The organism is Acinetobacter sp. XS-4, assembly GCF_023920705.1.
Taxonomy (GTDB): Bacteria; Pseudomonadota; Gammaproteobacteria; order Pseudomonadales; family Moraxellaceae; genus Acinetobacter.
This window is the reverse complement of the sequence record NZ_CP094657.1, coordinates 2824611-2882281: the sequence shown is the minus strand read 5'-3', so window position 1 is coordinate 2882281 and position 57671 is coordinate 2824611. Positions and strand designations below refer to the sequence as shown.

The window sequence follows — 57671 nt, the reverse complement described above, 5'->3', positions numbered from 1 at the left end:
CGTAAAACTGACGACACAATTATTCCCGATCGTGATAGCCGTTCGCACATTAAAGCGTCTCGTGTGCAAGATGAAAATGGAAATACAACACCTGTTCTGCGTCTGGGCTTACCGTTCGGCCGTGCTGAATCAAATTCAAGTTTTAGAGTGCCAAAATCGGTCACTAAAGCAGATGAAGCCGGAATTTATTTTGCTGGCTTTGCAAAAACTGCTGCCATTTTAGAAGAAGTAATGGCAAGTCAGGTTGGAGCAATAAAAGGTTTCATGAATGACAGATTATTCAATAATCTTCACTCAGACTTAGGCGGTATATTTTATGTTCCAAGTTTAAAAGATTTGGCATTAGATGATGCTCCAGAATATTTAAATGATTTTAGTCGGCTGGATAATGATAACTGGAACTTTTTCCCAGGGATGGATTGGACCCGATTTGATCGCCATTATACGAACAGTTCTGATAATGGTTTGATGTATTACAACCATAGTAATTACCTTTTTAATATGGCGACTGGGCTAAACCCTCATAGTGAATTTTTTAAACCACCATCAAATCGTATTTTAAGTCTACTTGAGAATACATTTTCTTTATGGCAAGACAACTGGTATTTCAACCGTAAACAAGAAGAGATTGAGCACGGGATAGATTATTACATTAACCAGTTCGATATCCTTGATAAGCCTGAAAATATTATGGGTTTATCAATTATGCTACGAAAAGGCTGGGCTATTCGATTAAGTCTGCAATTATTCTCATCAGAAAATTATGGTTTCCGTGGACGGAAAATATTATTAAAAGAAACGGGTGAAATGGTTCCATATTCGAGCAGACTTGAATGTCAAGGTAAGGTCGTTTATGGATCGGACACTTATCGCATCATGCCTGATGAAATTATTGTAGGAGCCATGCCAAACTTGACCTTGGGTGAAGGTCGCTATGTCATGAAATATTTATCTGAAGAAGAGCGCCTTCAGGGTTTTCTGCGTAACTTAAGTGAAGCATCGGGTGTGGGGCATGTTATCCCAAATTATAAAAAAGCATTAGATTTAGGTTTGGCTGGTCTACAACAAGAAATTGCTAAACATGCAAATAATGCACAGACTCAAGAAAAGAAAGATTTCTATGAAGCCTCTGCATTGGCATTGATTGGTATTTCTGAATATTTCTTAAACTACTCAAAACTTGCATTTAAAATTGCAGACCAGATGCAAGAAGGACAGCAATTCGAAAAAGATAACTTAACTGCGATTGGTCGACGCATGGAAAAGTTATCGAAAGATAAACCGGACACATTTATTGAAGCAGTTCAATTTATTTTCACATTGCATAGTTGTTTGCATTTAAATGGTGAGCCAACGGCATTTGGACGTATGGACCAACTGTTGCAACCTTTCTTTGAACAAGATGCGATCCCGCTTGAAGAAGCTCAGGAAATTATTGATGCGTTTTATATTAAGCTAGATGAAAAAGTACAACAAAACCGAATGTTTATGGAAGACCATCAACCTTTCGGTAATCTTGCGATGGGTGGTAGCTCCGGCCCTTATCCTCAAGGAGCATCTTTGGGGCAATGGATTCAGCAGATTACAGTCGGTGGTACAAAAGTTGACGGTGAAGCAGATTTTTCTAAAACTGAATCTGCTTACAATGATGTGACACGATTATTCATTCGTGCATCAGGCCGTTTACCATTAAATGCTCCGTGTTTGTCTTTAAGAACTCGCAAAGATATTCCAGAAGATATTTTAGAAGAAGCTGCACATGCGATTTTATCTGGTGGTGCTCACCCGATTTTACTAAATGATGAAAAGCTTATTCCTAGTCTTCACCAGAGTGGAAATGGTGTAGGAGGCGATGAACTAAGTAAACTCCCAACTTGGAACTCTAAAGTCGATATTCGTTCAGCGCAGAATTACGCTTGTGATGGCTGTTATGAACCACAATTTCCGGGCGAAAACTGGTTTTCTTTAGGTGGCTTCTCGACATTACAGCCTTTGGAATGTGCATTAAATCAGGGTAGAACAATTTCAAGTGCGGGACAAAGCTATTTGTTTGGACAAACTGTTTCATTAAATACGAAACCTGCCGATCAGATTGATAGTTTTGAAGAACTCTTAAAGCTCTATGAGCAACATTTTGAATTACTTAACCGCAAAGCTTTTAATGGCCAAATTCTAGGTTATGGTGCCAATACAGATATTTGCCCATCTCCAATTTTAAATGTATTGATGGATGATTGTTTGGCTAAAGGGCAAGATTTTTATAGTGGTGGGGCTAAATATAATATTTATGGACCGTGCTATATCTCTTTAAGTAATACGATCAATTCACTATATGCCATTAAGGCAATGGTATTTGATCCATTAACCGCAGTAACCACTTTGCCTGAGTTGTTAGAGTGCTTGTGTTGTGACTGGGGATATAAAATGACCGAGCCATTTATTAGTAATTTAGCTGGTCATGCTCGTATTGCTGCACAAGCTGATCGTTATAAGCGCTTACGTGAGATTGCTTTGGCACAACCACGTTATGGGCGAGGGAATTCTGAAGTCGATAAATTAGGCGATGAGATTGTTAAAATGATTGCTGAAATATCAGTTAAAACATTTACCAATCCATGGCCCCAATTTGCACAAAGCCTTAAAAGTTTGGCTGAGCGTTATGGTTCAGAAGAGCATCCTTTTGGTATTCAAATTCAACCTGGCGTAGGAACTTTTGAAAATCATGTAGAGATGGGGGCTTGGAATGGGGCAAGTGCTGACGGTCGCCGTTTAGGTACAACTGTCGCATCTGATTTAAGTCCGTCACCAAGTCCAGCAGATTTAGCAATTGATCATCAAACAGTTGAATTCAGTCGTGCTTTACAAGGTTTTGCTGGTGTCGGAACAGATTTAATGGCGGATGGCGCACCTACAGATTTTAATATTGGTGAAGACTTTGGCGTTAAAGAACTTGTAGCCATCTTAAAGCAATTTAGCCAAGGTGGATCATCCAATATTTTAACAATAACGGTCGCTGACCCAGAAACATTTGCTCAAGCTGTAACATCACCTGAGCAATATAATCTGTTGCGAGTACGTACTGGTGGTTGGTCAAACTTCTTTACATCTGTGTTCCCTATTATTCAAGATCAACATCAGCGTCGTCCAATTTCTATGCCGGATCTTCCAGAAGAAAAAACAGAGCAAGCTAAATGTCCGTTCCACCAATGGCATAACTGATTAGCTGTTTTGTAAGGTAGTCTTTCAAATGAAGGGCTGCCTTTAATTATTTTAAAATTTAACAGTGATAATTATTAAAAAATGGTAGTTTTAAAATTGCCATTTTTTGCAGAAATTCAGATAAAAACTTGGCCTTTTTGTTTTCTCTTAAAAATTATACAAAATATACTTGAAATAGATCATTCATAAACCCATATTATAATGGAGTTTTACTCATTGTTATTTTAATAACAATATGAAAAATATATAAAAATTTATTTGAAATCCGAAGAAATGTTCCCATCTATTAGACAAGTACAAATTTGTTGTGAGGAATAACAAGAATGCGTTTTGAAAAATTTACAAACCGCTTGCAGCAAGCCCTTTCAGATGCTCAATCTTTAGCGATGGGTAAAGACCATACCGCGATCGCAGGTATTCATATTTTGAGTACCCTTTTAGAAGAGCCATCAAATATTAGTTTGTTGCAACAAGCAGGTGCACGGTTACCTGAGCTTAAACAAAAGCTTGAGCAAGCTATAAAAGATGCTCCGACCATTGCGAATCCGACTGGGGATGTCAATTTAAACCCTGAAGCCGTTAAAGCGCTTAATCTGGCAGATCGATATGCGCAAAAAGCGGGTGATGAATTTCTGTCAACTGATTGGGTGCTATTAGGCTTAGCAGAGACAGGCGAAACTAAAAATATTTTAAGTGCTGTAGGTGTAACTCCCGATAGCCTACGCAAAGTAATTGAACATATTCGAGGTAGTGACAAAGTCATGAGTAATAATCACGAAGATCAACGTGACTCACTTAATAAATATACGATTGATTTAACTGAGCGTGCTTTATCTGGAAAACTTGACCCAGTGATTGGGCGTGATGATGAAATCCGCCGTACGATTCAGGTTTTATCACGTCGTACAAAAAACAACCCTGTACTCATTGGTGAACCGGGTGTTGGTAAAACCGCTATTGTTGAAGGTTTGGCACAGCGTATTGTTAATGGCGAAGTACCAGAAGGCTTAAAAAGCAAACGTGTTTTATCATTGGATTTAGGTTCATTACTGGCTGGTGCTAAATATCGCGGTGAGTTTGAAGAACGCTTAAAAGCTGTTTTAAAAGATTTGGCAAAACACGAAGGCGAAATCATCCTGTTTATTGACGAGCTACACACGCTTGTAGGCGCAGGTAAAGGTGATGGCGCGATGGATGCAGGGAACATGTTAAAACCTGCATTAGCGCGTGGTGAATTACGCTGTGTGGGTGCAACAACCCTAGATGAATACCGCCAATACATTGAAAAAGATGCTGCATTAGAGCGTCGTTTCCAAAAAGTGTTGGTTGATGAGCCTAGTGTTGAAGATACCATTGCGATTTTACGTGGTCTAAAAGAGAAATATGCCACTCACCATGGGGTGCAGATTTTAGACTCAGCGATTATTGCAGCGGCTAAAATGTCTCATCGTTACATCACCGATCGTCAATTACCAGACAAAGCAATTGACTTGATTGATGAGGCTGCGTCTCGGATTAAGATGGAAATTGACTCTAAACCAGAAGCGCTTGATAAGCTTGATCGCCGTTTAATCCAGTTGAAAATGCAATTAGAAGCTGTGAAAAAAGATGAAGATGTCGGCAGCAAAGCTGAAGTTACTCATCTTGAAAAACAGATTGCTGAAGTCGAGAAAGAATACAACGATCTTGAAGAAATCTGGAAATCTGAGAAGACTCTTGTTGAAGGTACTAAACAAGCTCAAGTTGAACTTGATAAAGCACGTATTGCTTTTGAGAAAGCTCAGCGTGAGGGTGATTTAGCTGAGGCAGCGCGTTTACAGTATGGTGTAATTCCAGAGCTTCAAAAACAACTCGAGCAAGATGAAGTTGCAGAAGAGAACGAAGAGCCAAAACTTATTCGTACTAAAGTGACTGAAAATGAAATTGCCGAAGTTGTGAGTGCCGCAACAGGAATTCCGGTTGCGAAAATGCTGCAAGGCGAGCGTGAAAAGCTCCTCAATATGGAAGGTTTTTTACATGACCGTGTTGTAGGGCAAGATGAAGCTGTTGTTGCTGTTTCCAATGCTGTTCGTCGTTCGCGTGCAGGCTTATCTGATCCGAATCGTCCAAGTGGTTCATTCTTGTTCTTAGGTCCAACAGGTGTTGGTAAAACTGAGTTGACCAAAGCACTGGCGAACTTTTTGTTTGACAGTGATGACGCCATGATTCGTATCGATATGAGTGAATTCATGGAGAAACATTCGGTTAGCCGTTTGGTGGGTGCACCTCCGGGTTATGTAGGTTATGAAGAAGGTGGTGTTTTAACTGAAGCTGTTCGCCGTAAACCATATAGTGTGGTGTTGTTTGATGAGGTTGAAAAAGCGCATCCAGATGTATTCAATATCTTGCTACAAGTGTTGGATGACGGTCGCTTAACAGACTCACAAGGCCGAGTAGTGGACTTTAAAAATACTGTGATTGTGATGACTTCAAACTTAGGTTCACAAGATGTACGTGAGCTAGGTGAGGGTGCAACAGACGATGAAGTGCGTACCATTGTAATGAATGCGGTAAGTCAGCATTTCCGTCCGGAATTTATTAACCGGATTGATGAGCTTGTGATTTTCCATTCACTCAAAAAAGCACAGATTCGTGGCATTGCCGATATTCAGTTGGATCGATTACGTTCACGTCTTGTTGATCGTGATATGAGTTTAACTGTAGATGACACTGCTTTTGATTTATTGATTGATGCTGGTTTCGATCCTGTCTATGGCGCGCGTCCATTAAAACGTGCGATTCAACAACAGATTGAAAACACATTAGCTCAAAAAATCTTGTCAGGTGATTTTGTCGCTGGTGATACCATTTTGGTTAAAGGTGAAAATGGTCATTTAGTCTTCGATAAAATGAAACTCAGTTAAGTTTTTTCTGCTAAAACCGAAAAAGAGAATATGGAAACATATTCTCTTTTTTTATGGTGAGGTTATTTGAGTTTTTGATGTGAGTAAAGCAATTAAGGTGTCTGAAACTTTCTGAGTTAATGTCTTTAATTTTTGTTCGGGATGGCCAGATAAAAAATAATGGTAATGATAAATACGTTCTTGATAAGAAATGCAGATAAAAAAGGTACCTACAGGTTTTTCTGAGGTTTCACTTCCCCCAGATTTTAATAGCCCAGTACAACTTACAATAATATTGGCTTCTGGAAATAATGTTTTTCCCAGCCTACACATTTCTTCTGTGACTTGTGTTGACTCTGCTGTGTAAGTCTCTATTAACTTTGGATTAACGTTTAAAATACTAATTTTAATGCTGGGGTCATAACTCACTAAACCACCAAGTAAAATGTCTGCACCACTGTTTTTATGGATGGAAAATTGACTGGTTAAATAACCAGAACTGGCACTTTCAATAAAGGCAATTTTGAGTTGAAGATTTTCTAATAGTTGACAGCAGTGCTGAAGCATTATTTCACCTCGAATGGCGTTTTTATAAAAAAAATTAATTTACAGATAAATTATAAAATTACAGTAAGTGATTTAAGGGTGCCGTTCAAGTCTGAGATAAGAATCTATAAAACTAGTTGAATATTCATAAAATAGCTGTGAAAAATTCAGGTTTTAAAATGATCAATGTTAATTGTCGGGAAGTTTGTTTATAACATTGCGACATGCTTAAAAAATTGTTAATTTTGTTCGATATAACAAACAATAACAATTTTAGGATGAAGGAAATGAACAATAAACAAGGGTATATGCTGGGAATTTTGAGCGGTGTATCTGTATTATTATCAAACACATGGGCAGCACAGCCAATGTCGGAAAGTGCACTTGCCACTCAAACAGGAGCGATAACCGCGTCTTTACCTGTGATTATTGCCAAAGCTCAGGACGATGCCAAAAAGCCTGCAATAGAACAACAACAAGTACGTCAGGCATTAGGAGATAATTATTTACAGCAGGTTCGATGGAATGCGCTTAAAACTGGCGTACTTTCTCCTTATCAAGAACAAAAACAAAATCATGTTATTGATAGTAAAGAAAAGAAGAAATTAGAAATGATTGCTTTACCAGAAAGAGCAGATCGATTTACACGTTATGATTTTGAATCAAAAAATGTTCATGGCGAGGTTATTATTACCGTGAAGTAATAATAACCTCTAGTTTTATTAATATTGATCTAGAGCAGGGTGCTGAATTTTCCATGCACGGTGGATTTTTTGATTACGTTTAAAATCAAAGCCAATGGTTTCAGACGTGATTTCTTCAACCTGAAAAATAGCTTCGATCTCTTCGTCCATTTCAAAACCGCGATAGTTATTCGAGAAATAGAGCGTACCTTCACTGTGCAAACGGTTCATTGCACGTTTAATAAGTGAGATATGGTCACGTTGTACATCGAATGTACCATAGAACTTTTTCGAGTTTGAGAATGTCGGTGGGTCAATAAAAATAAGATCGTATTGTTCATGACCTTCTTTTAACCACTCAAAACAGTCACTGGCAAAGAACATGTGTTGTTCATCTGCATGATCTACAGTTAAGCCATTTAAAACGAAGTTTTCTTTTGACCAGTTCAAGTAAGTGTTAGATAAATCCACACTTGTTGTACTTGCAGCACCGCCAAGTGCAGCATGCAAGCTTGCAGTAGACGTATAACTATATAAGTTCAAGAAGTGTTTACCACGTGCTTCTTGAGCAATACGTAAACGCATTTGACGGTGGTCAAGGAATAAACCTGTGTCTAGGTAATCTGTCAGGTTAACTAAAATTTTAGCTTTACCTTCTTGAACGATAAAACGTTTTGAAGCTGTACTTTGCTTTGTATATTGCGTTGTACCAGTTTGGCGGGCACGTGTCTTAATAAAGATGGCATCACGGTTTAAGCCAGTAACAGCACGAATTGCAGCAAGCGCTAAATTAAAACGCTTTTTAGCTTTTTCTGGATCGATAGTTTTTGGTGGTGCGTATTCCTGAACATGTAAACGATCACCATATAAGTCAACAGCGACATTAAAGTCAGGTAAGTCTGCATCATACAAACGTAAGCAATAAACATTTTCTTTCGTTGCCCATTTTTTCAAGGCAGTCATATTTTTTTGCAAACGATTAGTGAAGTCTTGTGCCTCTTCCATTTCAATAGGCTGAGCTTGCCAATTTGCTAAAAATGGTTGAGTTACTTTTTCAGGTTTGATTACACCGAAACGAATATAAATTGGTAATTTACCATTCATTAAGCGTAAGGTTTCAGGCGCTTCAAATGCTAAAACATCAGATTGTTCAATTTGAGCTGCAATAACTGCTGCATATTGATTTGGGAAATGCTTTTGTAAAAGTGCTGATAATCCTAGGTATAGAGAACGGTTTGAAGCTTTTTCACCTAAACGTTCACCATAAGGCGGGTTCGTTACAATAAATGCAGTTTTGCCTTCAGCAGCAAAATCTGGCCAATCAGCTAAAGTACGCTCTTCGATTTGAATCTGACCTAACAAATCTTCAAAGCCTGCCGCAATAATATTTTCACGAGTTGCTTTAATCGCTTCCCAGTCTGCATCGTAGGCATAAAATTTAGGTAAAGGTAATTGAAGTGCTTTTTCGTGACGTTCTGCTGCTTCTGCTTTAAGTGAAAGCCAAAGGTCGCGGTCATGACCATGCCAGCCATTAAATCCAAAACGGCGAACAAGTCCTGGTGCACGGTCAGTTAAAATCATTAATGCTTCAATGATGAATGTGCCCGAACCACACATTGGGTCAAGCACAATCTCTGGATTACGCTGTTTGAGCTGAGCTTTTTGTAAAATTGCCGCAGCAAGGTTTTCTTTAATTGGTGCATCCGTCATGTAACGGCGGTAACCACGCTTATGGAGTGAATCACCTGATAAATCTAGACAATAAGTATGTTCAGTTTTACCTGCCAAAGCATAGATCGTAATTTCTGGTTGTTTGGTGTCAATGCTAGGACGGCGACCTACAGCTTCCATAAATGAATCAACAACGCCATCTTTTACACGAAGCGTCGCAAATTGCGAATTGACCATGATTTCACGTTCGGCATGCAAGCGAATTGCGAAGGTACTTTGTGGTGCAAAAATAAGTGACCAGTCAAAGCTCATTGCACCTTCGTAGAGTTCTTCTGCAACATCACGTGCATCATGAGTAAAATCAAGTTCATAAGTATGAATAGGAAGTAAAACACGAGATGCGAGACGCGACCACATACAAATGCGGTAAGCTTCTTCAAGCGTCCCTTCAATGATTAAACGTCCTGCTTTACGTTCTGTCACTTTGGTGCCAAGTTGTTCTATTTCTTCTTGTAAGAGGGGTTCTAAACCATCAGCACAAGTAATCCAATAGTGGTTTAAACGTAAAGAGGTATTCATAAACTCGATTGACCAAAACATATAAATATTAACGATGCAAAGTTTAACGTATTTTGATGTCTAAAGGTTTTTAAATTATTGCAACCTATCATTTAGCAACCAAAAAACTGATTTTTAAAGAGTAATACATTGAAATTGGTATGTATTTTGCTAGATCAGATTATTGATGGTTATTTATTTAATAGACAAAGTCAGTTTTTAACCATTTTTATAATTTTAATGGATGGGGATACTATAAATGAAAGATATGTTGGGGAATGGTTTTATTGCTAATGCAGATGCTTTCTCTGTGGCCACACAAATATATGTGCGTATGCGTCGTGTGACAGGGCGGGTAATAGATGCAATGTACGTTATTCAAAATAAAGATTATGCCAAATATGTAATTACGGTGGCGTTAGAAACAGAGGATGATGAATTAAAGCGATGTGTTGAGAGATTAAGATCGTTAGTTGACACACTACCGGAGCCTTCTCAAAAAGAAACGCTTGCTGTTGTGAAGGTCGATGAAGAGCCAGAAATAACAGCCGAAGACATTTATCGGGCACAAGTTCCACATCATTATATTGGTGCATTAAGGTAATCTCGAATAAGGCTCTAAATTTTTGGTCAATTTAGGGCCTTATTCTGTAAAGTTCTTCTGCGAAAAGAGCGGAATTCAGCTACACTATGCACGTTTTCGCGATTCGACCCATAGGAATCCATTATGCATATTGCAGCGTTGCATCAGCCGAGCCAGGTTCAGCTCAATCAGGACGGAAATTTAAAACATTTTTTAACGATTGAGGGACTTTCAAAAGAAAACCTCACGAAGATTTTAGATACCGCACAAAGCTTTTTAGATGATAATAATAATTTAATTAACCGTCCGCTCTTAGAGGGATTGACGGTTATGAATCTTTTCTTTGAAAACTCCACCCGTACTCGTACTACTTTTGAAGCAGCAGCAAAACGCTTGTCTGCCAATGTATTGAATATTGATATTGCACGTTCAAGTACTTCAAAAGGTGAAACGCTACGAGATACGCTCTGGAACCTTGAAGCAATGGCTGCCGATATTTTTGTTGTCCGCCATTCATCTTCGGGCGCTGCACATTTCATTGCTAAAGATGTATGTCCAAAGGTCGCAATTATTAATGCTGGAGATGGACGTCATGCTCATCCAACGCAAGCGATGCTTGATATGCTTACTATTCGCCGTGAAACAAAGAAACCTTTTGAAGAGTTGAGTGTTGCCATTATTGGAGACATCAAACACTCTCGAGTAGCGCGTTCGGATGTAGCAGCATTACAAACCCTCGGATGTAAAGATATTCGCGTGATTGCACCGAATACATTATTGCCAGTGGGCTTTTCGGAATATGGCGAGCATGTTCGTTTGTTCAACAATATGGATGCAGGGATAGCAGATTGTGATGTGATTATTGCTCTACGTATTCAAAATGAACGTATTGACTCTCCAGCGTTATCTTCACAGTCTGAATTTTACCGAATGTATGGTTTAAACAAAGAGCGTCTTGGTTTAGCTAAACCGGACTGTATTGTCATGCATCCGGGACCAATGAATCGTGGTGTAGAAATTGACTCAAGTGTTGCGGATGGGGACCAGTCGGTTATTTTAAAACAAGTAACCAATGGTATTGCTGTTCGTATGGCTGTGTTGGCACTGTCAATGCAAGGCCAACTTCAAGAGCAAGGTTTAATTGAAGCGATTACGTTGTAAGGAATGGATCACATGAGTATTGTAAAAATTGAAAATGTACGTGTGTTAGACCCAATCCAAAAAACAGACAACGTACAAACTGTATATATTCAAAATGGCAAGCTAGTTGCGCCAGCAGAGCAAGTTGAACAAACCATTGATGGTCAAGGCAAATGGTTAATGCCAACCATGGTTGATTTGTGCGCGCGTTTGCGTGAACCTGGTCAACAGCAACACGGTACACTTAAATCTGAAGGTAAGGCAGCACGTGCTAATGGTATTTTGCATGTAATTACGCCACCAGATTCAAAGCCGATTGTACAAGACAACGGCGCGCTTATTCATGGCTTGATTGAAAAGGCATGGCTTGATGGCGGCATTCATATGCATATTATTGGTGCTCAAACTCAAGGTCTGAATGGTAAGCAACCTGCAAATATGGCTGGTCTTAAAAAGGGTGGTTGTACTGCTGTTTCAAATGCCAATGCTGCTTTTGAAAATGATGATGTGGTTATTCGTACTTTGGAATATGCAGCGGGTCTTGGCTTAACGGTTGTGTTCTATGCCGAAGAACCACAAATTGCTAAAGATGGATGTACACACGAAGGTTTTATTGCTTCTCGCCAAGGTCTGCCAATGATTCCGGCGCTTGCTGAAACTGTAGCGATTGCAAAATATTTGCTTATGATTGAAGCAACTGGCGTAAAAGCTCACTTTGGTTTGTTGTCTTGTGGTGCATCGGTTGAATTAATCCGTGCAGCAAAAGCAAAAGGCTTACCTGTGACTGCCGATGTTGCAATGCATCAGTTGCATTTAACTGAACATTTAACTGACGGTTTCAATTCACTTGCACACGTTCGTCCACCATTGCGTTCTGAGCAAGATAAAGAACTTTTACGTCAAGGTTTAAAAGAAGGCGTAATTGATGCAATTTGTACGCACCATGAGCCTTTAAGCAGTTCAGCAAAAATGGCACCTTTTGCTGAAACTCAGCCAGGCATTACCGCTTTTGATACCTATGTATCTTTAGGCATTCAACTCATTAATGAGGGTTTATTCGAACCTCTAGAGTGGGTTGCTAAAGTTACTAGTGTGCCAGCACAGGTTGCGAATATGACCTCGCGTTGGGAAGGTGAAGCTGGATGGGTATTAGTAGATCCTGCTTTAAGTTGGACGGTAGGCAAAGACACAATTTTATCGCAAGGAAAAAATACCCCATTGTTGGGTCAAACCTTGACGGGTAAAGTGCTTCAAACTTTTGCTAACTGATAAAGTATTTAATTAAAGTAAATTTAAAATATAAACAGGTAGATCAATAAGATCTACCTGTTTTGTAAGTACTAGATGGAAAATTGTATATAAATTATATAAAAAACAATAAAAGATTGAAGGAAGATTAGAATAAAAAACTATCAGCAAAGAGAAGTATTTGAATAATCAAAAGTTGCTGGTTACGACGTATAAGATTCGGGAGAATAACCAATGTCGATAAACCCTATAGAATTGCTCAAAGAAAAAGTATCTTCAATATTATTAGATGAACAGGATGGATACCTAGGCGAAAAATCGAATGCTTTATCTAAGTTTTATCCAATTTTACTTTCATTATTAGCTGCTAAACCTGATCTTATCGGACAATTAAAAAACAGTTTGGCTCCTTCATTATCAGAACTTTTTTCTCATAATGACCAAATCAAAAATACTGTGCTTACCCATTTAAGTGGTACAGCACCAAATAATGAAATAGAAAGCACGCTCAATAGTGCGATTAAACCCAGCCTTAATGCAATTTCAGATGTTGCAGGAAATGACCAGCAAAGTATCGTGAATTACTTGCGCCAGCATGCAGATACTATTCGTTCATATTTACCAGCATGGGCAGTAGGTCTATTAGCTCCGCTAGGACTTGGTGCAGGTTTATCTTCTGTTACACCATCAACTGCTCCTCCGCTTGCAGCAGCAACTGAAAATACAGGTAAGTCTCGTGGGTTCTTACCCATTATTGCCCTCATTATTTTGGGTCTGATTATTGCTTGGTTATGGCGTTCTTGTCAGCATAAAGAAGCTGTACCAGCACCAGAACCGACGGCTGCAAGTGGTGTTGAAGCTGCTGCAGCACCCGCTAGCTTAACTTTAAGTACCGATGACAAAGGTACAGTGAGCCAGTGTCAGGCTGGAATTGGCGATCAAGGCTTCTTGGCAACGCTACAAACCAACGTTAAAAGGGTTTTTTCAACAACTCAAGATTGTAAGGTGGATACAAGCCAAACTTATGCAGCTTCATTTACAGACAAAGATGCACTTGCAGGTGTGTTAGGGGCATTAAAAGGTGTGCCAAATGCATCTTTAGAATGGATAGGCGACAAAATTACTTTGAAAGCGGGTGATGCGGCAGCATTAGAAGCTTTAACTGCAAAAGTAAAAGCATTGGTGCCACATACAGAAGTTGTCGGTACAGCACCAGTAACAGCTGAGCAATCTGTAAGCAATAGCTTAACTGCTTCACAAACTGCTCTAGGCTCAATTGACCCGAACAATGTCGATGTAAATGCTTTGGTGAAAGCACTTAACTTGCAAATTATTAATTTTGCGAGTGGTTCAAGTGAAATCCCAGCAGATAACAAAGCCATTCTTGACCAAGCTGCAACACTTTTAAATAAAGTGACTAGCGTCAAATTAAATGTGGGTGGTCATACCGACTCAACAGGTAACGCTGCTGCAAATAAAGCTTTGTCTCAACGCCGTGCTCAAGCAGTTGTAGATTATTTAAAATCTAAAGGTGTGGATGCTTCTAAATTAGTTGCAGAAGGCCATGGTTCTGATCAGCCAGTTGCAGAAAACACAACAGAAGAAGGTCGCTTTAAAAACCGTCGTATTGAGTTTTCAGTAGCCCAATAATCGACTTATTTATGAAAAATTAGTTATTTTAATTTGAAAAAAGCTTCTCATTTTGAGAAGCTTTTTTGTTGAGACAAATAATATTGGATTGATATGAAAATCAGTTTGGTTGGAAGTGGGCGAGTTGCCTTTCATTTGGCAAAGGCTTTATTGGGCCAAGGTCATAACATCGTACAAGTCTATGCGCGTGATTTTGATAAAACCCAAAAATTTGCAGAGAAAATTCAAGCAAAAGCATGTCAGTCTCTTCAACAATTCCAGCCGACCGATCTGATCATTCTTGCAGTTTCAGACAGTGCAATCGTAGAGCTTGTAAAACAGGTTCATGAATTTTTTCCTGACACACTTATTGTTCATACTTCAGGTAGTACTAATATTGAAGTCATCAGTCATATGCATGAAAAAGCAGGAGTGTTTTATCCATTACAAACATTTAGCTTTGAAAGAGATGTTGATTGGTCTGCAACGCCGTTATTTGTTGAAGCAATAACAGAGGTTGATCAGGAATTACTTTCCGATTTAGCAAATAGCCTAAGCAATCGAGTATATCAATACACCTCGAAGCAGCGTTTAACTTTGCATTTAGCTGCCGTATTTGCCTGTAATTTTAGTAACTATTGCTTTGATATGGCAAAACAGGTTGTAGATAAAGAGCAGGTCGACTTTAGCTTGCTCTATCCTTTAATTATAGAAACAGCAAAAAAAGCCACTGAAAATGATCCAAAGCAAATGCAAACAGGGCCTGCGGTAAGGGGAGATCAGAATATCTTGGCAATGCATCAAGACTTATTGGCTAAAGCAAATCGAGATGATTTAAAACAGGTGTATCAACTTTTAAGTGATGGCATTTTGAAGCGCCATCACTCAGCTTAAAGCTTATTTTAAAATTAAGGTTCGCCGTTATTGCCCCATTTTAAGAAGCCAGCACGCTGATTTAACAGTTCAAAATATTGGTCGACATGCTTAAGCGTTGGATGGTCAAAAGGAGTAGCTTTCCAGCGCTGTACAGACAAACCGACTGGAATATCGGCTAGGGTGAACTCAGTACCTGCAACATAGGCCTGAGTTTTTGCGAGTTGTTGATCAAGAATCTGCATATGATGATTCCAGTCATCAATACCTTGTTGTAATAAGTTTGGATCTTGATGATCTGGAGAATGTCGAAGCAGAGACATAATCGTATAAGTCCAGCTGTTATTCAGCTCTATTGCTTGCCAATCAATCCACTGGTCAACAAAGAATCTTTCTTTTGCTTGAGTAGGGTAAAGTTGATGTTCTTTATCGTAAGTATTTGCTAAATAACGGATAATACTGTTGGACTGCCAAAGGACTAAATCGCCATCTAAAACAACAGGAATTTGCCCATTTGGGTTTAATTGTAAATATTCAGGTGATTGAGCAGAGCGAAAGCCTCGTCCCCAATCTTCTCTTTCATATTCAAGATTTAACTCTTCACACAACCATAAGACTTTGCGAACATTAATGGAGTTATCGCGCCCTAAAATTTTTAACATATTGTTTTCTGACTTTTCGTGAGTTTAAGTAAATTGAATGTAATACAAATTCTTTAGTTATTTAAGATTTAATAATAAAAAAGATCAGAGAAAAATACTGGTTATGAAAACATAAATTTTCGTATTTTCTGTTTCGTTAAGATGGAATATGTACAGACAGTTTTGTATAGTTGGTGTTAAAATAATGTATTGAAAATGAAAATATAAATTCTTAATGTATATTAATTTTACAATTGATGATCAAGAGAAGATCATTGGGGATGGCGTAATTCAAGTAGGTTGGTTTCTGGTAGATGATAAATCTACCTTGCTTTATGAACCACCTTACAGAATGCGCTCAAAGTCTGAAACTAAGCATGCAAAGTCAGCAAGTCGTTGTCCTGCGGTATTACAACTCGAAAGTCGCTACTTCGTAGTGAATTGTCCTTTTGATTTTCATTTAAGATTTGCGCGAGATGCAAATGGAAAACCGACATTAGTTAATGTATTAGGCGACCAGTCACCTGTTCGAGCCAATAAATTACGTGAGTTGCTAACGTTGGTAAATGAAAATGAATGGCGTAGACCCCAAGTGCCAATTCTCCAACTTAAATTATCCTATTGTTTTATAGCTGATGAGGTTGTGTATTTAACTCAACTCGATGCGTTTGGACATTACCGTAAAAGTCCCTTACCTGGAACTATTTTTGGTGGGCGTTTCCCAATTCATATTTGGCCTAGACCATTAATGTGGGCTTTTGAATGGCACGATACATCAAAGGATTTAATTTTAAAACGTGGTGATCCTTTATTTTACTGCCAGTTTGACGGCTTTGACCCATCACGAACTGTTAAGTTAATTCAAGCAGAAAAAACACCTGAGCTTATGCATTATATTGAACAAATATCTAGTGTTGTCAATTATATGAATCAGACATTTAGTTTGTTTAATGAAGTAGAGAAAATAAGACCAAGGTTTTTGTTAAAAAAATAAATGAAAAATTGTGATTAATTTAAGTGTAATATTTATTGTGAATTGAGATTGAGTCACAATATATTTTATTGAGTTTTTAAAATAGTATTGGGTGGGGGTTGTGTGTTTAATTTATTATTAATGGGGCTTTTAATTATTTTTGGTTTTTTTTTAATCTTATGGCTAATTTTTAAATTTATTATTTTTGTTGTTAAGAATATCTACGCAAAGTATATTTTTTTAATATTGTCCTTGATTTTATTTTTAATTTGGGGTGGCTATTTTATTGTAAAAAATTATGAGCAAAGAAGAATGGAAAGAAATTTTTGTTTGCAGGTTGAAAATTTTAATACAGATCAATTGTATGGGAGAGCGATGGCAAGTTATTTTCAAAGTTATAAAGATGATATTATCTTTAAAAAAACTAAAGATAAATTAGATAATAATGAAAAAAGTGATAATGCAACTTACAATCTTTTTGTTTTAAAGGAGAATATTCGTAATCTTGATGACTTGCAAAATGCTTTAAAAAAACAAATTGAAAATCCATATAATACAATTAATTCAAAAGTTCATGTAAAGAAAATGGGAAATAAAATACTTGATGAGGATTTGGTATTGGATGGTATTTCTTATGGTAGTGTTGTGGTTTTAACAGGGTTTTCGAAAATACGAGATAATATTGATGTAAATAATAAAAATCTTTATCAGCAGTTTAATAATAGAAATAGTTTTTTGTTGACGCTTTCTTCAGATGGGGATAAGAATAAGCAAAAATTTTATCCATATAACTGTTGTAGTGTTATTAATTATAAGAGTGTAATTAAGAATAAGAAAATTAATCATATTTCCAATCAAAAGATAACTAAGTATTATTTAGTTATTTCGCATTATGATTATAAAATTAATACATTTATTGAGGATGGGAAGTATATACCAATTGAAAAAAATAATATTGAAACCCAAATATATCCTATTGATGAATGTGGGAGGGTTTATTTTAACAATTATTTTAGTGGTAATTAAAATTTTTTAAGGGGTTAAAAATGAGTACAATTCCAAGTGTTAAACAAATCCTAACTCAATACCTTTGGGGGCAGGAAACTATGCCTTCATCAACTGAGTTAGTTGATCCAAAATGGATTAGAGAAAATGATGATGTCTTTGAAAAGGAAATTGATCAATATGAATATATGACCGTGGGTGCGGGTAGATATGCTACAGTCGATATGGTGCCTTTATTTAACAAATTTTTTGACTCAAAATTAGCAAATTTACCCGCTGGAACTTATAGCTTTAAAAGCTTGGTAGATATTTTATATGCATCTAAGCCAGAATCTGAAAGACCAACTATTAATTCAAAATTTGATATTTATCAATATCAGATGGATATTCATTCTGCTGATTATGCTCAGAGATCTTATGTACATGGGAGTACTAAGTTTTCTTTCAATTGGGAATCGATGAGTTTTATCGTTAATTCAGATGGCTCAAAACAAATAAAAAATTTACAAATAAGTGCTGTAAATGATGACTTTAATTATGAAAGTACTACAGCAGTAGCAGATATTACAAATAATATGACTGAGGAGTTGTTGGACCGCTCAGGTCTTGGTAGAACTGTCAAATTAGTTTTTACAGGTGAAGCACCAGTAATTAGTAGCTTAACCTCTGCAGAATTTTATGCTCAAAAAAATAGTAATGAAAATATTAGAGAAACTTATAACGAGCGGGTCAAAGATAATTTTGGAATAGGTAATATTGATCTTAGCCAAATAGCAATGTTTGAAGGGGTGATGAAATATATTTTAGATAGCGGAATAACTACACCTAAAGATATAAATGGTAATGATATTTATTATGTGGATATTAATAAAAGTTTAGATTTTAAAATTTTAAATAACATTCTTGGCGATTTAGTATTAGTCGGTAATGATTCTAACAATATTTTAGAAGGGCAAAGTGGTGATAATTATATCTACGGATTTAGTGGTGTAGATACTCTGAAAGGTGAATTCGGAGATGATTATTTATTTGGAGGAAGTGGAACAGATACATTATATGGTGGACATGGAAATGACTATCTATATGCAAATTCAAAAGATGACTCTAATGACACCGGGTCTAATGCTTTATATGGAGGGGTAGGAAATGATTACTTATATGGTGGATCAGAAAGCGATATCTTGGTTGGAAATGGAGGAGATGACAAAATATATGGTGGTGCTGGGAATGATATTCTATATGCTGGAGATAAAGAAAATGATTTAACTGCTCGTGGTGGGGAGAGTGATTTTCTTTATGGTGGAAAAGGTAATGATATTCTTCACTACAATAAAAGCTTTCTTTTTGGTGGAATAGGGCATTTAGAGGGTAATGAAGGATTTGATACATATAAGGTGGGTGGTACGGTTATTGTAAATGATAGTGACGGTAAAGGTATCTTATATTATGATAATAAAAATTTGCTCGGCGCCGAAATGCGTTATCAATCTGATAGCTTATCGCCACCTCCAACTTTAGATTTTAGCAAAAATGGTTATGATATTAATGATAAAACAACTGGAAGATTGGTTGAGATTGCTAGAACAGATAAGTATGTAAGATATATTGTTACTGGTGATATTAATTTTAAATATAAAGATTTAACTACAGAAGCTTTAGATACAAGAAGTAAAAATGATACTGACTTGGGAATTAAGTTTTATGTGACAGTTTATAAAGATATACCACCACCACCACCACCTTTTAAACCACCTCATAATCCACCTACACGTTCAGACCCCTTGACTTTAGATCTAAACTTTGATGGTAAAATTAATACAGTTGAATTAACACAAGGTGTCAATTTTGATTTGGATGGTAATAAATTTGCAGAAAAAACATCTTGGATTAGTCCACAGGATGGGTTTGTTGTACTGGATTTAAATAAAAATAATGAGATTGATAATGGTGGAGAACTTTTTGGTACTGATACTTTATTAGCGAATGGTAATAAGGCTATTGATGGATTTCAAGCATTAGCTCAATATGATGAAAATAAAGATAAAATAATAAATGAGAAAGATGAGGTTTATAGTCAGTTAAAAATTTGGAAAGATTTAAATCAGGATGGCATCTCTCAGACAAATGAGCTCTCTAGTTTATCTGAGTTAGGTGTTAAATCAATTTCAGTTAATAATAAAAATATAGATGTTACAGATGAAAATAAAGTTGTTCATACTAATAAAGCTACTTTTGAACAAGAAATATTGGTAAATGGAGAGTTAATTAAAAAAATAGGACTCGCTGAAACTTTGCTATTTGAAGTAAATACCTCAAATACAGTTTGGCAAGGTAAAATGAGTAGTGAAACAGGTATACCTCTAGATATTTTAGTATTACCTGATTTACCAGGTTATGGTTCTGTCGCTTCATTACATACAGTAATAGCAAATGATACAACAGGAATATTAAAGTCATTGGTGAGTAAGTTTGCGACAGCAGCGGTTGATGAACAATTATCTCTTACTCATCAAATTTTATTATATTGGACTAATAATCAAAATATATCTGACACAGCCACAACTTATTCTCAAGAAGGAATGAGTAAACAGCAATTTGAAATTTTAAAAGTATTATTGGGCAAAAGTACTGAGTGGAGTGGATGGCCTCCACATCATTCAGCAGCAAGAGAGTTAGAAGCTTTTTATCAAAAAGTTTTAAAAAATGCATATAGTCAATTGTTGAGTCAAACAACAAAAAAAGATTTCATAGATCTAATCTTATTTCAAGAGGAAAGAATCTATGAAACAACGATAAGATTACCTGTGATAGGTTCAAACCCATATGCAACCATCCAACAAAGCAGTTGGGATGGGAAAGCACCAACACCTCATCCTGAATCAATTGTATTAAATGCGGCTTGGAAGCATGTAGATACAATTTGGCATGGAGATTTTAATTTAGCAATTGAAAGGTTAACAGAATTATTTTTGCAGAATAATCAATTAGGAAAGATTGAAATTGAGCAATTCCAGTTAATTGTACATGGTTTAGATCCTAATCATGATGTTCTATATAAAGAGTTATTTGAACAATTTTCTCTAAAAGCTCAAGAAATTACTGACGAAAATTTAAGAGGCTTATTATTAGAATCAATTTACGTCTTAGATGATAATCTAACTGGTACGGAACAAAATGATGTAATGAGGTCTTTTGGTGGTAATGACAATATTACTGCTTTAGGTGGAGATGATACAGTTTATGGTGGTATTGGTAATGATACGATTTATGGTGGCATTGGCAATGATTACTTAGAAGGTAATCAGCATGATGATAGACTTTATGGCGATGTCGGCAACGATGTATTAACAGGTGGTTCTGGTAATGACTATCTGGATGGCGGAGCTGGCAATGACAGTTATGTATTCAATCTGGGCGACGGCCAGGATACGATCAACAGTTATGAATATAATAATCTCAAGATAGACCGGATTATCTTTAATGAGGGAATTGAAGCCTCGTCTGTAAGTGTTAACCGTGATGCTAATGATTTGATTGTTAAATACTCAGAGCAAGACCAGATTACTGTCCGTGGCTATTTCGATAGTAATGGAGAGGCAGCGGGTCGAATCGACCAGATTGTCTTTATAGACGGCACGATCTGGGATGTTGCTACGATCAAGGCAAAGGTGCTGGTAGCGACTGCCGGGAACGATATTCTGCAGGGATATAATAGTGCAGACCGTCTTGGAGGATTAGCAGGGAACGATACATTGTATGGCTATGCTGGCAATGACTTATTAACAGGTGGTTTCGGGAATGACTATCTGGATGGTGGAGCTGGCAATGACAGTTATGTATTCAATGTGGGTGACGGCCAGGATACGATCAACAGTTATGAATATAATAATCTCAAGATAGACCGGATTATCTTTAATGAGGGAATTGAAGCCTCGTCAGTAAGTGTTAACCGTGATGCTAATGATCTGATTGTTAAATACTCAGAGCAAGACCAGATTACTGTCCGTGGCTATTTCGATAGTAATGGAGAGGCAGCGGGTCGAATCGACCAGATTGTCTTTATAGACGGCACGATCTGGGATGTTGCCACGATTAAGGCAAAGGTGCTGGCAGCAACGGCAGAAAACGATATTCTGCAGGGATATAATAGTGCAGACCGTCTTGAAGGATTAGCAGGGAACGATACATTGTATGGCTATGCTGGGAACGACGTATTAACAGGTGGTTCTGGTAATGACTATCTGGATGGTGGAACTGGTAATGACAGTTATGTATTCAATCTGGGCGACGGCCAGGATACGATCAACAGTTATGAAAATAATAATCTCAAGATAGACCAGATCATTTTCAATGAAGGTATTCAAGCCTCATCTGTAAGTGTTAACCGTGATGCTAATGATCTGATTGTTAAATACTCAGAGCAAGACCAGATTACTGTCCGTGGCTATTTCGATAGTAATGGAGAGGCAGCGGGTCGAATCGACCAGATTGTCTTTATAGACGGCACGATCTGGGATGTTGCTACGATCAAGGCAAAGGTGCTGGTAGCGACTGCCGGGAACGATATTCTGCAGGGATATAATAGTGCAGACCGTCTTGAAGGATTAGCAGGGAACGATACATTGTATGGCTATGCTGGGAACGATGTATTAACAGGTGGTTCCGGTAATGATTATCTGTATGGTGGAGCTGGCAATGACAGTTATATATTCAATCTGGGTGACGGCCAGGATACGATCAACAGTTATGAATATAATAACATTAAGATAGACCAGATCATTTTCAATGAAGGTATTCAAGCCTCGTCTGTAAGTGTTAAACGTAATGACAATAATCTGATTATTAAATACTCAGAGGAAGATCAGATCATTGTTCGAGATCATTTTAATAATGACTTTGAATCTGGAGGTCGAATCGACCAGATTGTCTTTATAGATGGCACGATCTGGGATGTTGCTACGATTAAGGCAAAGGTGCTGGCAGCAACGGCAGAAAACGATATTCTGCAGGGATATAATAGTGCAGACCGTCTTGAAGGATTAGCAGGGAACGATACATTGTATGGTTATGCTGGGAACGACGTATTAACAGGTGGTTCTGGTAATGACTATCTGGATGGCGGAGCTGGCAATGACAGTTATGTATTCAATCTGGGCGACGGCCAGGATACGATCAACAGTTATGAAAATAATAATCTCAAGATAGACCGGATTATCTTTAATGAGGGAATTGAAGCCTCGTCTGTAAGTGTTAACCGTGATGCTAATGATTTGATTGTTAAATACTCAGAGCAAGACCAGATTACTGTCCGTGGCTATTTCGATAGTAATGGAGAGGCAGCGGGTCGAATCGACCAGATTGTCTTTATAGACGGCACGATCTGGGATGTTGCCACGATCAAGGCAAAGGTTCTGGCAGCGACTGCCGGGAACGATATTCTGCAGGGATATAACAGTGCAGACCATCTTGAAGGGTTGGCGGGGAATGATACATTGTATGGTTATGCTGGGAACGATGTATTAACAGGTGGTTCTGGTAATGATTATCTGTATGGTGGAGCTGGCAATGACAGTTATGTATTCAATCTGGGTGACGGCCAGGATACGATCAACAGTTATGAAAATAATAATCTCAAGATAGACCAGATCATTTTCAATGAAGGTATTCAAGCCTCGTCAGTAAGTGTTAAACGTAATGACAATAATCTGATTATTAAATACTCAGAGGAAGATCAGATCATTGTTCGAGATCATTTTAATAATGACTTTGAATCTGGAGGTCGAATCGACCAGATTGTCTTTATAGATGGCACGATCTGGGATGTTGCCACGATTAAGGCAAAGGTGCTGGCAGCAACGGCAGAAAACGATATTCTGCAGGGATATAATAGTGCAGACCATCTTGAAGGGTTAGCAGGGAACGATACATTGTATGGCTATGCTGGGAACGACGTATTAACAGGTGGTTCTGGTAATGACTATCTGGATGGTGGTTTTGGTAATGATAGTTATATTTTTGGCTTAAATTTTGGTCATGATATAATCTATAACTATGATTATGAGCAAAATCGTCAAGATATTATTTCTTTTATAGATGGATTAACACAAAAAGATTTTGAGTTTCATAGAAATGATAATGATTTAATCATTCAGACTATTGATATTAAAAATAGTATTACTGTTAGGAACTATTTTGAAAAAGAAGCTCTTGGAAGTTATCGAATTGATAAGATTAAATTCTCTGACAATACAATATTAGACATTAATGATATAAAAAAATTAACCTTATTAGGTACAGAAAGTGCTGATACTTTAAGGGCTTTTAAAGATGGGGCGACTCTTTTTGGTAAAGGGGGTGATGATACTATCTATGGTAATACTGGTTTGGATTCCCTTTATGGCGGTATTGGAAAAGATATACTTTATGGGGGGGAGAATAATGATGATTTAGATGGTGGAGATGATAGTGATTTACTATATGGCGGAAATGGAAATGATTATTTAAAGGGTGGAGCTGGAAATGATGAATTATATGGAGGAGATGGAAGTGATACGTATATTTTTGATAGAGGTTTTGGAAAAGATATAATAATTGATACTAATAGTATTGATAATCTAAATAAAGTTTTACTAAATAATATTTATGCTGATGAGGTCGTTTTTATTAGAGGTGGGTTTGATTTAAAAGATCTTGTTTTGCAAATAAAAGGTTCTAGTGATTCGCTTACTATTAGATCATTTTTTACAAATGACCCATACTCTTATAGTAAAGGTGAAAATTACTATGAAAGTATTGAGGTGGTGGATAAGAGTTTTGATTTTAAATATATTGTTGAGGAAGTTAAAAAAGGTAGTGATTATAATGATTCAATTTATATAAGAGATGAATATAATTACTATATAAATTCTGCGGATGGAAATGATGTAGTTAATGTTGTTAATGGAAGTTATATTGTTGATTCTGGTAATGGGGATGATAAAGTTTATATTGATAATGTTGTAAATTCTTCAATATATGGTGGTAATGGAAATGACTCTATTAATATTAATGGTGGTTTGAATAATGTTGCTTATGGAGGTGAGGGGGATGATTTATTAAAAGGAAATGGTAGTGGAGTAGTATTGAGTGGTGGCTATGGTTACGACACCTATGTAACTAGTGGTGGAAATATTATTGATTTAGATTATGCTGGTAAAATTATAGTTGATGCAAATCAAATGTATTTTAAGTGGTCTCAAAGTGAAAGCGGAATTACTAAGTGGCTTGTTAGCCAGCCTAATGAAAATACTGCTAATTTAACTTCATATACAGAGTACTCATCAAATTCAAGTTTAAGTCAATATCAATATACTAAATTTAGTAACCGTTTAGCAGATATAGAATATGATGCAATAAAGGGAGAAATTTCTCTATTAAAAGATAATGATATTTATTTTAAAATTCAAAATATTTTTGGAATGGATGAAATAGATAAAATTAAAAATAATATGGATGTTTTTATTTCTGGAACAGTTTCTTATCGTGCAGTAACTGCTTTTAACTATAAGGAATTTATCGAAACAAAGTTATCATTTTCTGATTTTATGGAGCAGGGTAAAGTTGTATCAAAATATGATCAAACCGATAATAAAATTTATGGTTTAACTCAATTAGGTAAAGATACTATTTATGCAAATGGAGGTGATGACTATATCTATACAGGACTTGGAGAAAGTCTTGTTTATGGCGAATATGGAGATGATTATATCATTGCAACTGATATTAATGCTTTAGACGAAGTTTACGGTGGTATAGGTAATGATACAATTTATAATTATGATATTAATAATTTAAATTTAACCAATAATAGTAATTTTTATCAAAGAGATAGGCTGTATGGAGGAGATGGTAATGATATTATTAATGTTAGATATCAGAATGCTCAAGTCTATGGTGGAGATGGAAGTGATTTGTTAACAGGTAGTGGTGAATTATATGGAGGAGATGGAAATGACATATTGAAGGCTGGAAATGCTGGAGCTTATTTAGATGGTGGAACTGGGACAGATCATCTTGTCGGTGGCTCGGGTGATGATACTTTTATTGTTGATGAGCAAGATACTTATGAAGAAAATGACCCGAATGGCGGTTATGACATAATTCATATTTCACAAAATATAGATCTAAGTTTAGGTTACTTAGAAGCTGTGACATTGTTAGGTAATCAAAATTTAAGTATTTATGGGAATACTTCTGATAACAAGCTTATTGGTAATGCCGGTGACAACTTTATCGATGGCCGTGCTGGTAGTGACTTTATGCAGGGTGGCTCAGGTAATGATTATTATGTTGCTGATACAACCGAAACTATTGAAACTGATGGGAATGGTAATACTTACATTATAGACGGAGATCAAGTTGTTGAGGATGTTGATGGTGGAATAGATACTATTGAGCGTTGGCAAGATGCTCGTTTTATTGGTCAGGATGAAAATGGAAATCCTGTATTAACAGATAGTTATAAAATATTAGAAAATAATATAGAAAATCTAATTTTAAAAGGTAATGCTAAAACAGGATTTGGTAATGATCTTGATAATATCATTATTGGAAATGAACAGGATAATTATATTGATGGGTTAGCAGGGAATGATACCTATATTTTCGTTAAAGGTGGAGGCACAGATATCTATAGTTTTGCAGATAGCATTGATGCCTTAAATATATTAAAAATTCAAGGTTATTCAGCTAATGATATATCTGCTCAAAAATATGGCGATAGTGTATATCTTAGTTTTAAAGGTACAAATGATCATATTTGGCTTTCAAATTATTATGCTGTAGATACCGAAGATACAACATATAAAATGGACCAGATTATTTTTGACTCTGGAGACGTTTGGGGTACCAATGATATTGATGCATTGGTTAATAGAGCTTTAACAAACCATGCTCCAACTGTGAATGCAGCTATACCTTTAATTACAAGTAATCAGGGAACTGAATTTAGCTATAAATTTGCTAATAATATTATTGTTGATCAGGATAGCTGGGATTCTTTGAGTTACAAAATTACCTTAACGACTAAAGATGGTAGTGGGCAATATCAAGCTATCCCATCATGGTTAAGTTTTGATGCCGCAACACAAACTTTATCTGGAAAACCACCTACAAATGTGACTGGCAACTTATCGTTCTTTTATTGGGGAACAGATATGTATGGTTACGGGACCGCAACTTCATTTAATTTAAAAGTTAGTCTGCCGAACCAAGCCCCAACATTGTTAAATGCAATTGCAGATCAAAGCGTGACGGATGCTAAAGCATTTAGTTATACAATCCCAACAACAACATTTAAAGATCCAGATGGCGATACATTAACGTATTCGGCTACCTTAGAAGATGGCTCTCCATTACCATCGTGGCTTAGTTTCAACCCAACTACAAGAGTGTTGAGTGGTACTTCACCTGATAATACAGTACCGTTAAATATTAAAATCACAGTAAAAGATATTGCTAACCAATTGGTTTCTGATGTGTTTAAGTTAACATTTATGGTGCAGAACCAGACCATAAATGGAACAAGTAATGCTGATACCTTATATGGGGCATCTGGTAATGACACAATAACAGGACAAGCTGGTAATGATATTCTTTATGGACAATCTGGCAATGATACTCTAAATGGTGGGGCTGGTAACGACACAATGTACGGCGGAAAAGGTGATGATATCTATATTATAGATAATGCAACCGACATTGTTAGTGAAAGCCTTAATGAAGGTACAGATACTGTTCAAAGTAGTGTTACTTATACATTAGCAAATAATGTGGAAAATCTCACATTAATTGGCACAACTGCAATCAACGGAACAGGAAATACACTGAATAACACCATAACAGGAAATAGTGCTATCAATACTCTAACAGGAGGCGCTGGTGATGACTATCTGGATGGTGGTGTAGGTGCAGATAAATTACTAGGTGGACTAGGCAATGATACCTATATTGTTGATAATATAAGTGATGTAATTACTGAAAATGTTAATGAAGGTACTGATACTATACGAAGTTCAGTGTCTCTAACATTAAGTAATAATGTGGAAAATTTAATCCTGACAGGAACAAGTGCTATTAACGCTAAGGGTAATACACTTAATAATGTACTGACTGGTAATAGTGCAATTAACACTTTAACAGCAGGTGCAGGTGATGATTATCTGGATGGAGGAGTTGGTGCTGATAAATTACTGGGCGGTATAGGTAATGATACTTATGTAATTGATAATTCAGGTGATACTGTTACAGAAAATGCTAGTGAAGGTATAGATACGGTTCTGAGTTCTATTACTTATACATTAGGTAGTAATTTGGAAAATTTAACTTTAACTGGTTCAACAGCCATCAATGCAACAGGTAATACATTAAATAATACACTTACAGGTAATAGTGGAGTAAATGCTTTAAATGGTGGAGCTGGTAATGACATTTTGGATGGACAAGGAGGAAATGATCAACTTACCGGCGGAACGGGGGCTGATACCGCCTTATATCAATTATTAGTTCAATCTGATGCTCTTGGTGGAAATGGTACAGATGCCTGGTCTGATTTCACTATGGGTAATACGACTTCAAATACAAACGCAGACAAAATTGATATTGGCGATTTATTGATTGGTTATTCAGGCACTTATAATTTTACTAGTTTAGAACCATTTATCAAAACGATTGTGAGTGGTTCAAATACACAGTTGTATATTGATAGGGATGGAGTAGGAACGACGTATAGCAGTTCATTGTTGTTAACACTGAATAATACAAACGCTAGTTTAAATGATCTAATCAATAACCAACAAATTATTATTTAAAAATTAGGGTGATAAGACCAAAAGTATTTTGGTTTTATCTTAACTTTTTAAATAATTTCAAAACATTAAGGGCATTAAATACTAATATTTAATGCCCTCATTTTTTCGCTATCTGGTAGTCAAATTTTACTTAATCTTTTTAAAGATAAAGTCATTAATCTTATGACCTGACTCAATACCACGGCGTTCGAACTTAGTGACTGGGCGCCAGTCTGGGCGAGGATAGCTATTACCTTTACCTGCCAAGTTTTCAAGATCTGGACGGTTATCTAATACATCTAGTATCCATTCTGCATACGGTTCCCAATCTGTTGCAGCATGGAACGTACCGCCAAGCTCAAGTTTTTGTTCAACCAATGGCATACGCTCATGAGCAACAAAACGGCGTTTAAAATGACGTTTCTTTTGCCAAGGGTCTGGGAAGTAAAGCTGAACGCAGTTAATACTGTTGTCTGGCATTTCACGTAAAACCTGAATTGCATCTGCATCAAGTACACGTAAGTTTTTAACTTCTGCTATACCTGCTTCATATAGGCATTGAGCAATACCAGGTACATGGACTTCAATACCCACATAGTTGCGTTCAGGGTTTGCTTTTGCCATAAGTACTAACGAACGCCCCATACCAAAACCGATTTCAACAGTTAATGGACGCTCTGGGTGTTCGAAGTGTTGACGTAAGTCGCCAACAGGATATTCCAAAATTAAATCGAGATGTTGTTCTAATGCCGTGCGTTGAGACGTATTAAGTGGTGCTGAGCGACGCATAAACGTCACAATTTCACGGTGTTCAGGCAAATTGTCTAAGTCTGCAATTTGCGTTTCTAACTGATCGATCGACATAACCTTGGCAATATTGAAATTCAAAAGCGGTATTTTAAGTCTTCAGGTGATCAAGTCAAATGTTTCGGTGTTTTTCTTCATGTAGATGTCATGATCAATATTTACTCTAAGAGACTAATTAAAACTCATATGAACACTTTTACTCATGAAAACTTTTCAATTAAGAACACTTTCGGTCTTTTTAAGTGCATTAGGTGCATTTTCATATAGCTCAGTTGCTCAAGCGCAGCTCATGTTTAGTCAATATGTTGACGGCAGCAGCAATAAAAAAGGCTTGGAAATTTATAATCCAGATGGCGCTACAGTTAATTTAGCCGATTATGAGATTCAACAATTTAATAATGGTGGTACAGCAAAGACTGTGGCTTTTCGTTTACAAGGCACGCTCGCGAGTAAGCAGAAGTTTTTAGTGGGGCGCTCAGAGTTACAAACTGAGCTTGGAAGTAAAGTAAATCAAGTCGCTGCTTTATCTTTTAATGGAGATGATGCGGTTGTACTTGTTTATAAAGGAACGCCTGTAGACCGTTTTGGCCGCATTGGTGAGCGTCCAGCAGTGGGATGGGGGACGGCAGTTTCAAGCTTGGGAAATAGTTTTAAGCGTATTGAAACAGAAAACCCAGCTTTAAGTGTTGATGCAACCGCAGCATTTGATTTGGACCATTCATGGTCGGCATGGGCAAACCGAAATGACTTTTCAAATTTATCAGGTTCTACAACTCAGCCTCCTGTTGAAACCGTAAGTTGCTCAAGCTCAGATACAGCTATTGCTGACTTGGCGACAGCAACTCAAGAGCAGACTTATACTGTCCGTGGTGTGATTACAGCTGACTATCGTTATACCAATGGTTTCTCTGGTTTTTATGTTCAGACACCAGACACGAAAGCACGTGCAAATGTCAGCAATGCGATTTTTGTTTATATTCCAAATAGCAGTACTGTAAAAGGTGGGCAAGTTGGCGATGAAGTTATTTTGCGTGGTCGTTTAACGAGCTATCAAAATCAGCTACAAATAGATCAATTACAACAAGATATTCAAACCTGTAATAGCAATATGGCAAATCAGGTTCAGCCGATTAGCCTTGAACTCCCGTTTACTAGTTTAACGAGTGGCTCAACCAATTCTCCGCAGCGTTATCAAGGTATGTTAGTCAAATTACCTCAGACTTTAACGGTGAGCGAGAACTACAATTACGGTCGTTATGGTGAGTTATCGCTGAGTCTAGGCCGTTTATATATCCCAACTAATTTATATCCAGCCTTGTCGCCAGAAGCTAAAGCTCTAGCTCAGAAAAATTTATTATCGAAAATTATTTTTGATGATGGCTATAACAATCAAAACCGTACACCGTGGCTACCAAGCAATTTTAGTGCTGCCAATACGCTACGTTCTGGTTATCAACTTAAAAATGCTGAAGGTATTTTAGAATATCGTTTTAATGGTTGGCGTGTACAACCTGTGCTTGGACGTAATCAGCCTGAAGTTATTACTCAAACAAACCCGCGTCAAAGCGTCCTTACTAAAAATGCGAATCACATTCGTGTAGCTTCATTTAACGTTTTGAACTATGACAATGGTGCAACAGGTTTCCCAACAGAGCGTGGTGCGACAACACAAGCTGAGTTTGATAAACAGCATCGTAAAATTGTGAGTGCATTAAAAGCAATTGATGCCGATGTGTACGGTTTAATGGAAATTGCGAACAATGGTTATGGGCCTAATAGTGCAATTGCCAATTTGACCAAAGCTTTAGGTAGCGATTGGAAATATGTGGTTCCTGAAAACTTAGACCGTTTAGGTGGTGATGCAATCGCAGTTGCTATTATCTATAACAGCAAACGTGTTAAGCCTTTAAATAAACCTGTCGTGCTTGATTTAGGCGACAAGAACCGAACAACTTTGGCGCAAAGTTTCCAAGCAGTTCGTGGCAATAAAACATTTACCGTTATTCCAAACCATTTGAAGTCAAAGGGCTGTACTGGAGTAGATGCGAACTCTACTGACGCAGACCAAAAAGATGGTCAAGGCTGCTGGAACCCAACTCGTGTGAAAGCCGTTGATCAAATTGTGCAGTGGTTAGCGAAAAATCCAACTCAAGTGCAAAAGCAAAATGCTTTACTTGTAGGGGATATGAACAGTTACGCAAAAGAAGAACCTATTTTGTCATTTGAAAAAGCGAACTATAAAGTTTTACTTAATGACGCTAAGGTCGGTCAAGGTACTCAGGCATATAGTTATGTTTTTGGTGTTGCGAGTGATGCCAACGGTAATGGTGGAGCAGGTAACCTAGACCATGCAATTGCTGATGCAGCTTTATATCCAAAAGTGGTCAGAACCTTTGCATGGCATATTAATGCAGATGAGCCAACGGTTCTAGATTACAACGAAGAATATAAAACGGATGAGCAAAAGGCATTGTTCTATGGTGAAGATGCTTATCGTTCTTCAGATCATGACCCTGTAATTGTCGATCTAGATTTAAATGGAAAGGACTCAAGTCATCCTGACGATGATAAGAAAAATGGGATTTTTGATTTATTAACTGAATTAGTGAACTGGCTTAGTCAGCTTTTTAAGCGTAATTAACGGAAAAATTGCGTGACGCAAATGTGTTTTATCATATTTTAAACAATCGTCACGCAAGACAACTTGCAAGGAATGACTTTTTGAAGAATATTAGATGGTGTAAGTATTTTATAAGTTTACGCTTTTTTACAATTAAAGAATTGGGCAAACCTTGCAGGTTTTCTAGAAGCAATTTAAAACGTTAATATGAGATAACAAGGATCAGATATGAAATTATATTATTCGCCAGGCGCATGTTCTTTAGCTGCACATATTATTTTAAATGAAATTAATGTTGATTTTGACTTAGAACGGGTAAATTTAAAAACTCATAAAACAGAAAAAGGCGCAGATTATTACGAGATTAATCCAAAAGGATATGTACCAGCTTTAGAAATTAATCCGGGTTTAATGTTAACTGAAAACGTTGCGATTTTACCGTTTCTTGCTCAGCATGACCCTAAACAAGATTTAATTCCTCCATCAGGGATGGGCCGTGCGAAAGTATTGGAGTGGTTGGGATATTTGAACTCTGAATTACATGATGCTTATGCAGTCTTCTTTGGGGCTCCGTTAACAACTGATGAAAAAACCAAAGCTTATGCAGAAATTGATCGTCTTTTAAAATATATCGATAACTATTTGTCTGAATCTGATTATGATTATTTAGTAAATGATAATTTTGGCCCAGCAGATGCTTATCTATTTGTTTTAACAAACTGGTCAAACTCAATTGAGCATGATTTAACACCGTATAAACATATTATTGCACTACGTAATAAGGTAGCAGAACGTCAATCTGTACAAATTGCGATGCGTGATGAAGGTCTAATTTCTTAATCAGTTTTTTAGACTTTAATAAAAAGCCCCTGTATGAACAGGGGCTTTTTTTATGCTAAAGATGGTTAGTGTTGAGCATCTTTTTTCACATCAGCAGCAGTATTTTCAACAGCTTGGGCTGCATCAGCAGTTGCTTTACGAGCAGTCGCTTCAGTTTTTGCAGCAGCTTCAGCGGTTGCATCAGCAGCATGGTTAGTTGCAGCATCGATTTTTGCAGTAGCATTATCAGTTGCAGTAGCAATATCGCTTGCAGCTTTGTCACCAGCAGATTTGATATCTGCAGTTGCTTGTTGAGCAGCATTTTCTAAGTGTTCACCCGTTGTCGCACCTGTTTCTGGAGCTTTATCTTTATTACATCCAACTAGGGCAACGGTCGCAGCAAGACCTAAAGCAACAAGTAATTTATTCATTGTGTTTTCCTTCTAATTCATGGCATCCAAAATTATGGATGTCTAAAATATAAACATAAACTAACTGATTAATAAAGATCGAAAATTGTTAAAGAGTTGTAACTCCAATATTAAAAAAGCCTAGCATTTTGTAATGCTAGGCTTTGGTTAAATCGTACTGGTTTGACTCAATTTTATTGTCCAGAACGGATGATGTAATCAAACGCAGAGAGGGATGCTTTAGCACCTTCACCTGTGGCAATAATGATTTGCTTGTAAGGCACAGTTGTACAGTCACCCGCAGCAAATACACCTTTGACATTGGTTTCGTTGCGATCATTCACCATGATCTCACCACGGTTGGTTAACTCAACTTCACTGTCTTTTAAGAAGTCAGTATTTGGCAGTAAGCCAATCTGTACAAAGATCCCTGCAAGTTCAACTACATGCTCTTCATCAGTTGCACGGTCTTTATATTTAAGACCAGTCACTTGTGATCCGTCACCTAACACTTCTGTACTTAAGGCATTCATAATTACAGTTGTATTTGGCAAGCTATGTAATTTGTTTTGCAAAACTTGGTCTGCACGAAGTTTTGTGTCGAACTCAACCAAAGTCACATGCTCAACAATCCCTGCAAGGTCAATTGCCGCTTCAACACCTGAGTTACCACCACCAATCACCGCAACACGTTTGCCTTTGAACAATGGACCATCACAGTGTGGGCAGTACGCGACACCACGGGTACGGTATTCTTGCTCACCCGGTACATTCATTTCTCTCCAACGTGCACCTGTTGAAAGGATCACAGTTTTCGATTCAAGTTTTGCACCATTTTCAAGTTCAACTTCAACCAGACCATTGATCGTTTGGTTTGCACCTGTGATTTTGCTGACACGTTGCAAGTTCATGATATCAACATCGTATTCACGAACGTGTGCTTCCATTTCGGCAGCAAACTTAGGACCTTGAGTCTTTTGTACAGACGTGAAGTTTTCAATGTCCATGGTATCCATCACTTGACCACCGAAGCGTTCAGCCACGATACCCGTGTTAATACCTTTACGTGCAGCATAGATTGCTGCTGTTGCACCCGCAGGACCACCACCAATCACCAATACATCAAAAGCATCTTTGGCATTAAGTGCTGCTGCATCTTTTTCAGCTGAGTTGGTGTCAAGTTTTGCCACAATCTCTTCAAGGGTCATACGACCTTGGCCAATGTGCTCATTGTCTTGGAACACCATTGGTACAGCCATGATTTTGCGTTGTTCAACTTCGTCTTGGAAGAATGAACCATCAATCATGGTTGCTGTTGTGTTCGGGTTATAAATCGCAATCAGGTTAAGCGCCTGTACCACATCCGGACAGTTATGACAGCTGAGCGATACAAACACATCAAAGTTTGCTTTGAGGTTTAAACCTTTAATCTGGTTGAGCACTTCATTCGACACTTTAGGTGCATAGCCAGACACCTGTAACAGTGCCAAGATCAAAGATGTAAACTCATGGCCCATTGGTAAGCCAGCAAAGAACACACGAGGTTGTTCGCCTGCTTTAGCCACACCAAAGCTTGGACGACGTGTATTGTTGCCATCAAAACGGGCAGTCACTTTGTCAGAAAGCTCAGCGATTTCCGTTACTAATTCTTTAATTTGAGCAGCTTTATCTGATTGATCTAAAGCAGCCACTAAATCGATTGGACTTTCTAAACGTTCTAAGTAAGCTTTTAATTGAGTTTTAATGTTTTGATCTAACATCTGTTTTTACTCCAATGCATCCAAATTCTTTCAATAGATGCATAGTACGTTAAAACACAGAATAGGTGAAACAGTATGTTTTTATAGATTTAATCGGTTTTTTGAATGTTGATGGGCACTTATAAATAATATCAAGAAGTTAAAGTGCAATTTGCCTTTAGGTAGTCTTTATTACTCTTTTTTATCTTTTAAAGTGAAAGTATTTAAAAATTTATATATGTTATATGGCTGTAAAGATTTTATGTCATAACATTAAAAGGTACTTTCATGTCATTGCAACGCGGCATTTATCAGCATTATAAAGGTAATCTCTATCAAGTTTTTTCTGTGGCAAAACACAGTGAAACTGAAGAGCAACTCGTGGTTTATCAGTGTCTTTATGGTGACTATTCGACTTGGGTACGTCCATTAGATATGTTTACTGAAACGGTTCAAATGGCTGACGGAAGTATCGTACCGCGGTTCAAGTTAATTCAAAGCACTTAACTCAAACGGCTGTCATATAAAATAACGATTTTAAAGGGTAAAGATATGCCAAATACTTTTTTCTTACAAAGAGTTGCAGATTTATATGACACCTTTAAACGACACGATGCCCAACAGTCAGATCGCTTGCTACGCTATCGAAATATTGAGGCTGAGTCTGCAAAACTACTATCGCAATTTATTCGAATGCAGCAAGCCAAATCAATTTTAGAAATCGGTACGTCAACAGGTTATTCTACTTTATGGCTTGCTGAGGCTGCACAAGCGACTCATGGAAAAGTAACGACACTTGAAATTGATGCCAGTCGTAGTAGAGAGGCGAAACGCCATGCTACTGAACTGGCATTAAATGAAGTCGTTGATTTTTGGATAGGGGATGCCGCTGATTATTTAAAAGAAGCTCAGGAAACGTTTGATTTTATTTTGTTAGATGCTGAGCGTAATGCTTACGAGAATTATTGGCCTGATTTAAAGCGTCTGATGAAGCCCAAAGGTGGTGTCCTTATTATAGATAAGATTATTTCACATGCGGCTGAAGTAAGTTCATTCTTATCTTTAATTAAAAAAGATGAAAATTTTATGAGCACAATTTTACCTGTTGGAGCAGGCTTATGTATGGTGGTTCTGAAGTAGGTTCACTTTCTTGAGATATGCTTGCCGATAAGCTTGTGGACTACAGCCCTGTACTTTATTAAATGCACGGGTGAAATTGGCAGGGTTGGAATAGCCCAATTCATAGGCAATATGGGTAATGGTAAAGATAGAATTCTCTAATAAATCAATGGCACGCTCAGTGCTGATCTGTTGCTTTAAAACTTGAAATTCAACGCCTTGCTGCTGTAAATAGCGTTGCAAGGTTTTGGTAGAAATATTTAATACTTTAGCACACTCCATTAGGGTTGGGACTTGGTTGGCTTGTCGCAGCATCATGCTGACCCATTCAACAATTTCACCCTGATGATAGATCTTCTGGATTTGTTCCTGACAGCGTTGTTCAACTATTTTTAAACTATGTGCATCAGCTAAAGGTAAGGGAAGTGCTAATTGTTGTTGATCAATCACCACGCGGATACCTGAAAGCCACGTATAGTTAAAGTGGAAATTGGCTTTTACTAAGGATATGTAACGTTCTTGATAGCTAGGCTCTGGAACGCTCAAATACACTTGGTAGCGTTGTAATTGCTGACCTGCCAATTCTAACAAGCTGTAGTAAAAGGCCACGGCAATCGCTTCAATATGAAAGGCCAAACATTGCTTATTCATCTGCAAAATCGGTTCAAATAATAGTTCAACCTTTTGCTGATTGGCCGGAAACTGAATGCTGAGCTTAAAACTCGGCATAATCAGTCTAAAATATTGTGCAATTAGCCTAAGTGCATGTTCCAGATTAGGACTGGTCATTAGTGCATAGCCGACCAGACTATGTGAGCTGAGCTTGATATTTTTACCCAGTTCAAAGGCTAAGTCTTGGGTATTGGGCAGACTTAAACCCATTTCAATAAATTGTTCAATTTGTTGAATCGATAATAATTCTGTTTTTGATAGTTCTTGTTGGAATGCCCTCAGTAAATCATTATCGTATTGATGCGTGCCGATTAAAATTTCAATCAGCCGTAAATAATAACGTGATGGAATAACAGGGATCTGTTGCTTCTGCACAAGAAAAACTCAGCAAAGTCTTAAAATGATAATAGCAAGTCTTAAAATGATAATATAGAGGGGCTATGAACGAGCACAATCAATTCAAGCAAAACATTTTGTGTTTGATTGGAGTCTCTAATGAATATGCATACTCAACTGGATGTCGAGCAAGCGACAACAACATTTAAGGATAAAAAACGTCATTTATGGCTATTGGGTTTGGCTGTACCGACTATTGCAATGGGTGGGCTAGCAGGCTATCAATTTGGTCCTAAAAAAACTAAAAAGTTCTTTGCTTCATTTGGGCCATTATTTATTCATGGTGTTATTCCGGCATTAGATAAACTGATTGGGGAAGACAAGGAAAATCCGCCATTAGACGCAATCGCGGATTTAGAAGCAGATCCGTATTACGCTCGCATTGTTAAACTTTTTATTCCTTTGCAATATGCGACCAATATCTATGGGGCATATTTAGCCAGTCGTAAAAATACACCTCTTGCTGATCAGGTTTTACTTGGAACTTTGGTGGGAATGGTCAATGGGATTGCCATTAATACTGCACATGAACTTAGCCACAAGAATGGGCAGCTTGAACATTATTTATCGCATTTAGCGTTAGCACCATCGGGTTATAACCATTTCCGAATTGAACACCCTTATGGACACCACCGCCGCGTTGCGACACCTGAAGACCCAGCATCTTCACAATTTGGTGAAACCTTTTGGAAGTTTTTACCGCGTACTGTAATTGGCAGCTTTAAATCGGCGATTGAAATTGAAAAAAATCGTTTAGAACGTAAGAAATTACCTTTCTTCTGTAAGGAAAATGAGCTGATTCATGGCTGGGCAATGTCTGCTGTTTATCATGCAGCCATGTTTGCGAAATTTGGTGCGCGTTCAATTCCATTTCAAGTTACCCAAGCTGCGTATGCAGTAACTTTATTTGAATCGGTGAATTATATTGAACATTATGGTTTAAAGCGTGCAAAGAAAGAAAATGGCCAATATGAACGTACTTTGCCAGAGCACAGCTGGAACAATAATAATGTAGTAACCAATCTGTTTTTGTATCAATTACAACGCCATTCAGATCATCATGCTAATCCAACTCGCAGCTTTCAGACCTTACGTCACTTTGAAGATGCACCGCAATTACCAGCGGGTTATGGTGCAATGATTTTGCCTGCATTTATTCCATCTTGGTGGTCAAAAATTATGGATGATCGCGTTGTCGAGCACTATAAGGGTGACCTTAGTAAAATCAATATGCATGTAGATGTGAAGGAAAAAATGCTAGAGAAATATATTGAGCAAAATGACGCGGCTTAATAGCCAAAAGATATAAAACAGATCAGCCCAGCGGGCTGATTTTTTATGATTAAGCAGAAATACGGAGTCTGTTAAAATGCAGATCAAACTCAAGATATTTGTGAACAAATGCAGTTTTATCATTGGTACGTAACAAATTATTGTAGATAAACTCTGGAACTGGATGGTAGAGCTCACCTGAGCCATTGCTATAGAAAATTTTTAAATAGCGTGAAGAAACATCGTATTTCCAAGAGGTTACAACAACAGATTTTTCCATATAACTACTCCTACTTTTGTTTGATCTTTTAATACATATATAAAACTCTTTTGTTTCATAATTCGACAGTACTCTAAGTTAAGCAGGCTGACAATTCATAAATGAATATTGCTATAAATTTATAAGTATAAGAATTGTAAAAAATTAGCTATAAAATTGGGGTATGGAATAAGGCTTAGATTTATAAAAATAACCAATAAAAAAACCACCCTAAAAAGGGTGGTCTCAGACGTATTGGTCTAATCTAAAAAATTAGATTTTACCAACTAGGTCGATAGATGGAGCAAGAGTAGCTTCGCCTTCTTTCCATTTAGCTGGGCAAACTTCACCTGGGTGAGAGTGTACATATTGAGCAGCTTTTACTTTACGAAGAAGTTCAGATGCGTCACGGCCGATACCGCCAGCGTTAAGTTCAACGATTTGGATTTTACCTTCTGGATCGATAACGAAAGTACCGCGGTCAGCTAAACCTTCAGATTCAATAAGAACGTCGAAGTTTTTAGAAAGAGTCCAAGTTGGGTCACCAACTAATGGATATTGGATTTTTTTGATTTCTTCAGAAGTGTCATGCCAAGCTTTGTGCGTGAAGTGTGTATCAGTAGATACAGCATAAATTTCAACACCAAGTTTTTGGAATTCAGCGTAGTTGTCAGCTAAGTCACCAAGTTCAGTTGGGCAAACGAAAGTGAAGTCAGCTGGATAGAAGAATACAACAGACCACTTACCTTTAAGGTTAGTTTCGTTAACTTCAACAAATTGGCCGTTGTGGTAAGCAGTTGCTTGGAATGGTTTAACTTCAGTATTAATCAAGCTCATCATTGTCTCCATGATTGAGGTTTATATTTAAACTTGTTTACGAGATGTAGAATAAATAAAAATTCTTTATTGGGGAAATAGTATTTTTACATGACTAAAATCGGAAAATTGAATAAGTAATAAATTTACGATTTTTAAGTCCCCAAACACTGTATTCGATTTGACTGCAAAAACATGTAAATCAAATGACAGTTATAGTAAAAGAAACTTGCATAACAACATGAAGTCTACTTAGTCAAAATTCAAGGGTAAAATTTTAAAAAATTAAAAATATATAAAAAACCAAGTGTTTTACCTGAAGGACATTAGAGCGTAAAATAGAGGATTGTTGTATTTTCAGGAAAATTTGTCTGTGCAGAATGATTTAAATATTGATCAGTGGGTAATGGCAAGAGATCGTTACCGTTTAAATCGTTTGCGTAAAGATAAAAAAGCCAATACAGCAGAGATTGAAAAATTATTTGAACAATCTAATGCCAAAGTAAGGCAGCGATTTGAACGTCTCCCTAAAATTAAACTGAATCAGGAACTCCCTGTTTCTCAATATGCTGACCGTTTAATTGATGCGATTCAAAAGCATCAGGTCATTATTGTGGCGGGTGAAACAGGTTCAGGTAAAACTACTCAGCTTCCTCAAATTGCAATGCTAGCAGGTCGTGGCTTAACCGGTATGATTGGTCATACACAGCCACGCCGTTTAGCTGCACGTAGTGTTTCTCAGCGTATTGCAGAAGAAGTCGGCGAAAAGCTCGGTGAATCGATTGGTTTTAAAATCCGTTTTAATGAACAAGGTTCGCAAGATTCAATTGTACGGTTAATGACCGATGGTATTTTGCTTGCTGAGTTAGGCAATGACCGTTTTTTATCTAAATATGACACGATCATTATTGATGAAGCGCATGAACGCTCACTCAATATCGATTTTATTATGGGTTATTTAAAGCAATTACTGCCAAAACGCCCAGACTTAAAAGTTATCGTGACTTCGGCAACTTTAGATGTAAATCGTTTTAGTAATTACTTTAATGATGCGCCTATTTTTGAAGTGGAAGGGCGTAGTTATCCAGTCGAAGTGCTTTATCGCCCAATTTCAGAGATGAATATTGGAGGAAGTGATGACGATGAGTTTGATGATTTTGAAGAAAATCTACCTCGAGCAGTCGTTCAGGCAGTTGAAGAATGCTTTGCTGATGCAGAAGCAAAAGGTCATCCTGAACATGCCGATATTTTAATTTTCTCAAGTACAGAGCAAGAAATTCGTGAGTTGCAGGAAACCTTGCAAAAGTACGGGCCAAGACATACCGAAATTTTACCTTTGTATGCGCGCTTAGCTGTTTCTGAACAACAAAAGATTTTTAGTCCAGGTGGTAAAGGCCGTCGTATTATTATTGCGACGAACGTGGCCGAAACTGCACTTACAGTTCCAAATATTCGTTATGTAATTGATAGCGGTTTTGCCCGTATTTCTCGTTATAACTATCGTTCACGTGTGCAACGTTTACCAATTGAGGCAATTTCTCAGGCTGCTGCCAATCAGCGTAAAGGACGTTGTGGTCGTATTGCTGCGGGTGTGTGTATTCGTTTATATAGCGAAGAAGATTTCGTAAGCCGTCCCGAATTTACTGAGCCTGAAATTAAACGTACTAACTTAGCGTCTGTTATTTTACAAATGCACAGTTTAGGTTTGGGTGAGCTAGAAAACTTTGATTTTATTGAGCCACCAGATTTCCGACTTGTAAATGATGGACGGAAGTTGCTGATTGAGTTAGGTGCACTTAACGAGAAGAAAAATGAGCTGACTAAAGTCGGGCAAATGATGGCACGTATGCCAATTGACCCACGACTTGCTCGTATGATTGTGGGCGGTGCTCATTTTGGCGTGCTCAAAGAAATTTTGATTGTGGTAAGTGCTCTGGCGGTTCAAGACCCGCGTGAGCGTCCGGCAGACAAACAAATGCAGGCCGACCAAAAGCATGCTTTGTTTAAGGAAGCAGATTCAGATTTTCTGTTTTATTTGAAACTTTGGGATACTTTAAATCCTAAAGGTGAAGCTGGCATGTCTGAAAATAAACGACGTCAGTTTGCCAAGCAGAATTTTTTAAGTTGGTTACGCTTACGTGAGTGGAAGCAGACACACCAGCAATTAGTTGAGTTAGCAGAAGGTTTAAAACTCAGCTTTAATGAAAAAGCTGCGAACTATGAAAACTTGCACCGTGCGTTGCTGACAGGTTTGTTGTCTTTTATTGCCAATAAAACAGATGAACGAAATACCTTTATGGCAGTGCGTCAGCAAAAGGCTAAAGTTTTTCCTGCAAGTACTTTGCACAAAACCAATACCTCTTGGGTGATGGCTTTTGAGATGGTTGAAACCTCTCAAGTGTACTTACGTACTTTAGCCAAAATTGACCCTGAATGGATTTTGCTTGCTGCACGTGATTTATTGAAATATCACTATTTCGAGCCGCATTGGTCTAAGAAAGCGGGGATCGTAAATGCTTATGCTCAAATTTCGTTGTTTGGTTTAATTATTGAACCAAAACGCTTAATTAATTTTGAGAAAGTTGATCAGCCCGCTGCGCATGAGATTTTCTTACGTGATGCATTAACCACAGGTAATTTGGGTACGATTCCACCATTTTTAAAACACAACTTACTTAAACTTGAAGAAGTGGAGCGAGTTGAAGATAAATTGCGTCGCCGTGATTTAGTCGTCGATGAAGAAACCATTTATCAGTTTTATGCCTCTAAGATTCCCGAAGAAATCGCAAGCCGTCGTAGTTTTGAAGACTGGCGCGCGACGGTAGAAGCAAATCATCCGCGTTATTTATTTATTGAAGATGATTCACTCTGGCTCAATGACAGACCAACAACACAGCAATTCCCAGATCATCTACACAATGGGCAGCTACGTTTAGCAACGACATATCATTTTGACCCGAGCCACGACGAAGATGGTGCAACTGTTCAAATTCCTGTACAGGCATTGCCTCAAGTTGATGAAAATATCTGGTCATGGGGAATTCCGGGTTGGCGCCAAGATTTAATTGAGGCTTTACTGAAAGCTTTACCTAAAGATAAGCGTCGTAATGTAGTGCCTATTCCTGATACTGCTCGCAAGCTCATGCAAGGCATTGATGCTGTACATTTACGTGAACATATCTTTAGTTATTTAGCTTTTGCCTTACGTGGTGAGCAAATTACTGACAAAGATTTCTCGTTTGAACGCATTGATCCATATTTGGTGCCTTTCATTAAGGTGATTGATGAAAAAGGTAAGTTGATTGCAAAAGGTCGTGATTTACCTGAGTTAAAAGCGCGTTGCCGCGTAGAAACACATCGTCCAGTGAAACAGCAAAAAGGTGAGTTTAAAAACTTCCCTGAGAATTTTACTTTTGAGGCTTCACATAAAGTTACGGGTGTTGTTGTGAAACAATATCAGGCTTTGGTACCTACAAAAGCTTTTGCTGAAATTGAAGCTAAAGATGACTCAGGCGTTGTTATACAGACTTTTAATGATCAGGCTGAAGCCATTAAGCAGCATCGTGAAGGGATTATCCGTCTGGTCCATATGCAGCTTGGTGACTTGGTTCGCCAGTTGAAAAAGCAGATTTCAAAACCGCTTGCTTTGGCATATTCACCTTTGGGTGATAAAGCTAAGCTTGAGCAGATGTTGGTCTATGCAACGTTGCAAATGGCAATTACAACTTTGCCAATTAATGCAGATGAATTTAATAAACTGCTTGAGCAGGTCAAAAAGCAATTTTTGAGTCATGGTCAGCAAGCACTTGAGCAATTAAGTGATATCTATATTCAATGGCAGCAAATTCGCCGTCAGTTATTGGTACTCGACCGAGATATATTTGGTCGTAGCGTTGATGATATTGAAGATCAGCTAGATTTAATGTCACTTGGTAATTTTGTTTACTGCCAACCAGTCGATCTTTGGCAGGAATATCCACGATATTTAAAAGCGCTGCTATTGCGTTTAGATCGATTGCCAAATAATCTACAGCGAGATCATGCAGCAATTGACGATGTCGATCCATGGATGGACAAGGTATTTAAATTCAAAAACGATCCCAAAATCAAAGAATTGTATTTGATGTTGGAAGAATTCCGCATTTCTTTATTTTCTCAGCCGATGAAAACTAAGATGCCTATTTCGCCAACTCGACTGCAAAAGTTATGGGATCGTTTGGGAATCAGTTAAGATAGATCGGGGTCTGTTTATGTTGTTGTTTAGCTTACAACGCAATTTATAAATGAAAGATTAACAGACCCTATTCATTTTTTTAGGAGTTTTACATGGGCATTCGTATTACAGGTACTGGGCTATTTCACCCAACAGAAACCATTTCTAATGAGGAACTGGCCGTCAGTTTAAATGCTTATGTGGAACAATATAACCAAGACAATGCAGAGAAAATTGCAGCGGGTGAACTAGAAGAATTACGCGGTTCAAGCGCTGAATTTATTGAAAAAGCTTCTGGTATTAAAAGTCGTTATGTAATCGAAAAATCAGGTATTCTTGATCCAAATCGTTTGCGGCCTCGTTTGTCTGAACGTTCAAATGATGAACTTTCACTTCAAGCAGAGTGGGGTGTTATTGCTGCGAAACAGGCAATGGAAAATGCAGGCGTAACTGCTGAAGATATCGATGTTGTGATTTTAGCATGCTCAAACATGCAGCGCGCTTATCCAGCAGTTGCAATTGAAATCCAGTCGGCACTTGGCATTCAAGGTTATGCCTACGACATGAACGTTGCATGTTCAGCTGCCACTTTTGGTTTGAAACAAGCAGCAGATGCAATTCGTTCAGGCGCTCGCCGTGTTCTATTGGTAAATGTCGAGATTACTTCTGGTCACTTAGACTACCGTAACCGTGATTGCCACTTCATTTTTGGTGATGTTGCAACGGCTTCTATTATTGAAGAAACCACTACTAAGACTGGTTTTGAAATCTTAGATATTCATTTATTTACTCAATTTTCAAACAACATTCGCAATAACTTTGGTTTCTTAAACCGTAGCGAAGATGCAGTGGTTAATGACAAGTTATTCCGTCAAGATGGCCGCAAAGTATTTAAAGATGTTTGTCCGCTCGTAGCAAAAATCATTAATGCACAGTTGGAAAAAATGCAGTTAACTGCAAACGATATTAAGCGCTTCTGGTTACACCAAGCCAATGCCAATATGAATGAACTAATCTTGAAATATGTGGCTGGTAAAGAGGCAGATTTAAGCCGTGCCCCAATTATTCTCGATGAGTTTGCTAATACCTCTTCAGCAGGCGTGATTATTGCTTTACACCGTACAGGCCACGAAGTAGATCATGGCGAATATGGCGTGATTTCATCTTTCGGCGCTGGTTATTCAGTAGGTTCGATTGTTGTACAAAAGCATGTTGCTTAAGCTACAAGATTAATTAAAAAAAACGCTTGTAAGAGCGTTTTTTTATGAGCGAAATAATATAAAAAAGCGGGCCAATTTTGGCCCGCTTAGATTGAATCAAAAGTTGTTAAAACTTTTTGGTGTAGTTTACAAACAAGCGATCTTCACCAAAGTCATTGCCATGTTTAACGTTGTAATCAATACGAATATATTGCAGGGCAAGACCTTTTAAGAATGGCTGTTGAAACGCATAGTTTAAAATCACATTTGACTCGGTTTCATGATTTTTCTCGCCATTGGCTGCTTTAAAATCATTTCCGTAAACATATTTCACCATTGCATTTAGGCCCGGTACATAATCTTTAAAGTCATAGCCATACATAACATGGTAAGACTTTTCATCTTCTTTAAAGAAACCTGTTGCATTCCAGTTAATGAAATACGTTTCTGGTAAGAAACCATCTGGTAATGGATAAGCCGACTCACCCATAATTTGTTGGTATCCTAAACCGAAGGTGTGATTTTTTACTTTGAGAGTTTCTAGCACCCCAATATTTTGCGCATCAATATCAAAAGTATTGCCGTCATCTTTTGCATTGAAGTATTTAAACTTAGAGGTGAGGGCGAAGTTAGGTTGTTTCCAATTATGCTCAAGTCCAACATAGTGTTTGTTGTAGAGGTCTTCCAAATTACCAAAGTAATATTCGCCCTTTAAAGATGGTGTAAATTGATAGCGCAGATCTATGTAATTTAAACCATCAGATTCTTTAGTAACCCCATTTGCCGTAAAGGAAAACTTTTTAAAGTCTTCTTCATTACGTGGCGACACTTTTTCAACCCGACCAATTTCAGCATAGAGCTGATCTGAAAGTTGCGATTTAAGATTGGTTCCCCAATAAGAGGCAAGTAATTGTCGGCTGGCATCAACAGCCGTTACGGGTAAATCGAGCCAGAGTTCACCGACACTTAAAAGTGTTTTGTCATAGCCTAATTTTAAAGTGGCGCCGTATTTTAAGAAGTCCGATGCTTGTGACTGAGTTTCCTTATTAAAAGGCAAAACCGTATCTGCAACATGTTTGTCTGAACTTAAGCGCACAGCGTATTGAACAGAAGCATCAGCCCCAATCGTGATTGGCTTGTCTGCAATTTGCAGTGGGGTGTCATGCATTTTCGATTTATAAAATAAAGATGCTGCCTGAGACCAACTGCCCGTATCTTTGAGTGCATCATTATCAAAATTACGATTGATATAGGCGTTTTTTAAAGTGAATTTCCATTCATCTTCGCCTTGTTGAGCCGTATCTGCTGCCCATAAATTTGAGCTAGTCAATAAGCCTAATAATGTTGCGATTGCTAAATTACATGGTTTAAAGCGGTGTAATAATTCCATAATCCATTTCCAAAAAGATGCGCCAGTCCTCGGCGCATGTATGTTTACTGCTGAGTAAGCGTGTTTTGAGAGTTAAAAGTTGATGGAGTCTGTGCAGCAACAGAGGCTTTTAGATTGACCATAAATATTGCAAGTGCAGCAATCACACCCGGAATTGCAATCGCTAAGAAATTCATTTGGTGAGGAAGCTCAAGTGTGAGTAGTGCTCCTGTTAAAACTGGTCCAATAATCGCACCAATACGGCCAATTCCAGATGCCCAGCCCATGCCAGTTGAACGAAGTGCTGTTGGATAGAACTGTGCAACGAAAGTGTAGAGTAAGATTTGTGAACCAATTGTGGCAGCGCCAGCAATCGCAATCAGGCTATATAAAATAAATTGCGGACTATTAATGCCGAGCAGAATTAAAGCTGCTGATCCCACAATAAACATGATTGTAATAACAGGTTTTAAATGGAATCTGTCTGCTAAAGCACCGCCACCAATTGCACCGACCATGCCACCAATATTGAGTGCAAACAGGAACAACATGCTCGCACCTAACGAATAGCCTGCTTGCAGCATGAGTTTAGGTAACCAGCTTCCTAAGGCATACACCATGAGTAAACACATAAAGAAAGCAATCCAGAACATAAATGTGCTGAAGGTACGACCTTGTTGGAAAAGTGCACGGACAGGAGCATCTGTTGTTGTACTTTCGTTTAATACCAGTTGAGTATTCGCATTTAACTGAGTTTGAGGTGCAATTTTACTGACAATACTTTTTGCCTGTTCGCTATGGTTCGATTTCACTAAAAAGGTCAGAGATTCAGGTAAAAATTTCCAGATCAGCGGGAGTAATAATAGGGGAACACCCGCAATTAAAAACATGATTTGCCAGCCCATATCTTTAACCAGCCATGCACCAAGTAGAGCAGATGTCATGCCGCCAATTGCATAGCCACTAAACATGATTGCGACCAATGTGCTGCGGATTTTTTTTGGTGCATATTCCGTCATAAGCGCCACAACGTTTGGCATGACCCCGCCAATACCAAGGCCTGCCAGAAAGCGCAAAATAGCAAACTCGGTTGGCCCTTTGGCAAAGGCACCAATAAACGTAAACCCGCTAAATAAGGTGACACAAATCAGAATCGTTTTTTTACGCCCTAATTTGTCTGAAAGCGTTCCGAAAATCATGGCACCAAACATCATGCCGAATAGAGCAGCACTGGCGAGTAAACCAGCTTCTACCGCAGTTAATGACCATTGTTGCATTAAGAGAGGAAGAGCAACCCCATAAATAACTAGATCGTATCCATCAAAAATAATAATAAGTAAACACCAGATTAAAACTTTCCAATGGAAAGGTGTAAAACGTGCCTTATCAATTAGCTCATTAATATTAACCTTGCTCGTATCCATTTTCTTCACCTCCAATTTGTGAAGCATCGCGTTATTTTTTAATAAACTATTTTGTTATTGAGTTGGAGTCAAAAACCTAATTGATATATCTTTATGTCTTTAAGGTATTGTGTTTTTGTTGGTTTAATTGTTTGAAAAATATGTATTTATTTTTATTGTTTAAGCTGGCTATGTTGTGCCTTTAAAATAGGGTTGAATATTGTATAGTGAGAATTTTAAGGGTTTTATAGATGTTTTTTTATTAATTTTATTGATGAGAATCGCGGTTGAAAATGTAGGTGAATTTATATTATGAATTGAAATGAAAATATAAAAACAAAATACGAAAGGCTATTATTTAATTATTTTTGAAATTGATTTTAAAAATAAAATTTAATTTATATTAAATAAAAATCACCAAATCAGGGTTAGCAAATTATTTGCAGTCTGATTTGGCGATTGAGGCTTTATTTTAGTGGTGGGCACTTAGATAAAAAATTAATTTGTGGCTGGAGTTGAACGTGGTGTGAGAATGAAATGGGCGATTACACCAATACAAATACCCCAAAAAACGGAGCTTAATCCAAGAAAATGCATGCCTGATGCTGTTGCCAAAAAGGTAATAAGCGCAGCATCACGTTGATTGTCATTTTTCATGGCAACAGAAATATTGGTGGCAATTGCTCCAAGCAAGGCTAAACCTGCTAGTGCTGCAACCAACTCTTTAGGAAGTAAGCTAAATAGCATGACAATACTGCCAGCAAATAAGCCTCCTAAAATATAAAAAATTCCGTTGGCAATTCCTGCGATATAGCGTTTTTCTTTCAGTTCATGCGCATCTTTGCCCATACATAAAGCAGCGGTAATGGAGGCAAGCACAATTGTAATACCGCCGACACAGGCAACAGCTAAAGAGGCAATACTGGTGACAGTAATAATGGGTTTGGCTGGTGTGTCGTAACCGCTGAGTTTCATAATCGCCATACCTGGTAAAAACTGACCAGTTAGACTGACTAAAATGAGAGGAACAGCGAGGTTGAGTGTTGAGTTCCATGTCCATTCTGGGCTAATCCACTGTGGGATCGCTAAACTAAAACTCACATCAACTGGATTCATTTTGCCTAAAATGAGACTTAATAAAACTCCAGCAGCTAACACCCAAATCATGGTGTAGCGCGGCATTAAACGTTTGGCAATTAAAAAGACAATAAGCATGCTAAAGACAATAAAAGGCATGCTATCAGACGCGGTAAATAGACCAATACCAAATTGAAAAAGAATACCCGCCATCATGCCCGCAGCGACGTCTTGCGGAATCCACTTAAGTAACTTGTCGAAGTAACCGGTAACGCCAATTAAAAAAATAACGATGGCAGAAGTAATATATGCAGCTATTGCTTCATTTAATGAGACATTTGGAAATAGGGTAACTAATAGGGCAGTGCCCGGTGCTGACCATGCGGTTATGACAGGAGTTTTATATTTAATCGAAAGATAAATACCTGAAACGGCGGCACCAATTGAAATTCCCCAAATCCATGACACCATCATATCGGTGGATACATGGGCACGCTGAGCAGCTTGGAAAAAAATAATCAGTGGGCCTGAGTAGGAAATTAAAACCGCAAGAAAGCCAGCAACTGTTGCTGATATAGACCAGTCATTTTTTAATGTCTTTAACAGGGTTGCCATGTGTGATTGCCTCCATGCAAATCATGTTATTTACCCAATCATGTAAAAAGATCAGGGTTAACCCTGATCTCCACCTCCGACCGAAATAACCGATCCAGTCATATATGATGCATCGTCTGATGCAAGAAATAAAATCGTATTTACTTGTTCTTGAATTGTGCCATAACGACCCATAAATGTTCGATCTATTGTTTGATCAACCACTTGCTGCATCCAGTCTTTTTCATTTTGACTTAACGGATTAGCGTTACGTGGCACTTTACGAGGGGGTGCTTCGGTTCCGCCAGTCGCAACGGCATTGACTCGAATTCCATCTTTAGCATGTTCAAAAGCAAGCGATGCTGTTAGAGCATTTACACCGCCCTTAGATGCAGAGTAGGGAATACGATTAATACCACGGGTTGCAATTGAAGATACATTTACAATAACCCCCGATTGTTGCTTAATCATGGCGGGTAACACAGCGCGGCAGCACCATAAAGTTGGAAACAATGAGCGATTTACTTCCTTAATGATCTCTTCTTCGGAAAACTCTTCAAAAGGTTTCATCCAGATCGCGCCACCTACATTATTAATCAGGATATCTACCCGACCATAGTGCTCAATGGCTTTTGCAACAACCGCTTGTGCACCTGCATATGTTTCAAGGTCAGCATTAATCGTGACAGCATCACCGCCTGCACCCTGAATTTCTTTGAGAACTTCTTCAACATATTCAGAGCGGTCAGCCATGACGACTTGGCCGCCTTCAGCTGCAACTTGTAGTGCTACGCCACGGCCAATACCTTGGGCACTACCTGTGACAATCACCACTTTATCGGTAAATCTTTGATGGTTTGACATAGATAACTTCTCCACCTTGAGTTAGTTTGCAGAGAATTTTTCAAACAAGAAACTAGCAGGTTTGATATTTTCAGTTTCTAACCAGCCACGTACAGCCTCTACCATTGGAACGGGCCCACATAGATAAACATCGACGTCGCCACCGTTTAACCATTCATTTTCAATATGACTAGTGACATAGCCTTTGCGTTCATGGTTGCTCTCAGGGCTTGCAACTACAGTTCGGTATTCGAACCACGGGAATTTCGCCTGCAATTCATTGAGTTTTTCTAAAGCAACCAAATCAAAGTCATTGGTTACGCCAAAGACTAAACGAACAGGCTGTTCTGAACCTTTTTCTTCAAGCACTTGTAACATCGACATAAATGGGGCAATACCAGTACCGCCTGCGAGCATCAGCACTGGACGCGCTACATTACGTAAATAGAAGCTACCGAATGGACCCGTAAATGTCATTTTGTCGCCAGCTTGGGCATTTTTGCTCAAGAATTCACTCATTTTGCCGTTCGGTACGTTACGGACCACAAAGCCGGTTAAGCGGTTGCCTGGTTTTGAACTAAATGAATATGAACGTGTTTCGCCAGTTTCAGGAATTGCAACATTGACGTACTGGCCTGCAAGGAAATGAATATCTGGTTGACCTTCATCAAGTTGAATATCAAATGTGATGGTTGAGTCTGATAAGTTTTCAACGCGGGCTAATGTACCTTGGAAGCTATGAATTGCAGTTTTGCAAACATCTGACGAGGCTTGAATTTGAAATACGGCGTCTGAAGTTGGACGACATTGGCAAGCAAGAATATAGCCTTGCTCAGCTTCTTCTGGAGTTAATGCATCTTCAATATAGGTTTCTTCTGGCATGTCATAACGACCGGACTCGCAAAAAGCGCGGCAAGTTCCACATGCACCATCACGGCAATCCAAAGGAATATTAATTTTTTGGCGATAGGCTGCGTCAGATAGGGTTTCGCCTTGAGCTACGTTAATGAAACGTGTAACACCATCTTCAAATTGAAGTGCAACATTGTGGTTTGACATGGCATGTATCCTACAAAATATTTGAAACTTTTACCCTCAGCCAACAGTCCGTTTAACTGAGGGGGTATGTCTTAAAGGTGGTAGATATCAATGACTTGATTGATGTAGTCATTTTTCAAAACGACATACTTGCTCAAGATTTTTGGTTGATCACCTGAAAAATCGATCACATAACGTGACATACCGAAATAGCTGTAATTTGTCTTGTAACGGAAACTCAAGGTATTCCAGTTAAAGCGAACAGTAACTTTGTCGCCATCGCGATCGAGAACCTCAACGTTGGCAATATTGTGGGTTGTGCGTGTGTCTGGCATGGTTGCAGATGAGCGCTCAGTTTTAATACGGAACACACGATCTTCTAAACCTTGACGGTCTGGATAATAAATAAGTGAAATTTCAGATTGTGGATCTTCAGTTAATCTATCGTCGTCGTCCCAAGCTGGCATCCAGAAAGAAGCTTCTGGTGCATAGCATTCAATCCAGTCATCCCATTGTTCATCATCTAAAAAACGAGCTTCGCGATAGAGAAACTGAGCAATATTTTCTAAAGTTGCTTTGTCTTGAGTGCTCATGCTGTTTCTCCCTGATCAGCAATTTCTTTCTCTGATGCAATCGCATATTTCATGGTTTGTAACCAATATTGATGTTGAGCAAGATAAAGACCTTCATCTTCAGTTTTGATACCACTTAACATTGGTTTTAAACCGATTTCGTTCGCTGCATCATCTGGTCCATAAATCCAGTGTTTTGAACCGCGGCACATGTCATTCCATTCAAGTGCAATACCTGCGTAACCTGCCTGACAAGCACGGAATTCTTCCAAATCGTCTGGTGTTGCCATACCTGAAGCATTAAAGAAATCTTCATATTGTCGAATACGACGTGTGCGAGCTTCAGGTGCTTCGCCTTTAGGCGCGATACAGTAAATGGTAACTTCGGTTCTATTGACCGAAAGTGGGCGAAGTACACGAATTTGCGAACCAAACTGATCCATCAAATAAACGTTTGGATAGAGACACAAGTTACGTGAACGCTCAATCATCCATTTCGACATCGCTTCACCGTATTTTTCGGTGTATTCGTCTGCTTTCGGGAAGTTTGGACGGTCTTCTGGGTTTGCCCATTGTGTCCAAAGCAACATGTGACCATTTTCAAAGCCATATGAACCACCGCCTTGTTTACCCCAAGAACCTGCACTCATCGCACGGATGTTATCGGCAGCTTGAGTTTCTTTACGGTGTTGAGTTGTTGCTGCGTAGTTCCAGTGAACAGCAGAAACGTGATAACCATCGGCACCATTTTCAGCAGTGAGTTTCCAGTTGCCTTCATAGGTATAGGTAGACGAACCACGTAGAACTTCTAAACCATGTTCAGACTGGTCAACAATCATGTCGATGATTTTGCTGGTTTCACCTAAGAATTCTTCAAGTGAAGGTACATCTGGATTTAAGCTACCAAACAAGAAGCCCTTGTAATTCTCGAAGCGAGCTACTTTTTTAAGGTCGTGTGAGCCTTCTTGGTTAAAGCAGTCAGAGTATCCAGCTTCGCTTGGATCTTTAACTTTTAGAAGTTTACCTGAGTTGTTAAACGTCCAGCCGTGGAAAGGGCAAGTATATGTCGCTTTGTTGCCACGTTTGTGACGGCAAAGTTGTGCTCCACGGTGTGAACACGCATTAATCATGGCATTCAATTCACCGTTACGGTTACGGGCAATAATGACTGGCTGACGACCAATGTGAGTGGTGTAGTAGTCATTATTATTTGGAATTTGGCTTTCGTGTGCTAAGTAAACCCAATTACCTTCGAAGATGTATTTCATTTCGAGGTCAAATAGGGCTTCGTCAGTAAACACTGAGCGATGAAGTTTAAATTCACCTGTATCGATATTATCTACAAGTAATTCATCAATACGGTCAAGATGGCTAGTATTGATTACAGGAATACGTGGCATGTCCGTTCTCCGACTTTCCAAAAGTGTGGAAGTCACCAAGGCCTTAGCTACGATCTACAAGGTCTTGATATCCTAATATTGTCAATGAAGCGCATGAGTGCGCTAGGTGTTTCACCGTGAATTGATGAAGATGAATCACTGGAAGATTGGCAAGAAGGCTTTTTCACAAAGCAATTCATCACTTCATCGGTTTGTTGCTTGTATATACCTTAAAAGAATGGTTAAACTGTGTCTAAGACTGAATTTGCATTTTTTTATATCTTAAAGGTATGGAAGCCTTATGGAACTAAGACATTTACGGTATTTTGTGGCTGTTGTTGAAGAGCAGAGCTTTACAAAAGCCGCGGAAAAACTATTTATTGCTCAACCACCTTTGAGCCGACAGATTCAAAATTTGGAAAGTGAACTTGGAATTCAACTGTTTGAGCGTGGCAGCCGTCCTTTACAGACAACCCCAGCTGGACATTTCTTTTATCAACACGCCCTTAAACTTTTGTCGAATGCTGAAGAAATAAAAAGTATGACCAAACGTATTGGTCTGATTGAACGTAGTGTGACGATCGGTTTTGTCGGGTCTTTACTTTATGGTTTACTGCCGCGAATCATTTATTTATTTCGGCAACAGCAACCGCATTTGAATATTCAATTGATGGAGTTAAGTACCACTGAACAACTACAGGCATTAAAAGAAGGGCGTATTGATGTTGGATTTGGACGTCTAAGAATTAGTGATCCTGCGGTAAGACGTATTTTGCTACGTAAAGAACGCTTGGTGGTTGCTGCACATACGAGTCATCCGATTGCTCAGCGTACAGAAGGGGTATATCTGGCCGATCTCATTGATGAAAAGATGTTTATGTATCCCACTTCGCCGAAACCTAATTTTTCGACCCAGCTTTTAAATATTTTTGCCGAGCACAGTTTGGTTCCAAAAAATATGCATGAAATACGGGAAATTCAACTGGCTTTGGGTTTGGTGGCAGCAGGTGAAGGTTTGTGTATTATTCCTGCCAGTGCCGATACCATTCGCTTTCCTCATTTAAACTACATTCCGATTTTAGATAACGGCGCAGTCAGTCCGATTTTTATTACTGCTCGTGCAATGGACCGAAGTGAAGACTTACAGCTTTTGTTTGATTGTATTTATCAGGTTTATGATCTTGAAGGTATTCCATATAAACGTACCGTTTTCACGCTCGATCAAAACCCAATAGATGATTCAGACGGTATCGACTTTTAAATAAAGCAGGGCATAGCCTCAAAGGTTGAAGCTATGTGTTAAATGGTTCTAGAAAGCCCAAATCAGTTTTAGCCAGCTGGTATGGCCTTCGGGACGATATTCGACTTCGGTTTCTTTTAGAAATTTGGCTTCGATAGACCAGTTCTTATCGGCATATTGAATGCCTGGCCCAATTGCAAAAGCCTGTCCTTTAAACCCAATATCATTTCCGTTTACTTTGTCATCTGTAGTTTGTTTAAAAGCATAGCCTTCGACTGCAACTTTGAGTTTGGGGTTAATGCGATAACCAAAGCTATAGTCACCCGCAATGTATTGTCCAGACTTATAGTCGGTTGCGTCGTTACGCGTATTCCAGCTATAAGACAGTTTAGTTGAAAGATCTAAGCCTGCCGCGTTGGCATAACTATAGGCAAGAATAGGTCGAATGGTGTGATAGTTTTTCCCGAGATTGGCTTCAACTGGATGTGTCGTACTTGGAGTGTCGTATTCACCTGTCCCAAGTACTGTTTCTAGGGCTGCAATCCAGTGATGATTTCCTTGATGCCAGCCGAGCATACCACCCAGAATCAAGTCTCCGAGTCCTTGGTTTGAGTCAGCCATTCCATTTACTTTAAGCCGTAGATCAACCAAGGGCTGGGCTGCATAAAACCCGAGTTGTCCATCCATAATTTTTTGATCGGTCATCCAGACCAACCGCGGAACTATGGCGTTGACATCAACATGGAACTGAGCGGGACCATTTTGAAAATCTGATGCGTGGTAATTTTGATAATAACTGAGTAGATAGACCCCAGCAGGTGGTAAGGCACCCGCCATCATACCTTCGGCGCCTAATGCAAAAGAGTCTGAGCCATTTTCTGTCGCAAATGCAGAGGGAAGGTAAAGGGCGCTGATTACACCACATATGATTGCAGCAATTTTGTTATTCATAGAATGTCCTATTCTGTGTTGTTTCGCTTGTCACTAAAAAACGTTATTCCTTAACGGTCTTTAAAAACTTAAGTCTGTTTAACCTGTAAATTTGGAATGCAGAACTCCTGTGAGCTTTGTATTGGCTTTCTAAACTGCAAATACAAAGCTCATTTGAAAAAATGGATGGTTTAATGATTTATCTTTAAATATGTTTGAATAAAGCTGAACGCGATTGTCCAGCAGCGCCATCGGCCGCACTTAAGAAACGTTCAGTGTGAATATCTCGTTCGAATAAGCGACTTTGCATGAGTGTTGAAATTGCCGAGTCGATCATGATTGGTGGGCCGCACAAATACGCTTTGTGTCCACCACATCGATTTTCAAAGTAATCGGCAACGGCCTCGTGCACAAATCCGGTAAATCCAGTCCATTGGTCTTCTGCTTTGGGTGCATTCAAGGCGGGGATATAACGGAAGTTCGGATAGTCTTTCACGAGTTGTTCAAATAATTCTCGGTTGTATAGCTCTGCCAAGTCTCGTGCTCCTTGGAAGAGGTAAATCATGCGACCATCTCCAGAATCAAGCAAATCTAAAATCATCGATTGTGGACTTGAAAGACCTGAACCACCTGCAATGAAAATGGCATTTTGATCATCTGACTTGCGTACAAAAAATTGACCATAAGGGCCTGAAATATCAAGCTGATCACCTGTAGCAAGTTGTTCATGTACATAAGTCGTCGCTGCACCACCTTCAACTTTACGAATATGCAGCTCAACAATGCCCACTTCACTTGGTGAATTAGCAATTGAAAATGCACGAGTTCCTTCAATGTCTGGAAATTGGACATTGATATATTGACCCGCTTGAAACTCGATTGAGCGATCCAGTTGTAGACGAACACCTTTAATGGTCGGCGACAGGTCTTTTATTTCAATGATGGTCGCTTGATAGTCTTGAACCAAATGACCTAAGAAATCTGGGTCTTCATCGACATCGGCTTCAATGACCATGTCGGATTGTGGTTTGCAGCAGCAGGCAAGCACCTTATTTTCATCACGTTCAATATCCATGAGTGCAAATGGCGAGGCTTCACCGACATCATAAAAACCGTCAGTGACTTGAACCTTACATGTCCCGCAAGTGCCATGACCACAGGCAAAGGGTAACCAAACGCCTTGACGTAAAGCGGCATCTAAAATGGTTTGGTCTTCTTCTACTTCAATCGTTGTTCCGATCGGTTCAATGGTGACTTGATAACTCATGACACACCTCCGAATTAAACGTAGCTGTCGTTATAGCCATTTAATTCTGGCGTAACGAAACGAAGTAATGACTTATGACCAAAACCAAGCTCTGCCAAGCTTTGAGTACTCTCTGGATTGATTGTTTGATCATCTAAGGTGTATTGCACTTTTGACCAATCAATTTTGGCAAAATCTGGATGTTGGGCAAAACCACCTGTAATTTGTTGCTCAATCAACTGCCTAAAAGTCTGTTGAGGTGAGGCAAGCATGGCATGTGCCGAGCAAAAAAGTGTGTGATGATCCCAACCAACGTAAAGTAAGAATTGATCGCCATAATTTTTTTGCAGATCAAGCGGTTCAAATTGATAGTTTTTGTGTATCGCGCGAACAGTCATGTTCAATCTCCTTATTTCCTATCAGGCAGCTTGATGACTGCCTGAACAATTCCTTGTGCTTAAGCTGCGTTACCTTTCCATTTTTTCCAGCGCTGTTGATCTGGTGAACCTTCAATATCCAGATTGTCGGCACCGACATTCATGCGGTAATAGTCGCGGAGCATGGTTTCGAGGTCACCGCCACCACAGTTGCCTTGCAAAATTTGATTTACAGGTAGCCATGCTTGTATATATTTCTCAGGTTCGCGCTCGAAAATGTCATGACAGCCATCTGAACAGGTGTGGTAGCGTTCGCCTTGGTAAATGCTATGGCGATAACTAAACTGAGTCGGATCATCGCCCATTTCGGTAAAGGTCATTGGTATCTGACAAACCTGACAAAGCTGTGGTAAAGCCGCGCTGTAGAAGCGTTTACCTTCAGCTTCCATTTTGCGAGCTAACTCCCATTTTGGACGGTAGTATTTGTCGAAAGTGTCTGGATATTTAGCAGATAACCAATCCATTTCTTCGTCGGTTGGAATCCATGTATGGAAACCAGCAGCATGACCAAAGTTATAGAAAATCCACCATGCCTGATGTGAGACATGCTCTTTTTCTTTCACAATGACATCGCTATATTTCGGCATACGAATGCCATAACGGCTTAAATCTTTAAATAGCGCACCGCCTGCTTGTTCAAAGTAAACTTCCCAAGCTTCTTTCCAAGACATCACTTTGTTTGGCAGCATGTAATCCATCATCATGCCTACAATTGAAAGTAAACG

General features: G+C 38.4%; 38 protein-coding genes and 2 pseudogenes (2 of these 40 cut by a window edge). 20 read left to right on the top strand and 20 right to left on the bottom strand.

From position 1 onward, the window contains the following. Both MMY79_RS13440 and clpB read left to right on the top strand, forming a co-directional pair. Positions 1–3219, top strand: partial view of a Dyp-type peroxidase gene (locus MMY79_RS13440; RefSeq protein WP_252609328.1) — the 3' portion only. 693 nt of this gene lie to the left of the window's left edge; the window shows 3219 of its 3912 coding nt (coding positions 694–3912); the start codon falls outside the window, past its left edge; it ends in the stop codon at positions 3217–3219. Between the two features lie 323 nt (positions 3220–3542). Then, the gene (gene clpB, locus MMY79_RS13435; RefSeq protein ID WP_252609326.1) at positions 3543–6122 is read left to right on the top strand and encodes an ATP-dependent chaperone ClpB; all 2580 of its coding nucleotides are present in this window, start codon (positions 3543–3545) and stop codon (positions 6120–6122) included. Between the two features lie 51 nt (positions 6123–6173). Here clpB and MMY79_RS13430 read toward each other — a convergent pair whose 3' ends face one another. Continuing rightward, a complete protein-coding gene (locus MMY79_RS13430; RefSeq protein WP_252609324.1) occupies positions 6174–6668 on the bottom strand; it encodes a CinA family protein in 495 nt (164 codons plus the stop codon). Positions 6669–6934: 266 nt separating this feature from the next. Between MMY79_RS13430 and MMY79_RS13425 the strand changes: the two genes are divergently transcribed. After that, positions 6935–7351 (top strand): hypothetical protein, encoded by a 417-nt coding sequence (locus tag MMY79_RS13425; RefSeq protein ID WP_252609322.1) that lies wholly within the window; start codon positions 6935–6937, stop codon positions 7349–7351. 18 nt (positions 7352–7369) lie between these two features. On the opposite strand, the gene rlmKL is transcribed toward MMY79_RS13425, so the two are convergent. Next, positions 7370–9580: a bifunctional 23S rRNA (guanine(2069)-N(7))-methyltransferase RlmK/23S rRNA (guanine(2445)-N(2))-methyltransferase RlmL gene (rlmKL, locus tag MMY79_RS13420; RefSeq protein WP_252609320.1), complete on the bottom strand. Its 2211-nt coding sequence runs from the start codon at positions 9578–9580 to the stop codon at positions 7370–7372. Between the two features lie 238 nt (positions 9581–9818). On the opposite strand from rlmKL, the gene MMY79_RS13415 reads away from it, so the two are divergent. From MMY79_RS13415 to MMY79_RS13395, 5 genes are all read left to right on the top strand, one after another. Further along, complete coding sequence (locus MMY79_RS13415) at positions 9819–10163, top strand: hypothetical protein (RefSeq protein ID WP_252609318.1); 345 nt, start codon at positions 9819–9821, stop codon at positions 10161–10163. A gap of 123 nt (positions 10164–10286) precedes the next feature. Next, positions 10287–11303, top strand: coding sequence for an aspartate carbamoyltransferase catalytic subunit (locus tag MMY79_RS13410; RefSeq protein WP_003652674.1), 1017 nt, complete (start codon positions 10287–10289; stop codon positions 11301–11303). A 12-nt stretch (positions 11304–11315) separates the two neighbouring features. Beyond that, positions 11316–12551, top strand: a complete 1236-nt coding sequence (locus MMY79_RS13405; protein WP_252609316.1) for a dihydroorotase — start codon at positions 11316–11318, stop codon at positions 12549–12551. A gap of 213 nt (positions 12552–12764) precedes the next feature. After that, complete coding sequence (locus tag MMY79_RS13400; RefSeq protein ID WP_252609314.1) at positions 12765–14180, top strand: OmpA family protein; 1416 nt, start codon at positions 12765–12767, stop codon at positions 14178–14180. A 93-nt stretch (positions 14181–14273) separates the two neighbouring features. Further along, entirely contained in the window at positions 14274–15053 is a 780-nt protein-coding gene (locus MMY79_RS13395) for a F420-dependent NADP oxidoreductase (RefSeq protein WP_252609312.1), read from the top strand. A 14-nt stretch (positions 15054–15067) separates the two neighbouring features. On the opposite strand, the gene MMY79_RS13390 is transcribed toward MMY79_RS13395, so the two are convergent. After that, positions 15068–15694 (bottom strand): glutathione S-transferase, encoded by a 627-nt coding sequence (locus tag MMY79_RS13390; protein ID WP_252609310.1) that lies wholly within the window; start codon positions 15692–15694, stop codon positions 15068–15070. Between the two features lie 214 nt (positions 15695–15908). On the opposite strand from MMY79_RS13390, the gene MMY79_RS13385 reads away from it, so the two are divergent. The 3 genes from MMY79_RS13385 (at position 15909) to MMY79_RS13375 (ending at position 28498) form a co-directional block, all read left to right on the top strand. Then, positions 15909–16667 (top strand): hypothetical protein, encoded by a 759-nt coding sequence (locus MMY79_RS13385; RefSeq protein WP_252609308.1) that lies wholly within the window; start codon positions 15909–15911, stop codon positions 16665–16667. Positions 16668–16769: 102 nt separating this feature from the next. Beyond that, positions 16770–17672 (top strand): hypothetical protein, encoded by a 903-nt coding sequence (locus MMY79_RS13380; protein ID WP_252609306.1) that lies wholly within the window; start codon positions 16770–16772, stop codon positions 17670–17672. 20 nt (positions 17673–17692) lie between these two features. Next, complete coding sequence (locus MMY79_RS13375) at positions 17693–28498, top strand: calcium-binding protein (RefSeq protein ID WP_252609304.1); 10806 nt, start codon at positions 17693–17695, stop codon at positions 28496–28498. A 126-nt stretch (positions 28499–28624) separates the two neighbouring features. On the opposite strand, the gene trmB is transcribed toward MMY79_RS13375, so the two are convergent. Further along, positions 28625–29341, bottom strand: coding sequence for a tRNA (guanosine(46)-N7)-methyltransferase TrmB (gene trmB / locus MMY79_RS13370; protein WP_252609302.1), 717 nt, complete (start codon positions 29339–29341; stop codon positions 28625–28627). A gap of 145 nt (positions 29342–29486) precedes the next feature. On the opposite strand from trmB, the gene MMY79_RS13365 reads away from it, so the two are divergent. Beyond that, on the top strand, positions 29487–31925 hold the full coding sequence (locus MMY79_RS13365) for an ExeM/NucH family extracellular endonuclease (RefSeq protein ID WP_252609300.1): 2439 nt from the start codon (positions 29487–29489) through the stop codon (positions 31923–31925). Positions 31926–32132: 207 nt separating this feature from the next. Continuing rightward, on the top strand, positions 32133–32744 hold the full coding sequence (locus MMY79_RS13360) for a glutathione binding-like protein (protein WP_133974516.1): 612 nt from the start codon (positions 32133–32135) through the stop codon (positions 32742–32744). Between the two features lie 65 nt (positions 32745–32809). On the opposite strand, the gene MMY79_RS13355 is transcribed toward MMY79_RS13360, so the two are convergent. Both MMY79_RS13355 and ahpF read right to left on the bottom strand, forming a co-directional pair. Next, positions 32810–33154 (bottom strand): hypothetical protein, encoded by a 345-nt coding sequence (locus MMY79_RS13355; protein WP_252609297.1) that lies wholly within the window; start codon positions 33152–33154, stop codon positions 32810–32812. Positions 33155–33327: 173 nt separating this feature from the next. Continuing rightward, positions 33328–34893 (bottom strand): alkyl hydroperoxide reductase subunit F, encoded by a 1566-nt coding sequence (ahpF, locus tag MMY79_RS13350; RefSeq protein WP_252609294.1) that lies wholly within the window; start codon positions 34891–34893, stop codon positions 33328–33330. A gap of 267 nt (positions 34894–35160) precedes the next feature. Between ahpF and MMY79_RS13345 the strand changes: the two genes are divergently transcribed. Both MMY79_RS13345 and MMY79_RS13340 read left to right on the top strand, forming a co-directional pair. Next, positions 35161–35379, top strand: a complete 219-nt coding sequence (locus tag MMY79_RS13345; RefSeq protein WP_049837791.1) for a DUF1653 domain-containing protein — start codon at positions 35161–35163, stop codon at positions 35377–35379. Between the two features lie 45 nt (positions 35380–35424). Beyond that, the gene (locus MMY79_RS13340) at positions 35425–36012 is read left to right on the top strand and encodes a class I SAM-dependent methyltransferase (protein ID WP_252609292.1); all 588 of its coding nucleotides are present in this window, start codon (positions 35425–35427) and stop codon (positions 36010–36012) included. On the opposite strand, the gene MMY79_RS13335 is transcribed toward MMY79_RS13340, so the two are convergent. Further along, positions 35989–37038: an AraC family transcriptional regulator gene (locus tag MMY79_RS13335; RefSeq protein ID WP_252609290.1), complete on the bottom strand. Its 1050-nt coding sequence runs from the start codon at positions 37036–37038 to the stop codon at positions 35989–35991. The two genes, MMY79_RS13340 and MMY79_RS13335, sit on opposite strands and share 24 nt — an antisense overlap. A gap of 120 nt (positions 37039–37158) precedes the next feature. Between MMY79_RS13335 and MMY79_RS13330 the strand changes: the two genes are divergently transcribed. After that, positions 37159–38352 (top strand): alkane 1-monooxygenase, encoded by a 1194-nt coding sequence (locus tag MMY79_RS13330; protein WP_252609288.1) that lies wholly within the window; start codon positions 37159–37161, stop codon positions 38350–38352. 49 nt (positions 38353–38401) lie between these two features. On the opposite strand, the gene MMY79_RS13325 is transcribed toward MMY79_RS13330, so the two are convergent. Together MMY79_RS13325 and ahpC are read right to left on the bottom strand one after the other, a co-directional pair. Further along, entirely contained in the window at positions 38402–38611 is a 210-nt protein-coding gene (locus MMY79_RS13325; protein ID WP_004793625.1) for a KTSC domain-containing protein, read from the bottom strand. Between the two features lie 252 nt (positions 38612–38863). Then, positions 38864–39427 carry an alkyl hydroperoxide reductase subunit C gene (ahpC, locus tag MMY79_RS13320; protein ID WP_016138759.1) on the bottom strand — a complete coding sequence of 188 codons (564 nt, stop codon included), beginning with the start codon at positions 39425–39427 and terminating at the stop codon, positions 38864–38866. Between the two features lie 352 nt (positions 39428–39779). Between ahpC and hrpA the strand changes: the two genes are divergently transcribed. Then, a complete protein-coding gene (gene hrpA, locus MMY79_RS13315; RefSeq protein WP_252609286.1) occupies positions 39780–43637 on the top strand; it encodes an ATP-dependent RNA helicase HrpA in 3858 nt (1285 codons plus the stop codon). Between the two features lie 95 nt (positions 43638–43732). After that, entirely contained in the window at positions 43733–44839 is a 1107-nt protein-coding gene (locus MMY79_RS13310) for a beta-ketoacyl-ACP synthase III (protein WP_252609284.1), read from the top strand. Positions 44840–44945: 106 nt separating this feature from the next. Here the strand turns inward: MMY79_RS13310 and MMY79_RS13305 are convergent, their stop codons facing one another. The 7 genes and pseudogenes from MMY79_RS13305 to benA all read right to left on the bottom strand — a co-directional run bounded on the left by MMY79_RS13305 (position 44946) and on the right by benA (position 53114). Then, positions 44946–46208: an OprD family outer membrane porin gene (locus MMY79_RS13305; RefSeq protein WP_252609282.1), complete on the bottom strand. Its 1263-nt coding sequence runs from the start codon at positions 46206–46208 to the stop codon at positions 44946–44948. A 44-nt stretch (positions 46209–46252) separates the two neighbouring features. Then, on the bottom strand, positions 46253–47611 hold the full coding sequence (locus tag MMY79_RS13300; RefSeq protein ID WP_252609280.1) for an aromatic acid/H+ symport family MFS transporter: 1359 nt from the start codon (positions 47609–47611) through the stop codon (positions 46253–46255). A gap of 477 nt (positions 47612–48088) precedes the next feature. Next, positions 48089–49282, bottom strand: coding sequence for a benzoate/H(+) symporter BenE (gene benE, locus MMY79_RS13295; RefSeq protein ID WP_252609278.1), 1194 nt, complete (start codon positions 49280–49282; stop codon positions 48089–48091). Between the two features lie 57 nt (positions 49283–49339). Continuing rightward, positions 49340–50125, bottom strand: a complete 786-nt coding sequence (locus tag MMY79_RS13290; protein ID WP_252609276.1) for a 1,6-dihydroxycyclohexa-2,4-diene-1-carboxylate dehydrogenase — start codon at positions 50123–50125, stop codon at positions 49340–49342. Between the two features lie 21 nt (positions 50126–50146). Further along, entirely contained in the window at positions 50147–51163 is a 1017-nt protein-coding gene (gene benC / locus MMY79_RS13285) for a benzoate 1,2-dioxygenase electron transfer component BenC (protein ID WP_252609274.1), read from the bottom strand. Between the two features lie 52 nt (positions 51164–51215). Next, positions 51216–51735 (bottom strand): annotated as a pseudogene (benB, locus tag MMY79_RS13280) (benzoate 1,2-dioxygenase small subunit). Further along, on the bottom strand, positions 51732–53114 hold the full coding sequence (gene benA, locus MMY79_RS13275; RefSeq protein ID WP_252609272.1) for a benzoate 1,2-dioxygenase large subunit: 1383 nt from the start codon (positions 53112–53114) through the stop codon (positions 51732–51734). Before benA ends, benB begins: the two are co-directional and overlap by 4 nt. 106 nt (positions 53115–53220) lie before the next feature. Between benA and MMY79_RS13270 the strand changes: the two are divergent. Further along, positions 53221–53350, top strand: a pseudogene (locus MMY79_RS13270) (hypothetical protein). A 44-nt stretch (positions 53351–53394) separates the two neighbouring features. Then, the gene (locus MMY79_RS13265; RefSeq protein ID WP_004702719.1) at positions 53395–54354 is read left to right on the top strand and encodes a LysR family transcriptional regulator; all 960 of its coding nucleotides are present in this window, start codon (positions 53395–53397) and stop codon (positions 54352–54354) included. A gap of 48 nt (positions 54355–54402) precedes the next feature. Here the strand turns inward: MMY79_RS13265 and MMY79_RS13260 are convergent, their stop codons facing one another. The 4 genes from MMY79_RS13260 to MMY79_RS13245 form a co-directional block, all read right to left on the bottom strand. After that, positions 54403–55284, bottom strand: coding sequence for a transporter (locus MMY79_RS13260; RefSeq protein WP_252609270.1), 882 nt, complete (start codon positions 55282–55284; stop codon positions 54403–54405). Between the two features lie 184 nt (positions 55285–55468). Continuing rightward, positions 55469–56530 (bottom strand): phenol 2-monooxygenase domain-containing protein, encoded by a 1062-nt coding sequence (locus MMY79_RS13255; protein ID WP_252609268.1) that lies wholly within the window; start codon positions 56528–56530, stop codon positions 55469–55471. Between the two features lie 14 nt (positions 56531–56544). Then, positions 56545–56907, bottom strand: a complete 363-nt coding sequence (locus MMY79_RS13250) for a phenol hydroxylase subunit P4 (protein WP_252609266.1) — start codon at positions 56905–56907, stop codon at positions 56545–56547. A gap of 59 nt (positions 56908–56966) precedes the next feature. Beyond that, on the bottom strand, positions 56967–57671 hold the 3' end of the coding sequence (locus MMY79_RS13245; RefSeq protein ID WP_252609264.1) for an aromatic/alkene/methane monooxygenase hydroxylase/oxygenase subunit alpha. It continues 822 nt past the right edge of the window; only the last 705 of its 1527 coding nucleotides appear in the window; its start codon lies beyond the right edge, outside the window; its stop codon occupies positions 56967–56969.

What these genes read in the sequence shown, in the direction of transcription:
- clpB (WP_252609326.1), top strand. Translation starts at nt 3,543, where the DNA reads ATGCGTTTTGAAAAATTTACAAACCGCTTGCAGCAAGCCCTTTCAGAT.
- MMY79_RS13430 (WP_252609324.1), bottom strand. Translation starts at nt 6,668, where the DNA reads ATGCTTCAGCACTGCTGTCAACTATTAGAAAATCTTCAACTCAAAATT.
- MMY79_RS13425 (WP_252609322.1), top strand. Translation starts at nt 6,935, where the DNA reads ATGAACAATAAACAAGGGTATATGCTGGGAATTTTGAGCGGTGTATCT.
- rlmKL (WP_252609320.1), bottom strand. Translation starts at nt 9,580, where the DNA reads ATGAATACCTCTTTACGTTTAAACCACTATTGGATTACTTGTGCTGAT.
- MMY79_RS13415 (WP_252609318.1), top strand. Translation starts at nt 9,819, where the DNA reads ATGAAAGATATGTTGGGGAATGGTTTTATTGCTAATGCAGATGCTTTC.
- MMY79_RS13410 (WP_003652674.1), top strand. Translation starts at nt 10,287, where the DNA reads ATGCATATTGCAGCGTTGCATCAGCCGAGCCAGGTTCAGCTCAATCAG.
- MMY79_RS13405 (WP_252609316.1), top strand. Translation starts at nt 11,316, where the DNA reads ATGAGTATTGTAAAAATTGAAAATGTACGTGTGTTAGACCCAATCCAA.
- MMY79_RS13400 (WP_252609314.1), top strand. Translation starts at nt 12,765, where the DNA reads ATGTCGATAAACCCTATAGAATTGCTCAAAGAAAAAGTATCTTCAATA.
- MMY79_RS13395 (WP_252609312.1), top strand. Translation starts at nt 14,274, where the DNA reads ATGAAAATCAGTTTGGTTGGAAGTGGGCGAGTTGCCTTTCATTTGGCA.
- MMY79_RS13390 (WP_252609310.1), bottom strand. Translation starts at nt 15,694, where the DNA reads ATGTTAAAAATTTTAGGGCGCGATAACTCCATTAATGTTCGCAAAGTC.
- MMY79_RS13385 (WP_252609308.1), top strand. Translation starts at nt 15,909, where the DNA reads ATGTATATTAATTTTACAATTGATGATCAAGAGAAGATCATTGGGGAT.
- MMY79_RS13375 (WP_252609304.1), top strand. Translation starts at nt 17,693, where the DNA reads ATGAGTACAATTCCAAGTGTTAAACAAATCCTAACTCAATACCTTTGG.
- trmB (WP_252609302.1), bottom strand. Translation starts at nt 29,341, where the DNA reads ATGTCGATCGATCAGTTAGAAACGCAAATTGCAGACTTAGACAATTTG.
- MMY79_RS13365 (WP_252609300.1), top strand. Translation starts at nt 29,487, where the DNA reads ATGAAAACTTTTCAATTAAGAACACTTTCGGTCTTTTTAAGTGCATTA.
- MMY79_RS13360 (WP_133974516.1), top strand. Translation starts at nt 32,133, where the DNA reads ATGAAATTATATTATTCGCCAGGCGCATGTTCTTTAGCTGCACATATT.
- MMY79_RS13355 (WP_252609297.1), bottom strand. Translation starts at nt 33,154, where the DNA reads ATGAATAAATTACTTGTTGCTTTAGGTCTTGCTGCGACCGTTGCCCTA.
- ahpF (WP_252609294.1), bottom strand. Translation starts at nt 34,893, where the DNA reads ATGTTAGATCAAAACATTAAAACTCAATTAAAAGCTTACTTAGAACGT.
- MMY79_RS13345 (WP_049837791.1), top strand. Translation starts at nt 35,161, where the DNA reads ATGTCATTGCAACGCGGCATTTATCAGCATTATAAAGGTAATCTCTAT.
- MMY79_RS13340 (WP_252609292.1), top strand. Translation starts at nt 35,425, where the DNA reads ATGCCAAATACTTTTTTCTTACAAAGAGTTGCAGATTTATATGACACC.
- MMY79_RS13330 (WP_252609288.1), top strand. Translation starts at nt 37,159, where the DNA reads ATGAATATGCATACTCAACTGGATGTCGAGCAAGCGACAACAACATTT.
- MMY79_RS13325 (WP_004793625.1), bottom strand. Translation starts at nt 38,611, where the DNA reads ATGGAAAAATCTGTTGTTGTAACCTCTTGGAAATACGATGTTTCTTCA.
- ahpC (WP_016138759.1), bottom strand. Translation starts at nt 39,427, where the DNA reads ATGAGCTTGATTAATACTGAAGTTAAACCATTCCAAGCAACTGCTTAC.
- MMY79_RS13310 (WP_252609284.1), top strand. Translation starts at nt 43,733, where the DNA reads ATGGGCATTCGTATTACAGGTACTGGGCTATTTCACCCAACAGAAACC.
- MMY79_RS13305 (WP_252609282.1), bottom strand. Translation starts at nt 46,208, where the DNA reads ATGGAATTATTACACCGCTTTAAACCATGTAATTTAGCAATCGCAACA.
- MMY79_RS13300 (WP_252609280.1), bottom strand. Translation starts at nt 47,611, where the DNA reads ATGGATACGAGCAAGGTTAATATTAATGAGCTAATTGATAAGGCACGT.
- benE (WP_252609278.1), bottom strand. Translation starts at nt 49,282, where the DNA reads ATGGCAACCCTGTTAAAGACATTAAAAAATGACTGGTCTATATCAGCA.
- MMY79_RS13290 (WP_252609276.1), bottom strand. Translation starts at nt 50,125, where the DNA reads ATGTCAAACCATCAAAGATTTACCGATAAAGTGGTGATTGTCACAGGT.
- benC (WP_252609274.1), bottom strand. Translation starts at nt 51,163, where the DNA reads ATGTCAAACCACAATGTTGCACTTCAATTTGAAGATGGTGTTACACGT.
- benA (WP_252609272.1), bottom strand. Translation starts at nt 53,114, where the DNA reads ATGCCACGTATTCCTGTAATCAATACTAGCCATCTTGACCGTATTGAT.
- MMY79_RS13265 (WP_004702719.1), top strand. Translation starts at nt 53,395, where the DNA reads ATGGAACTAAGACATTTACGGTATTTTGTGGCTGTTGTTGAAGAGCAG.
- MMY79_RS13260 (WP_252609270.1), bottom strand. Translation starts at nt 55,284, where the DNA reads ATGAATAACAAAATTGCTGCAATCATATGTGGTGTAATCAGCGCCCTT.
- MMY79_RS13255 (WP_252609268.1), bottom strand. Translation starts at nt 56,530, where the DNA reads ATGAGTTATCAAGTCACCATTGAACCGATCGGAACAACGATTGAAGTA.
- MMY79_RS13250 (WP_252609266.1), bottom strand. Translation starts at nt 56,907, where the DNA reads ATGACTGTTCGCGCGATACACAAAAACTATCAATTTGAACCGCTTGAT.